This is a genomic window from Pseudomonas sp. 7P_10.2_Bac1 (assembly GCF_025465935.1).
Taxonomy (GTDB): Bacteria; Pseudomonadota; Gammaproteobacteria; order Pseudomonadales; family Pseudomonadaceae; genus Aquipseudomonas.
Window position 1 is genome coordinate 1 of record NZ_JANLNV010000090.1, and the last position, 57,671, is coordinate 57,671.

Genomic DNA, 57,671 nt, shown 5'->3' on the forward strand with positions numbered 1-57,671 from the left:
TATTTTTTTTAAAAAAAAAAACCCCCCCCCCCCCCCCTCGCTCCTACAGTGCTTTTGGCGGTCTGAAAACCCTTAGTTCCTTTAACGCTAACGCTATAACTCACTCAATTGGCTGTACCAATACATAACAAACAGCTGTTTGAAAGATGTTCCATACCTAACAGCAAAGCCACGGCCCGCCTGATTGTCAGACAATTCAAGCGCTTCCACTTGGGTCTAATTTCCTCCTGGCAGAGCCTTTCAACGGCTGTTGCGCATCGCACGCCACCCCAACGTGATTATTTATATAAAAATTATAAAAAAGTTCATGCCCCATACATTAATAAAAGGTATTGGCACAGCGGTTGCTTTATCAAAGTTAACAAACCTTAACAGTGACAGAGCCTAGTTAATAAGATCCCGTTGTAACCATGCAGTACCTGAGCCGCGTGCGGACGCTGTTTATCCGCACTGGGGGAGCGGCTTGCTTGAAAAAAGTGATTTGCCAGGGTCGACACAACCCAAACCGGAGTCATGAGGGGCCCATAAGGCCATTCCAATAAACATCTAAAAAAGTCGGAAGGAACCATGCAGAATAAGCATTCTGTCTTTAACTTGAAGCCGCTTGTTGCCAGCCTGCAACGGCATCGTTTTGTGCCGTTGTATGTCGTCGCTCTGGGGATGAGCGCTGGCCAGCTTCAGGCGGCTGAAACCAATGCAGCGGATGATTCAACTGCAACAACAGTCAGCGCCGGCAGCAATGCAGCGGCACCGACCACTCAACTGCAACGCGTTGAAGTCACCGGTACGGCGATTCGCCGGGTCGATGCCGAAACCGCCGTGCCCGTGACCATCCTCAACATCGAGCAGTTGCGCAATGAAGGTGTGACCACCACCGCGCAAATCCTGCAACGTGTCACCGGCAACCAATCGACCATCGTTGCCGCCAGCTCCGTCGGCTCCTCATCGGGCGGCTCAAGCTTTGCCGATATGCGCGGCATTGGTTCCAACAAGACCCTGGTGCTGCTCAACGGCCGCCGCCTGGGTAACAACGCCATCGACGGCTCGGCAGTCGACATCAATACCATCCCCTTCGCGGCCATTGACCGCGTAGAGATCCTGCGCGACGGCGCATCCGCGTTGTATGGCACTGACGCCATTGGCGGGGTAATCAACTTCATAACCAGAAAGTCCCTGACCGACGGCACCCTGACCCTGGGCGGTGAAGTTCCAGGCCACAGTGGCGGCGGCAACAGCCATGATCTAAACGCCAGTTGGGGCTACGGCGATCTGGAGCAAGACCGCTTCAACGTATTCGGCGTGATCGGCTACAACAAGCAAGACAGCTTGAAAGCCAAAGATCGTTCGTTCTCGAACAATTACGTCCCTGGCCGCGGCCTGGACCAGACTTCGGGCGTGTCCTACCCGGCCAACTACAGCCAGAACGGCGTGACCACCAACCCACTGTCCGCCAGCAACTGCGATGGTCCCAACCTGGTTGCACGCCAGGGCGTGTGCCGCTTCAACACCCGCCCCTACCAGGACCTGTTGCCAGAAACCGAAAAGACCTCATTCTTCGGCCGCGCCACCGGCAAAATCACCGATGACGACAACGTCAACCTGGAGTACTTCTGGGCACGCAACAACAACTCGGTTGATATTGCCCCCGCGAACTTGCTCGGGGTGACGATGGACCCGACTTCGCCGTACTTCCCGGGCAATGGGATTACCCCAGGCTCCACCAGCGCATCTTTCGACCCGACCCAACCGATTGGCCTTAACTGGCGCGAAACCGCCGCCGGCGGGCGCTCAACCAAAGACCAGAACACCAGCCAGCGGGTCGTGCTGAGCTTTGATGGTGTGGCCAAAGGCTGGGACTACAACCTCGGCGCTTCGTACAACCAGAACCAGGTCACCGAAAGCCTCACCGGCGGCTTTATCAGCGACTCGGCCATGCTCGACGGGATTGCCAACGGCATCATCAACCCGTTCGGCCCGCAAAGCGCAGCCGGTCAGCGCCTGATCGACGCCAACCAGTACCGTGGCCAGTACATTTCTTCGGTAGGCCGCGTGTCGGGTATCGATGGCCGTGCCAGCCGCGAAGTGGGCGACTGGTTCGGTGCAGGCCCGGCCGGGCTGGCCATCGGTGGCGAGTACCGCCATGAGGCTTACCAGCAAAGCTACGCAGCATTCGCAGACGACCTGGCCAGCCTTGGCGTGGACCCTAACGCCCGCGTCTCGGCCGATCGCAACGTGAAGGCGGTGTACACCGAGCTGAACGTGCCAGTGCTGGATACCCTGGAACTGTCGGCCGCCGTGCGTCACGACAAATACAGCGACTTCGGCAGCACCACCAACCCGAAATACTCGTTCCGCTACCAGCCGGTCAAAGAGTTGGTGGTACGCGGTGCATACAGCGAAGGCTTCCGTGCCCCATCGCTGTATGAGTTGTACAACCCGGAGTACCTGACCTACACCCAGGGCTTCTACAACGACCCTAAACTGTGCACCAACGGCGTCGTGCAACCGGGCGGCGATGCTGGCCGCGATTGCGGTCAGCAGTTCCGCCGTCGCACCGGCGGCAATACCAACCTGTCGCCAGAAACGGCGCGCAACCTGACCCTGGGCTTCGTTTATCAGCCTGTTCGCGACCTGTCGGTGGGCCTGGACTTCTGGTGGATCCACATCGCCAACCAGATCGCCGAGTTCCCGGAATCGACAGTGTTTGACGACCCGAACGCCTATGCCGATCGCTACATCCGCAACAACGACGGTTCGATCAACTACGTGCAAACCGGCAACGCCAACCTGGGTGCGGTTAAAACCAGCGGTGTCGACGTCAGCGCCGATTACAAATTCCCGAACACCCCTTACGGTCAATTTGGCCTGGGGCTGCAAGGGACCTACGTGTCGCGCTATGACTACCAGACCACCATTGGCGGCAGCTACACCGACAACGTGAGTGCGTTTGAAGGCGTTGGCGTGATTGCCCGCTGGAAACACGTGTTGAGCGGCACCTGGAACCTGGGACCTTACCGCGCCTCGCTGGTTAACCGCTTCACCAGCAGCTACAAGGACTTCGACCCGGACACTCATCACAACGTCGCGTCGTACACCCTGTGGGATCTTTCTGCGGGCTACACCTTCGACAAAACCATCGATCTGGACGTGGGCGTGAAAAACCTGTTTGACCGCGACCCGCCGTTCACCAACCAGGCTGTCAACTTCCAGAGCGGTTACGATCCACGCTATACCGACCCGCTGGGCCGTACCTTCTTCGCCCGTGCGACTTACCACTTCTAAGTGATAGCCCCCTGTTGGAGCGGGCTTGCCTCGCGATCGTTTGATCGATAAAAACGATCGCGAGGCTCGTTCCAACAGGCTCCCCACGCGGCACAAGGAAATCCCCTCATGTCTTCATTTTTAATGCCCCTGCTCCGCTCGCTGCTGGTGCCTGCGCTGTCGTGCGTGTGCCTGAGTGTCAGCGCCGCACCCAGCCAGGCGTTGACGGTCTACGGCGAGGCGCCCAAATACCCCGCCGGTTTCCAGCACTTCGACTTTGTGAACCCCAACGCGCCCAAAGGCGGTTCACTAACTCGATCAGCGATGGAAATTGGCCAATTCAATTACATCGTTCCTTATATCGACCAGGGCACAGGCGTTGTGCAGGTCGATGACTGGCTGTACTCGCCGCTGGCATTCCGCTCACTGGACGAGCCCTACACGGTCTACGGCCTGATCGCGCAGCAAATGGAACGCGACCCGGACGGCCTGTGGGTACGCTTTTACCTGAACCCCAAAGCCCGATTTGCCGACGGCACACCGATCACTGCCCAGGACGTCGCCTTCACCTATAACACCCTGATGACACAAGGCAGCCTGGGCTACCGAATGCTCTATGGCGAGGTCAAGGATGTGGTTGTCGAAGGCTTGCGGCAAATCCGCTTCGACTTCAAGAGCAATCAGAACCGCACCCTGGCGCTGGACCTGGCCAGCCTGCATATCCTGCCCGAACACTGGTGGAAAACCCGCGATTTCACCAATGGCGGCGGCTTTGAGCCGCCCCTGGGCAGCGGCCCGTACACCGTGTCCAACGTCGACCCTGGCCGCAGCATCAGTTTTCAACGCAACCCCGACTGGTGGGCCAAAGACTTGCCCGTCAGCAAAGGCATGTACAACTTCGACCGCCTGACGGTGAACTTCTACAGCGACACCGACATTGCTCGGCAACTGCTCAAGGCCGGTGCGTTTGACTACAACCGTGAGTTCTCGGCCACCGGTTTCAGCATCGGCTATCAAGGCCCGGCCCTGGCCGATGGGCGCCTGCAACGCGGGGTCTTTGCCAAAGACAAACCGGGAGCGCCCCAGGGCTTTGCCTTCAACCTGCAAAACCCGTATTTCCAGGACCGCCGCGTGCGCCAGGCCCTGAGCCTGCTGTGGGACTTTGAGTGGACCAACAAGCAGATGATGCGCAATTTCTATGTGCGTCTGCAGAGCTACTTCCCGAAAAGCGACATGGCCGCCACAGCCCTGCCCGATGCTCGCGAACTGGAGATTCTTGAACCCTTGCGCGGCCAGATCCCGGATGAGGTGTTCACCCAGGTCTACCAGGCCCCCAAAACCGATGGCAGCGGCTACATCCGCGACAAGCAGTTGCAAGCCCTGGCACTGCTCAAGGAAGCCGGCTGGACACCCAAGGACAACCAACTGGTAAACGCCCAGGGCGAGCCGTTCAGGTTCACCTTCCTGGATGGCCAGGGCGGTTTTGACCGCATGATCATGCCGTACAAGCGCACCCTGGCGCAGATCGGCATCACCATGGATATTCGCAAAGTCGACTCTGCGCAATACATCAACCGCCTCAACGCCCGCGACTACGACATGATCGTGGTGGCCTTCCCACGCAGCGGTCAGCCCGTGGTTTCACCGGGCCGCGAAATGTATGACATGTTCGGTTCCGGCAGCGCCACCCAGGTCGGTTCATCCAACTCGTTCGTGTTGCGCAACCCGGCCGTCGACACCCTGCTCGACGGTCTGGTGCAAGCCAACAGCCGCGAAGAAATGGTGCACTACGCCCGCGCTCTGGATCGCGTCCTGCAATGGGGCTACTACATGATCCCCAACTACTACTCCATCGGCACCCCGACCGTGTACCAGAACCGCTTCGGCCGCCCCGCCATCGAGCCAAAGTTCGATGAGGGCCTGGACACCTGGTGGGAAGTCAGCAAAACCGCGCAAACCAATGCGCAGATGAAGGAGCATTAAGGTGCTGCATTACATCAGTCGTCGTTTATTGCTCATCATCCCCACCTTGCTGTGCATCCTGGTGGTCAACTTTCTGATCGTCCAGGCCGCACCCGGCGGCCCGGTTGAACAAGCCATTGCCCGTTTGCAAGGCTTCAGCGGCCCCGGCGTTGGAGGCGGCGGCGGTGAAATGGCCGCCGGGGGTTCCGGCGCCAGCCGCAGCAGCCGTGGCCTTGACCCGGCCCTGATCGAAGAAATCACCAAGCATTACGGCTTCGACAAACCCATGCACGAACGCTTGTGGCTGATGCTCAAGAACTACGCGCAACTGGATTTCGGCAACAGTTTTTTTCGCGGCGCCAAGGTCACCGACCTGATCCTGCAGAAGCTTCCGGTGTCGATCTCGCTGGGCTTATGGGCCACTTTGATTACCTACCTGATCTCGATCCCGCTGGGCATCCGCAAGGCCATTCATAACGGCAGCAAATTTGATATCTGGACCAGCACCGCGATCATCATCGGCTATGCGATGCCGGCATTTCTGTTCGCCATTTTGCTGATCGTGGTGTTCGCCGGTGGTAGCTATGTGAGCTGGTTTCCGATCCAGGGCATGGTCTCGGATGATTTCGACAGCCTGAGTTTTTTCGGCAAGATCGCCGACTATCTCTGGCACATGGTGCTACCCGTCAGTGCTCTGGTGATCGGCGGCTTTGCGACGTTGACCATCCTCACCAAAAACAGCTTCCTCAACGAGATCAGCCGTCAGTACGTGGTCACTGCCCGCGCCAAGGGGTTGACTGAAAAACGTGTGCTCTATGGGCATGTGCTGCGCAACGCCATGTTGCTGGTGGTAGCGGGCGTGCCCCAGGCACTGATTGAAGTGTTCTTCGCCGGCTCCCTCCTGATCGAGACCATCTTCAACCTCGATGGCATCGGCCGCATGAGCTACGAGGCGGCGATATCCCGCGACTACCCGGTGGTCTTCGGCACGCTGTTCCTGTTCACCCTGTTCGGGCTGTTGATCAAGTTGATCGGCGATATTTGCTACACCCTGCTCGACCCCCGTATCGACTTCTCGGCGAGGACTGCCTGATGTTTACCCTCTCTCCCCTGAGCCGTCGCCGCTTCGCCCACTTTCGCGCCAACCGACGGGGCTGGTGGTCGTTGTGGCTGTTTGTCGGCCTGTTTGTGGTGTGCCTGGGCGGCGAGTTGATCGCCAATGACAAACCCTTGGCCATTCACTTCAAAGACCAGTGGTACTTCCCCATCTTTTCCAACCACCTTGAAACCGACTTTGGCGGTGAACTGCCCTTCGAGCCGGATTACCGCAGTGATTATGTGCGCAAACTGATCACCGACCAGGGCGGCTGGATGCTGTTCGCGCCGATACCCTTCAGCTCCGACACGGTCAATTACGACCTCACGGTGCCGTCGCCTAGCCCGCCGAGCACCACCAACTGGTTGGGCACTGATGAACAGGCTCGCGATGTGCTGGCGCGGGTGATTTTCGGCGCGCGGATTTCAATTCTGTTTGCCTTGATCCTGACTGCAGTGAGCGCTGTGATCGGCATCACGGCCGGCGCCTTTCAGGGCTTTTACGGGGGGCTGGTGGACCTGATCGGCCAGCGCCTGCAAGAGGTCTGGGCCGGATTGCCGGTGCTGTATTTGCTGATCATCCTCTCGGGCTTTATCGCCCCGAGCTTTTGGTGGCTGCTGGGCATCATGGCGCTGTTTAGTTGGCTGGCACTGGTGGACGTGGTGCGCGCCGAGTTCTTGCGCGGGCGTAACCTGGAATATGTAAAAGCCGCACGGGCACTGGGCTTGACCAACGGTGCACTGATGCGCCGGCACATTCTGCCCAACGCCATGACCTCGACCCTGACCTACCTGCCGTTCATTTTGACCGGCGCGATTGCCACCCTCACCGCCCTGGATTTTCTCGGTTTCGGCATGCCGCCGGGCACCGCCTCATTGGGTGAATTGATTGGCCAGGCCAAGCGCAACCTGCAAGCCCCCTGGTTGGGCCTGACCGCGTTCTGTGTGCTGGCGCTGATTTTGTCGTTGTTGGTGTTTATCGGCGAAGCCTGCCGTGACGCCTTTGATCCACGGAGTTGATATGAACGACGCACTGATTGAAATACGTGACCTGCGTGTCGGGTTTGCCGGGCGCGAGGTCGTTCACGGGATCAACCTCGACATCCGCCGTGGCGAATGCCTGGCCTTGGTCGGTGAGTCTGGCTCGGGCAAGTCGGTAACCGCCCACTCGATCTTGCGCCTGCTGCCGGGTAAAAGCGTCGAAACCCAAGGCAGCATTCGCTACGACGGCACCGATCTGGTCAGCGCCAGTGATAGCCAGCTGCGCAGCCTACGCGGCAACCGCATCGCGATGATTTTCCAGGAGCCGATGACCTCGCTCAACCCGCTGCACACCGTTGAAAAGCAAATCAGCGAAGTGTTGATCACTCACAAAGGCCTGAAAAAACGTGCGGCACGCACCAGAACCCTGGAGTTGCTGGAACTGGTCGGCATTCGCGACCCTGCAAGTCGCCTCAACGCCTACCCGCATCAACTGTCGGGCGGCCAACGCCAGCGGGTGATGATCGCCATGGCCCTGGCCAACGAGCCTGAGTTGCTGATTGCCGACGAACCCACCACCGCGCTGGACGTCACCGTGCAGCAAAAGATTCTTGAGCTGCTGATCGACCTGCAACAGCGCCTGGGCATGTCGTTGTTGCTGATCAGCCATGACCTCAACCTGGTGCGCAAAATCGCCCAGCGCGTGTGCGTGATGCGCGGCGGCGAGATCGTCGAGCAAGCTACCTGTGAGCAATTGTTCAGCGCTCCGAAGCACGCCTACAGCCGCATGCTGATCGATGCCGAACCCACTGGCAGCCCGGTGCCTGCCAACGTCCAGGAGAACCTGTTGCAAGTGGACGATCTCAAGGTCTGGTTTCCCTTGCCCAAATCACTGTTCAGCCGCGAACGGCAGTACGTCAAAGCGGTGGACGGCGTCAGTTTTGCTCTGAAAAAAGGTCGCACCCTGGGGATTGTCGGAGAGTCCGGCTCGGGCAAATCCACGCTGGGGCAGGCGGTGCTGCGGCTGGTGGAGTCAGAAGGATCAATCCGGCTGGACGGCCAGTCGTTGGGTGGGCTCAACCAGGACCAATTGAGACCGTTGCGTCGCCATATGCAGGTGGTCTTCCAGGACCCGTTCGGCAGCCTGAGCCCGCGCATGTCGGTGCAGCAGATCATCAGCGAAGGCCTGCTGGCCCATGACATTGGCACCGTACAGGAACGGGAAGCCGCAGTGATTCGGGTGCTGCAAGAAGTGGGGCTCGACCCGGAAAGTCGCCACCGCTACCCCCACGAGTTTTCGGGGGGGCAGCGCCAGCGGATCTCCATCGCCCGCGCGCTGATCATGGAGCCGGAACTGATCCTGCTCGACGAGCCGACCTCGGCGCTGGACCGCACCGTACAAAAACAGGTGGTGGAATTGCTGCGCGACCTGCAAGCCCGACATGGCCTGACCTACCTGTTTATCAGCCATGACTTGGCGGTGGTGCACGCCTTGGCCCACGACATGATCGTGATCAAGGACGGCAAAGTGGTGGAACAAGGTGATGCGCAAACCCTGTTCGCCAACCCGCAGCACCCTTACACCCGCGAGCTCTTACAGGCCAGCAGCGTGACGGTCTGACCCGACCTGTAGGAGCGAGCGTGCCTCGCGATCTGTTGATCGCTGAAAAGATCGGGAGACAAGCTCACTCTTACATGGAAGTTTTATTTTTTTACAAAGTTTTACCAAAACTGGCACAGAATTTTCTTGTCATTGCGCGTTGGCAATTCGCCGGTTGAAAACACAGCTTCCGGGGTGCGTAACCCGCACCAATTGCGAACGCGGACGTAAAAAACTGTCCACATTCAGTGCAACGGCAGACCAAAAGTCATGTCATTGACCAGCTGTACAAAAGGAATAACAACGATGTCTGATGTGCGCCCGCTGCAAATGAACCCCCGCCCTTACGCCTGCGCGCTCGCCGCGTGTACCCCGCCAAGTACCGACACCTAGCCTGAAGACGCTATCACGCAGCTGTTCACCATGAGCGCCTGATAGACGCCACGCACTCGCTTGATCCCCCCATTGGCCGACTCTGCCCGAGCAGCCAACGCGGACCGCTTTGCTTTGAATAAAGGTCAGACATGTCTGAATTTGACGCTATTACCGTTCCTCCCAAACGGCCTTGGGGCTTTGTATGGCATTACGTACGCCTGTACCCGAGCTGGTATTGGGCCATTGCTGCATTGCAAATCGGCGCCGCCATGACCGCCACCCTCATGCCCTATGCCATCGGCCGTATTACCGGGGCCGTGAGTGACGGTCTGTGGGACCACGCCGACCTGTGGCAGGCCAGCCTGCCCGCCCTGGGCTTGCTGTTCGGCCTGGCCGTAGCACAAATGCTCTGCGCCCGTGGTGCGACGCTGTGCCTGATCATGGTCCGGCCACAACAGAAAATACGCATCGTGCGTGATCTGTTCGCCTATTTGCAGCGCCATTCGGCCCGCTATTTCGGTGAGCATTTTGCCGGCAGCCTGGCCCATCGCATTGGTGAGGGCAGTATTGGCCTGCTGGAAATCACCTGGAACCTGGTGGTCGACATGCTGCCGATTCTGGTGGTGCTGGTCACCAGTCTGGTGCTGCTGACGCTGGCCTCGCCCTGGTTGGGTCTGTGCTTGCTGATCTGGGTGGTGGCTTACACCTTGTTGGCGTTTGTGCTGTCGCGCAAAGCACAGGGGCTGGCCGCGGATCACGCCAAGGCACGCAGCATGACCACCGGCAAAATCGTCGATGCGGTCAGCAACCTGGCCAGCATTCGCCTGTTCGCCCGCCAGGACTTTGAACTCGATTACCTCAACCTCTACCAGACTCAAGAGAAACAAGCCGCCCAGCGCTCGTTTTTCTACCAGGAGAAAATCCGCCTGCTGCAGGACAGCCTGTCGATTGTGCTGCGGGTCGGTCTGGTCGCTATCGCTTTGTACCTGTGGCATCTGGGCCAAATCGATGTCGGACAGCTGGTGATGGTCGCCACACTGGGCCTGATGATCGTGGCCCAGTGCAGCTATTTGAGCATGCAGTTCATGCACTTTTTCGAATCGGTCGGCAACATCCAGAACAGCATCGACACCCTGCTCAAGCCACATGAAATGCCAGACCGGGACGACGCCCAGCCCGCGCGCATTACTAAAGGCGCAATCCAGTTTCGTGACGTGAATTTCGGCTACAGCGCCGACAAGCCGATCTTTAAACACTTCAACCTGAACATTCCGGCCGGTGAGCGCGTCGGGATTGTCGGTCTGTCGGGCTCCGGCAAGTCGACCTTGCTCAACCTGCTGCTGCGCGCCTACGACCCACAGCAAGGCCAGGTCGAAGTCGATGGCGTTGACATCCAAACCATGACCCAGCAATCGCTGCACAGCCATATCGGCCTGATCCCGCAGGAACCCGGGCTGTTTCACCGCTCGCTACGGGAAAACATCGGTTATGGCGACGTAGCCGCCGATGAGACCCAGATTGTTCTGGCAGCCAAACGTGCACACGCCCATGACTTCATCCTGCACATGCCCGAAGGCTACGACGCCCTGATCGGTGAGCGCGGCGTCAAATTGTCGGGCGGTCAGCGTCAACGCATCGCAATTGCCCGCGCCCTGCTCAAGAACGCCCCGATTCTGGTGCTCGATGAGGCCACCGCCAGCCTCGACTCAGAAACCGAGAGCCTGATCCAAAGCAGTCTGGACGACATCATGGCGGACAAGACGGTATTGGTGGTTGCTCACCGGTTGTCCACCATCGCCCATCTTGACCGCATCGTAGTACTGGATAACGGATTAATAGTTGAAGACGGCAGCCATTCGGCATTACTTGAACGTAAAGGTCTTTACTTCCGTTTGTGGCAGCACCAATCCGACGGTTTGTTGAGTGAAAAAGATGCATCGCAAGATGAATTATTGGCCACGTCATAACAAAGGCGCGCCAATCCCTAATAAGTACGACTCTTTATAAAGGCGTACTTATTACAACACCTCCCAAACTCCCCGTGTTTATTAACCCAAGGCTCTGACTACTATTAACCAGAGCTTTGTTCTAAAAGGACACTCATCATGAGTAACGCACAATCGTCGCTCAGACGATTTATGCAAACGTGTTCAGATACCTCAGCCTTTATTTCATTGCGCCTGGTTGAACAGCAATCGCAATCTTTGGCCGTGACTCGCAATATTATTGAACCGCCTTCGCTGCGGCATACTTGCGGCGTCATGGTCTGCGTTCAAATAGAGGGGCAGCAGGCTTTTGCTGCCACCAGCGACATCAGTGAATCGGGTTTGCAACAAGCCCTTGAGCGCGCCCGGCACATCGCCAAATCCCTGCCCGGTCGCGGCCTGCTGCACTACCCTACCCCGCAAACACACGGTGTGCAGAGCCATTACCGCTCACCCGAACTGGACCTGCCGCTGCCAGACACCGCCGAGTGGCTGGCCCTGTTAATGGAAACATCGCAACACGTGCCCACAGACTCGCGACTGGTGCATTGGTCGGCCCGTTTGCGTGTGGTGCAGGAACAACAGTTGTACCTGGACAACCTCGGCAACGAGATTCTGCGCAGCCAGCAACAGTTGTATCCCGAGATCAGCGTCAATGCCTTCGACGGCCAACAAAGCCAGCGCCGCACCTATGACGTGGCCCAGCAAGGCAGCGCCAATATCGTGAGCCAGGCCAACCTGGCCGAGCAGGCCCGGCGGGTCGCCGATGAGGCACTGCAATTACTGCTCGCCCCCAACACCCCGCAAGGCAAGCGCGACGTGCTGTTGATGCCGGATCAGATGATCCTGCAAATCCATGAGTCCATCGGCCATCCACTGGAACTGGACCGTATTCTCGGCGACGAGCGCAACTACGCCGGAACCAGCTTTGTGACACCGGACATGTTTGGCCATTACCGCTATGGCTCCGACTTGCTCAATGTCAGCTTCGACCCGGGCGTGACTGGCGAACTGGTCAGCTACAGCCACGACGACGAAGGTCTCAAGGCCGAGAAACACTTGCTGATCAGCCAGGGGATTTTGCAGCGCCCGATGGGCGGCGCGTTGTCCCAGGCCCGCAGCGACTTGCCGGGCGTTGCCAATAGCCGTGCTTGCAGCTGGAACCGGGCACCGATTGACCGCATGGCCAACCTCAATATCGAGCCGGGCGATCAGTCGCTGGAGCAACTGATCGGCGGGATCGAGCACGGCATTGTGATGGCGACCAACCGTTCCTGGTCCATCGACGATGCGCGCAACAAGTTCCAGTTCGGCTGCGAATGGGGCCAGTTGATCGAAAACGGCGAACTGGGGGCAGTGGTCAAAAACCCGAATTATCGCGGGATTTCGTCGCAGTTCTGGCGCAACTTGAGCGCGGTGGGCGATGCCTCGACCAACCGCATCATGGGCACGCCTAATTGCGGCAAGGGCGAACCCAACCAGGTCGTCACCGTTGGCCACGCTTCGCCGGCCTGTGTTTTCAGTCAGATTGATGTGTTCGGAGGCCAGGCCTGATGAGCAATTGCCGATTCGCCAGCCAGTTCAAGGCGCTGGAACAATGGCTGAAAAGCCAACTGCACACCGACGAACAGTTCACGCTGTGGTTTGAAGCCGAAGACAGCCAGTTCGTACGTTTCAACCATGGCAAAGTGCGCCAGGCCTATCCGGTGCTGCAAATTGAGTTGAATGTGCGCCTGATCCGCAATGAACGACACAGCAGCGCGCAACTGAACCTGAGCGGTGAGTTTGAACAGGATGTACTGACGCTCGGCCAGACCTTGAGCCAGCTTCGTTCAATACTCGATGTACTGCCCGTCGACCCGTATTTATTACTTAACACGCAAACCTGGACCAGCGAACGCCAAGTGCCCGGCCAATTGCCCGAGTTGCAAACCGTCATCGATACGATCTGTGACTTGAGCCAGGGCCTGGACATGGTCGGTATTTATGCCGCAGGCACGCTGTATCGCGGGTTTGCCAATAGCTGGGGCGCGTTTGGCTGGCATCAATGCGCCAACGCGTTGTTCGACTGGAGCCTGTTTGATGCCAGTGGCGAAGCCGTAAAAAGTACTTACGGTTCAGCCACTTGGGACGCTGAAGCCTTAAGCGCCGTCTTTGCTCAGGCCCGCGAACAACTCAAGCATTTGAGTACGCCACGAATCAGCCTCAAACCGGGGCAATACCGGGCCTACCTGGCCCCTGCAGCTCTGGAAGAAGTACTGGGTTTGCTCTCTTATGACGCGTTTTCGGCCAGGTCTTTTGCTAACCGTCAGAGCGCGTTACAGCAGTTACAGCTGGGTACACAGCAGTTATCTCCTCTGGTCAACCTGCGCGAGCAGCCGTCAACCGGCTTCCAGCCGGGTTTCGGCCATGACGGTACGGCACGCCAGGACGTCGACCTGATCCAGGCTGGAAAACTGGTCGGGCAACTGGTCAATTCACGCTCGGCCGCCGAATACGGCTTGCAGGCCAATGGTGCAGACCGCCAGGAAAAACCTCATTCACTGGTCATGGCAGCAGGTGAACTGGCCACCTCCGACGTGCTGCGTGAACTGGGAACGGGCTTGTACATCAGTAACTTGTGGTACTTGAACTATTCCGACGTAGGTTCCGCCCGCCTCACGGGCATGACCCGTTTTGCAACCTTTTGGGTCGAGGACGGGAAGATCGTCGCTCCAATTGAAACCATGCGCTTCGATGACAGCCTCTACAACCTGCTGGGCAGCAACTTGCTGGCCCTGACCCGTGAGCAAGCACTGTGCATCGACTCAGGCACTTATGAACGTCGCAGTCTGGACAGCCATGTGTTGCCAGGTGCTCTTATAGAGCATTTAACCCTGACCTTATAACTTCGCACTAATAACAGGCACACCCATTTACTTTGGTGCACTTTTTTTGACAAGCCACAACTAACGTCTGATTGTCCTACAAAGAAAGTGATTATCAACGCGTACAACTTAGACTTAAAAGGGTTGATAAGCCGCGTTAATTAAGTTCCACACTTATTAACGCGGCTCGCCGGATGAATTTGTCTGGATAAGTCTAAATATCCTGCGGGTAAAACGACTGAATGCTTGCTGTTGGCATAGCCGTTGCAATACTCAATTTAACGAATTTTTACAAAATTCCAGATCCTTTGACTTAACCAACAGGCACTCAACATGACCCTTTATTCCCGCAGTGGTTAATGCCTTTGACAGGTGAGCTTTCACTTGTCGGTACGCCATTGAAACAACCGTTGAACGCATAGTTCTCGTCCCTGCACGCAAGGGCGAACGGAGTCTTATTGCCCTTCATTTTGTCGAGGGACACTTAATGAGTAACGAGGTAAAACACACAGAACGGCCAGCCCCGGTCTTGGAAGCTGAGCGCGTTCAACAGTGGACTCACATTCCACATGTGCCCAACACCTCACAACCGGGCGGGCTGAGCAAGCCGCATATCCTGTTACTGGTGGGCGTGGTTGTGCTGTTGCACGGCAGCGCCTGGTGGTTTTTCCAGCGGGCCAAGGCCGAGCCGGTGATCACGCCACCGCAGATCCCGGAAATGACCGTCGAGCTGAGCAGCCCGGCGCCACCGGCACCGCCGGTCGAAGAGCCGCCGCCACCGCCTCCGCCACCAGAGCCCGAGGCGCCGCCAGAGGATGAAGATGCGGTCAAGCCGCCTCCCAAACCCGTGGAGAAGCCCAAGCCCATCGAAAAACCCAAGCCCGTGGTCAAGCCCAAGCCGGTGCAGAAGCCGCAACCGGTCAAGCCTGCGCCACCAGCACCTGCCGCGCCGCCCGCACCGCCGGCCCCGGCTGCTCCCGCCGCCCCGGCTGCAGCACCCGGCCCGGCCAAGGAAACAGCCGCGATTTCGGGGCTGGCCAGCCTGGGCAACCCGCCGCCGGAATACCCGGCCATCGCGTTGCGGCGTAACTGGGAAGGCTCGGTAGGCCTGCGTATCAAGGTGCTGCCCAACGGCCGTGCCGGATCGGTTGAGGTGATCAAGTCCAGTGGCAAACAAGCCCTGGATGACGCCGCGGTGGCCGCTGTACGTAACTGGAAGTTTGTCCCGGCCAAACGCGGGGACACGCCGATAGAAGGGTTCGCCACCCAGACCATTTCTTTCAAATTGCCGGAATAACCCCGCCGGGTTCCGACACTTATTAATTAGCGCGTTATTTAACCGCAGTGCGAGGTATAGCCATGAACGAGTCTCTGTCTTCCATGATCGTCCCGGGGGTACTTTGGGCCTTGGTGCTTTTTTCGGTGGTGAGTTGGGCGTTGTTGCTCATCAAGTCATCGCAATACCTGCGTCAGAAATCCCAGAACAACCAGTTCACAAAAGCTTTCTGGGCAGCCCCTGATCTGTTGACCGCCGCCGAACACGCCAGCCAATACCCCGGCGCCCTGGCCCGCATCGCCAACAGTGGTTTTGAAGCCATGATCGTCGATGACACGCCGCGTACCACTCAGCAACTGGCCAACACCATCAACCGCGCCGATCGTCTGGAGCGCAACCTGCGCCAGCAAATCCAGAAAGAACGTCGCGCCCTGGAAAGCGGCCAGGCGATCCTCGCCAGTATCGGCAGCACCGCGCCCTTCATCGGCCTGTTCGGGACCGTCTGGGGGATCATGGAAGCGCTGCAAAGCATCGGCGCCAGCGGCTCCGCCAGCCTGGAAACGGTGGCAGGTCCTATCGGCCACGCCTTGATCGCGACCGGCGTAGGTATTGCGGTCGCGGTCCCAGCGGTACTGATTTACAACTTCTTCCTGCGTCGCCTCAAGCTGGCCTCGGCCACCATGGATGACTTTGCCCATGACTTCGACGCCCTCGCCCATCGCAGCGCTTTCTCTATCGACCGCCAGGCCATATCCAACAAGCGCACCGCGGTGCGGGAGGCAAGCTGATGTCTTTCTCAACTCAAGACAGCGATGAAGTACTCAGTGAAATGAACGTCACCCCGTTGGTGGACGTGATGCTGGTACTGCTGGTGGTGTTCATCGTGACTACGCCGATGATGACCAACGCGATCAAGATCAACTTGCCCAAGACCGATGCCGTGGCCACCGAGCAGAAGAAAGACCCGGTGGTGGTAAGCGTTGATCAGGACGGCAAGTTCTTCCTGGCCAAGAACGAAGTGGCCCCTGAACTGCTGGAAACCAGCCTGCAGGACATCAAGGCCAAGGACCCTGAAGTACGGGTCCAGTTGCAGGCCGACGAAGGCGTCAATTACGGGCAAGTGGCCAAGGCCATGGCCTCGATTGAGCGCTCGGGCATCACCAAGATCTCGGTGATGACTGCTCGGTGATCTCAGAATTGGGCGCGCCCTTAACCCTCACCCCAACCCTCTCCCAAAGGGAGAGGGAGCTGATGGGTGGTGGTCTTGAAGCCGTATGCGATCAGTGCCCTCTCCCTCCGGGAGAGGGCCAGGGTGAGGGGCTTTTGATGCTGATTGACGCAGTAACCACGCAGTAACCCCTGCTGTAACCACGCCGCGCGCGAACGCTGTCAGTCCGCGCAGGGGAGCGGCTTGCTTGAAAAAAGTGTTTTGCCACGGGTCGACACAACCCAACTGGAGTCATGAGGGCTCACAAGGCCATTCCAATAATCGTCTGAAAAAGTCGGAATTAACCATGCAGATGAAGAGTTCAGGTTTCACCCTCAAACCGCTCGTTGCCAGCTTGCAGCGACATCGTTTTGTGCCGCTGTATCTGGTCGCTCTGGGGATGAGCGCAGGCCAGTTGCAGGCGGCAGAAGCGACTGTGAGCGACGACTCGAGCAGTGCTGTCAGCAGTGCCGCGGTGAGCGCCGATGCGACGGCCGCCCCCGCCCCTACCACGCAACTGGACCGCGTGGAAGTGACCGGTTCGGCGATTCGCCGGGTCGACGCAGAAACTGCCGTGCCCATCACCATTCTGCGCGCCGATCAACTGCGCAACGAAGGCGTGACCACCACAGAGGAAATTCTGCAGCGCGTCTCTGGCAACCAGTCGATTCGCAACCCTGCCAGCTCCGTTGGCGCCGCCACAGGGGGGTCGAGCTTTGCCGACATGCGCGGTATTGGCCCTAACAAAACCCTGGTGCTGCTCAACGGCCGCCGCCTGGGTAACAACGCCATCGATGGTTCGGCCGTCGACCTGAACACCATCCCGTTCGCCGCCATCGACCGCGTTGAAGTCCTGCGCGACGGCGCGTCCGCCCTCTACGGCACCGACGCTATCGGCGGGGTGATCAACTTCATCACCAAGAAGTCCCTGACCGACGGCACCCTGTCGCTGGGCGGCGAAGGCGCTGACGCCAGCGGCGGTGGCACCTCCAAGGACATGAGCGCCAGCTGGGGTTATGGCGATCTGGACAAGGATCGTTTCAACGTGATGGGCGTGTTCGGCTACAACAAGCAGGACGAATTGCGCGCCAAAGACCGCACCTTCGCCACCACCTATGCACCGGGTCGGGGTCTGGACCAGACCTCGGGCACATCGTACCCGGCCAACTACAGCCAGAATGGCGTCAGCTCCAACCCGTTGTCATCCAGCAACTGCAACGGCCCTAGCCTGGTCGCACGTCAAGGCGTATGCCGCTTCGATACCCGCAACTACTTAGACTTGCTGCCAGCGACCGAGAAGACATCATTCTTCGGCAAGGCCACTGGCAAGCTGACCGACGATGACAACGTCAACCTCGAGTACTTCTTTGCCCGCAACAACAACGCGACCCAAGTGGGCCCGGCGCCGCTGACAGGCCTGACCTTGGACCCGTCGTCACCGTTCTTCCCGGGCAAGGGTATTACGCCTGCGTCGAGCAACCCGAACTTCGATCCAACCCAACCGATCGACTTCAACTGGCGTGAAACCGCTGCCGGTGCTCGTCAGGCCAAAGACCAAAACACCAGTCAGCGTCTGGTACTGAGTTTTGACGGTACCGTTCAGGGCTGGGATTACAACGCTGGCGCCTCGTACAACGAGAACAAGGTCATCTCCAGCGTCACCGGCGGTTATGTGAGCGACGCAGCCATGATCAATGGCATTGCCGACGGCATCATCAACCCGTTTGGCCCACAAACTGCAGCGGGCCAGGCGTTGATTGACGCCAACCGCTACCACGGCCAGTACTCGTCGTCGGTGGGCCGGGTGACCGGGCTTGACGGACGCATGAGCCGCGAAGTTGGCGACTGGTTCGGTGCTGGCCCGGCAGGCCTGGCGATCGGTGGCGAGTACCGTCAGGAGGACTTCCATCAGAGCTATGAGCAATACGCCGCGGACATTTCCAGCCTGGGCGTCGACCCGAACGGCAGCGTCAAGGGCGACCGTAACGTCAAAGCGGTATACACCGAACTGAACGTGCCGGTACTGGACAGCCTGGAACTATCGGCCGCTGTGCGCCACGACAAATACAGCGACTTCGGCAGCACCACCAACCCGAAATATTCGTTCCGCTACCAGCCAATCAAGGAACTGGTCGTGCGTGGTGCGTACAGCGAAGGTTTCCGTGCGCCATCTCTGTATGAGCTGTACAACCCGGAATACACCACCTACACCCAGGGTTACTACAACGACCCCAAACTGTGTACCGGTGGCGTAGTGCAACCAGGCGGCAACGCTGCTCGCGACTGCGGCCAGCAGTTCCACAACCGCACCGGCGGCAACACCAATCTGTCACCCGAAAAAGCGCGCAACGTCACACTGGGCTTCGTGTACCAGCCAGTGCGCAACCTGTCGATGGGCCTGGACTTCTGGTGGATTCACATCGCCAACCAGATCGCCGAGTTCCCGGAATCAACAGTGTTTGACGATCCAAACACCTATGCCGATCGCTTCATCCGCAACGCCGATGGCTCACTGAACTACGTGCAGACCGGCCTCGCCAACCTGGGCGCAGTTAAAACCAGCGGTGTCGATGTGAGCCTCGACTACAAGTTCCCGAATACCCCATATGGCCAGTTTGGCCTGGGCCTGCAAGGCACTTACGTGTCGCGTTATGACTACCAGACCACCATTGGCGGCAACTACACCGACAACGTGGGCGCGTTTGAAGGCACTGGCGTGATTGCACGCTGGAAACACGTGCTGAGCGGTACCTGGAACCTGGGCGCCTACCGCGCCTCGCTCGTCAACCGGTTCACCAGCGGTTACAACGACTATGATCCGGACACTCACTCACGTGTAGCGTCTTACGCGTTGTGGGACATCTCGGGTGGCTACACTTTCAACAAAACCGTGGACCTGGATGTGGGGATCAAAAACATGTTTGACCGCAACCCGCCGTTCTCCAACCAGGCTTACAACTTCCAGAGCGGTTACGACCCTCGTTACGGTGACCCAATGGGCCGTACCTTCTTCGCCCGTGCGACTTACCACTTCTAAGTGATAGCACCCTGTTGGAGCGAGCTTGGCTCGCGATCTTTTGATCCTTGAAAGATCGCGAGGCTCGTTCCAGCAGGCTCCACACGCGGTACAAGGAAATCCCATCATGTCGTCACTCTTCCTGCCCCTGCTTCGCTCCCTGCTGGTGCCCGTGCTGTCGTGCGTGTGCCTGAGTGTGAGTGCCGCGCCCACCCAAGCGCTGACCGTATATGGCGAAGCAGCCAAATACCCGGACAATTTCCAGCACTTCGACTTTGTGAACCCCAACGCACCCAAAGGCGGCTCGCTAACTCGATCAGCGATGGAAATTGGCCAATTCAATTACATCGTTCCTTATATCGACCAGGGCACAGGCGTTGTACAGGTCGATGACTGGCTGTACTCGCCGCTGGCATTCCGCTCTCTGGACGAGCCCTACACGGTCTACGGTCTGATCGCGCAAAAGATGGAGCGCGACCCGGATGGCCTGTGGGTGCGCTTTTACCTGAACCCCAAAGCGCGCTTTGCCGATGACACACCGATCACTGCGCAAGACGTCGCGTTTACTTACAACACCCTCATGACCAAAGGCAGCCTGGGCTATCGCATGCTCTATGGCGAGGTTAAAGACGTGGTCGTCGAAGGCCCGTTGCAGATCCGTTTCGACTTCAAGAACAACCAGAACCGCACCCTGGCCCTGGACCTGGCCAGCATGCGGATCATCCCGGAGCACTGGTGGAAAACCCGTGACTTTGCCACTGGCGGTGGCTTTGAGCCGCCCCTGGGCAGCGGCCCGTATTCGGTGTCGCACGTGGACCCCGGCCGCAGCATCACCTTTGAGCGCAACAAGAACTGGTGGGGCAAAGACTTGCCGGTCAGCAAAGGCATGTACAACTTCGACCGCCTGACCGTGAACTTTTACAGTGACACCGACATCGCTCGCCAACTGCTCAAGGCCGGCGCGTTTGACTACAACCGTGAGTTCTCGGCCACCGGTTTCACTATTGGATACGACGGCCCGGCCCTGACTGATGGGCGCCTGCAACGCGGGGTCTTTGCCAAGGAGAAACCGGGCGCTGCACAAGGGTTTGTCTTCAACTTGCTGAACCCGTTTTTTCAAGACCGCCGGGTCCGACAGGCTTTAAGCCTGTTGTGGGACTTTGAGTGGACCAACAAACAGATGATGCGCAATTTCTACGTGCGTCAGCAGAGCTACTTTCCGAAAAGCGACATGGCCGCTACGGCCCTGCCCGATGCCCGCGAACTGGAGATTCTTGAGCCCTTGCGCGGCCAGATCCCGGATGAGGTGTTCACTCAGGTCTACCAGGCGCCGAAAACTGACGGCAGCGGCTACATCCGCGACAAACAGCTGGAGGCCCTGGCGCTGCTCAAAGAAGCCGGCTGGACGCCCAAGGACAACAAACTAGTGAATGCCAAGGGTGAGCAATTGAGCTTCACCTTTCTCGACGGCCAAGGCGGCTTTGATCGCATGATCCTGCCGTTCAAGCGCACGTTGGCGCAGATCGGCATCAACATGGACATCCGCAAAATCGACTCTGCGCAGTACATTAACCGGCTCAACGCCCGTGACTACGACATGATCGTGACCGGGTTTCCGCGCAGCGGCGATCCTATCGTCTCGCCGGGCCGCGAAATGTATGACATGTACGGCTCCAGCAGCGCCACCCGGCCTGGCACCTCCAATTCCATTGTGCTGCGCGACCCGGCTGTCGACAAACTGCTGGACGGGCTGGTGCAGGCCAATAGCCGCGATGAAATGGTGCATTACGCCCGCGCCCTCGATCGCGTCCTGCAATGGGGCTACTACATGATCCCCAACTACTACTCCATCGGCACCCCGACCGTGTACCAGAACCGCTTCGGCCGTCCGGCGCTGGAGCCCAAGTACGACGAAGGCTTGAACACCTGGTGGGAAGTCAGCAAAACCGCGCTGACCAACGCGCAGTACGAGAAGGCCAACCCGCCTGTTTCCAACACTCCGGCAGAGAATCACTGAGATGTGGCATTACATCAGTCGTCGCTTATTGCTCATCATCCCCACCCTGCTGTGCATTTTAGTGGTCAACTTTTTGATCGTGCAGGCCGCACCCGGCGGCCCGGTGGATCAGGCCATTGCCCGCCTGCAGGGGTTTAGTGGCGCTTCAGTCGGCGGCGGTGGCGGCGAAATGTCCGCCCACAGCTCAGGCTCCAGCCGCAGCAGCCGTGGCCTTGATCCGGCCTTGATCGAAGAAATCACCAAGCATTACGGCTTCGACAAGCCCATGCACGAACGCTTGTGGCTGATGCTCAAGAACTACGCGCAACTGGATTTCGGCAGCAGCTTTTTTCGTGGTTCCACAGTCACCGACCTGATTGTGCAAAAACTGCCCGTGACGATTTCTCTGGGGTTCTGGGCCACGTTCATCACTTATCTGGTGTCGATCCCGCTGGGCATTCGCAAAGCCATCCACAACGGCAGTGCGTTTGATATGTGGACCAGCACCGCAATCATCGTTGGCTACGCGATGCCCGCCTTCCTATTCGCCATTTTGCTGATCGTGGTGTTCGCGGGCGGCAGTTATTTGAGCTGGTTCCCGATTCAGGGGCTGGTGTCGGACAACTTCGACAGCCTGAGTTTTTTCGGCAAGATCGCCGACTACCTCTGGCACATGGTGCTGCCCGTCAGCGCATTGGTGATCGGTGGCTTCGCTACTCTCACCATCCTCACCAAAAACAGCTTTTTGAATGAAATCAGCCGTCAGTACGTGGTCACTGCCCGCGCCAAGGGGTTGACTGAAAAACGTGTGCTTTACGGCCACGTGCTGCGCAACGCCATGTTGCTGGTAGTTGCCGGGATTCCACAGGCGCTGATCGAAGTGTTCTTCGCAGGCTCCCTGCTGATCGAGACCATCTTCAACCTCGACGGCATCGGCCGCATGAGCTACGAGGCGGCGGTGTCTCGGGACTATCCCGTCGTGTTCGGCACGCTGTTCCTGTTCACCCTGTTCGGGCTGCTGATCAAATTGGTCGGTGACATTTGCTACACCCTGCTCGACCCCCGTATCGACTTTTCGGCGAGGACTGCCTGATGTTTACCCTCTCCCCTTTGGGCCGTCGTCGCCTCGCCCACTTTCGCGCCAACCGCCGAGGCTGGTGGTCGCTGTGGTTGTTTGTCGGCCTCTTCGTGCTGTGCCTGGGCGGCGAGTTGATCGCCAATGACAAACCGCTGATCGTGCATTACAAGGACCATTGGTACTTCCCGATCGTGGGCCACCACACCGAAGTCGACTTCGGCGGCGAGTTGCCCTTCGAGCCGGACTACAGCAGTGATTACGTGCGCAAGCTGATCAGCGATCAAGGCGGCTGGATGCTGTTTGCGCCTATCCCGTTCAGCTACGACACCGTCAACTACGACTTGAAAGAACCTGCGCCCAGCCCGCCAAGCACCACCAACTGGCTGGGCACCGACGAGCAGGCCCGGGACGTGTTGGCGCGGGTGATTTTCGGCGCGCGAATTTCAATTCTGTTTGCCTTGATCCTGACTGCAGTGAGCGCTGTGATCGGCATCACGGCCGGTGCTCTGCAAGGCTTTTACGGCGGCATGGTGGACTTGATCGGCCAGCGCCTGCAAGAAGTCTGGGCCGGGCTGCCGGTGCTGTATTTGCTGATCATTCTGTCGGGGTTCGTATCGCCGAGTTTCTGGTGGCTGCTGGGCATCATGGCGCTATTCAGCTGGCTGGCACTGGTGGACGTTGTGCGCGCCGAGTTCTTGCGCGGGCGTAACCTGGAATATGTAAAAGCCGCACGGGCACTGGGCTTGACCAACGGTGCACTGATGCGTCGGCACATTCTGCCCAACGCCATGACCTCGACCCTGACCTACCTGCCGTTCATTTTGACCGGTGCGATTGCCACCCTCACCGCCCTGGATTTTCTCGGTTTCGGCATGCCACCCGGCACCGCCTCATTGGGTGAACTGATTGGCCAGGCCAAGCGCAACCTGCAAGCCCCCTGGTTGGGCCTGACCGCGTTCTGTGTGCTGGCACTGATTTTGTCGTTGTTGGTGTTTATCGGCGAAGCCTGCCGTGACGCCTTTGATCCACGGAGTTGATATGAACGACGCACTGATTGAAATACGTGACCTGCGTGTCGGGTTTGCCGGGCGCGAGGTCGTTCACGGGATCAACCTCGACATCCGCCGTGGCGAATGCCTGGCCTTGGTCGGTGAGTCTGGCTCGGGCAAGTCGGTGACCGCCCACTCGATCCTGCGCCTGCTGCCGGGTAAAAGCGTCGAAACCCAAGGCAGCATCCGCTACAACGGCACCGATCTGGTCAGCGCCAGTGATAGCCAGTTGCGCAGCCTGCGCGGCAACCGCATCGCGATGATTTTCCAGGAGCCGATGACCTCGCTCAACCCGCTGCACACCGTTGAAAAGCAAATCAGCGAAGTGTTGATCACTCACAAAGGTCTGAAAAAACGTGCCGCCCGCGAACGCACTCTGGAACTGCTGACCCTGGTGGGTATTCGCGATCCGCACAAACGCCTCAACGCCTACCCGCATCAACTGTCGGGCGGCCAACGCCAGCGGGTGATGATCGCCATGGCCCTGGCCAACGAGCCAGAGTTGCTGATTGCCGACGAACCCACCACCGCGCTGGACGTCACCGTGCAGCAAAAGATTCTTGAGCTGCTGATCGACCTGCAACAGCGCCTGGGCATGTCGTTGTTGCTGATCAGCCATGACCTCAATCTGGTGCGCAAAATCGCCCAGCGCGTGTGCGTGATGCGCGGCGGCGAGATCGTCGAGCAAGCCACGTGCGAGCAATTGTTCAGTGCTCCGAAGCACGCCTACAGCCGCATGCTGATCGATGCCGAGCCCACGGGCAGCCCGGTACCGTGCGATTACCGGCACAACCTGCTGGAAGTCGACAACCTGAAAGTCTGGTTTCCGCTACCCAAGCCATTGTTCAGTCGCGAACGGCAGTACGTCAAAGCGGTGGACGGGGTCAGTTTCGAGCTGAAAAAAGGCAAGACCCTGGGCATCGTCGGCGAGTCGGGGTCAGGCAAATCGACGCTAGGCCAGGCGATATTGCGACTGGTGGAATCCGAGGGCGACATTCGTTTCGGTAACAAGCAGCTGAACCTGCTCAACCAGGACCTGCTGCGACCGCTGCGTCGGCAAATGCAGGTGGTCTTCCAGGACCCGTTTGGTAGCCTGAGCCCACGGATGTCGGTGCAACAGATCATCAGCGAAGGCTTGCTGGCGCATGGCATTGGCACCGAGCAAGAGCGCGAAGCCGCAGTGATTCGGGTGCTGCAAGAAGTCGGCCTCGACCCGGAGAGTCGCCATCGTTACCCGCACGAATTTTCCGGCGGCCAACGCCAGCGGATCTCCATTGCCCGAGCGTTGATCATGGAGCCGGCGCTGATCCTGCTCGACGAACCGACCTCGGCGCTGGACCGCACCGTACAAAAGCAGGTGGTGGAGTTGCTGCGCGACCTGCAAGCCCGACATGGCCTGACCTACCTGTTCATCAGCCATGACTTGGCGGTGGTGCACGCCTTGGCCCACGACATGATCGTGATCAAGGACGGCAAAGTGGTGGAACAAGGTGATGCGCAAACCCTGTTCGCCAACCCACAACACCCGTACACCCGCGAGCTGTTGCAGGCCAGCAGCGTGACGGTCTGACCCGACCTGTAGGAGCGAGCGTGCCTCGCGATCTTTTGATCTTGCGCGAGCAAGTTCGCCCCTACAGATCACATATAGCCAAAATGAATATTTAAATCGTTTTATATTCTTTTTTAAAACATGCATTTCCTGCAAAACTCTCGTCATAAGTCTTCTAACTCATGATGAGCACGAAATGAAAAAACTCACTGCCCTCACCGCGCTGACCCTGGCTGTTTTATCGGGCCTGGCCCATGCTGATCGTCTGGATGACATCAAAAAGTCCGGAGTTCTGCGCGTGGCTTCGTTTGACAGCAACCCGCCATTCGGTTTTGTAGACGCTAAAAGCAAGCAAATCGAAGGTCTGGACGTGGACTATGCCAAGGCCATTGCCGACAAATTGGGCGTGAAACTGCAACTGCAACCAACCAACCCGGCCAACCGTGTGCCGCTGCTGGTGTCAAACAAGGTCGACCTGGTGCTGGCCAACTTCACCATTACGCCGGAACGCGCCGAGCAAGTGAACTTCAGCATTCCGTACTTCGCCTCGGGCCAGCAATTTATCGTCAAGAAAGGCACCCTCAAGTCCGAAGATGACCTCAACAAGTGGCGCGTCGGCGTCGACAAAGGCACGGTCAACGAAGGCGTGCTGCGCGAGAAATTCCCGGGCGCCAAAGTGATTGCCTACGATGACACCCCTTTCGCCTTCACGGCCCTGCGCAATGGCAACGTGCAAGCGATTACCCAGGACGGTCCAAAGCTGATCGGCTTGCTGGCCAATGTGCCGGACAAAGACAAGTACGAAGTACCGCCCTTCACCATTTCCAATGACCTGATCGGCGTGGGCATTCCCAAAGGTGAAACGCGCCTGACCGACGTGGTCAACGAAACCCTCACCGAACTGGAAGCCGACGGCAAGGCACAGAAGATTTATGACGCCTGGTTCGGCCCGGACACCAAGACCCCGCTGACTCGCTTGTACAAAATCGGCGACAAGAGCTAAGGCGCTGTAGCAAGACCTACAACCCGTCACGGACAACCGGACGGGTTTCTTTGTTTCAGGATGGACGCTGTTTTATGTTTGGTGAACTGCTTGCCCCGCAATACCTGCATTGGCTGTTCGATGGTTTCGTTCTCACCCTGATCCTTTCGCTGTTGACCTGCCTGGTGGCGACCGGGTTGGGGTTTTTGTTGTGCCTGGCAAGGATCTCGCCTTTGCGCATTTGGTCGTGGCCTGCACGGGCATACCTGGCGCTGTTTCGTAATACGCCGCTGCTGGTGCAGTTGTTTTTCTGGTACTTCGGGGTCACGGCGATGCTGCCCGAAGGCTGGGTAATGTGGCTCAACCAGCCGCGCAGCCTGGACCTTGGGTTGTTCGAGATTGAATGGCCGTCATTTGAGTTTCTGGCCGGATTCTGGGGCTTGATGCTCTACACCGCCGCGTTCATCTGCGAAGAGTTTCGCGCAGGCGTCAGTTCGGTTCGCCTGGAGCAACGGGCTGCGGGCTTGGCGCTGGGCTTCAAACCGGCGCAAGTGTGGCGCTACATCGTCTTCCCTCAGGCACTGCGCACCGCGCTGGGGCCATTGTTGGGGCAATACATGAACGCCCTGAAAAACTCGTCGCTGACCATGGCCATCGGGTTGGCCGAGTTGTCTTACGCATCGCGTCAGGTCGAGACCGAGACCTTCAAGACCTTTCAGGCCTTTGGTTTCGCCACCCTGCTGTATGTGCTGAGCATTGCGTTGCTCGAAGTGATCGGGCAGTTGATTGCACGCAGCAAGTGGTACCGGCAGGGGGTGCTCTGAGCCATGGACTTTTCGGTCATTAGCGACAACCTGTCGTACTTTTTGCTTGGTGCTTACCCCGACGGCCCTCTGGGCGGCGCGGCCTTGACGCTGGTACTGAGCCTGTTGTCCGGGGTGATCTCGGCCATTCTGGGTCTGGTGCTGGGCATCGCCCTGGTGATGATCCGCTCCAAAGTGCGCTGGGTGTTGCTCGGCGTGCTGGGATTTCTGCGGGCAATTCCTGTGCTGATGCTGATTTTCTGGAGCTACTTTCTGCTGCCGATCGTGTTCAACGTCGATGTACCGGCATTGGCCACGGTGGTGTGCGCCCTGTCGTTGATTGGTGGCGCGTACCTCGCGCATTCGGTATATGCCGGGATCAGCAGTTTGCCGGCCGGGCAATGGGCGGCCGGCAAGGCCTTGGGGCTGAGCACCTGGCAAGTGTTGCGCCTGATCATTTTGCCGCAAGCCCTGCCGATGATGCTGCCCTCGTTCCTCAATCAATGGATTTCATTGATCAAGGACACCTCACTGGCGTATGTCATCGGGGTGGGTGAGTTGTCGTTTGTGGCCACCCAGGTCAGCAATCGGGTCATGGTGCATCCAACCGAGATCTTCCTGTTTGTGGCGCTGGTGTACTTCGTCTTTTGCAGCAGCCTGGACCTGATCGCCAACCGGTTGGTCAAGCCCAAGGCCCTGCATCGATAACTACGGTGACAACGTTGCCATAACTATGTACCGCATGCAGGGGGCCAATAGGCGATTCAATAGGTCATCGAAAGGTTTGGCCGGCCGAATTTCTCACAGCATGAAGCTGGATAGGCCGGCTGTATTAAATGGAGTTTTACCTTGAACATGATCGAAAAAAATGACGTACCGGCCGTGAAAGGCAAAGCGCCGGCTGGTGCTTTCAACGCTCAAGTGCGCGACTTTCTGAATGAACGGCTCAAGCATCACGGCGCCCACTGCGAGCAACTCTACATCACCACGGTTCACAGTGTGATCGAGCCCAAGGTGACGCACAGTCAAGATTTGCTTGCACTGGGCAATGACACCCTGGAATGGGAGACCGTGCAAACCCATACCCATGGTTTGGTCGGAATTTTCAGCAAGCACGGAACATTCGAAGACGAGCACCGCTTCAGCAAACTGAGCTTCTATGATGTTGAAAAGCTCATGCAGGACTTGCTGGATGAAGCCCGGCATAAGTGGTTTGACTGACCTAGACGTATAGCGGCGCACCCATCCCTCTGGGCGCGTGCTCGCCCCACGGTCTTTTGATTGTTAAAAGAGCGCGGGGCGCGCCATGTTCAGGACAGGGTATTGATCACCGCCCACGCCGGGGCAAACCCCAACGGCAGCCACACCGCCATGCGCGCGCGGTATGGCAGGAGCATCAGCAAGGCGAAGCCACTGAGCGAGATCAGGCCGAACCAGCCAATCGGGCCCATTGCCCAACCCCAGGCCAGGCCGCAAAAGTAGAAACTCAACACCAGGCTCAACCACCCGGCGCCGCGCAAGGCACGGCGCAGCCCAGCTGAAGGTGGCTTGTTCCAGACTTGTTTATAGTGACGCTCAAGCCCCTGGCACAGAGCAAGCATGCCGATATAGGCAAATGCCCAGGCCGCAAAATAATCCGCCAGCATGTCAGTTCACCTCCGCCAGCACGGGCGCTTTTTTGCGCGGTACCCGTTCAACTTGGGGTTGCGATACTTTCCAGCACGCCCACAACAGCATCGCGCCCAACGCCATGGACGTGAGCTCGACGCCCATGCGGCTGGACAACGCCCACGGCGAATCAACGGCAAACAGGCTGAGCAGCGGCAAACTCAGGCACAGCACACCCGCCAACGCCAATTGCTCACGCCAGGCGTGCATGCGAGGGCGAAGCAAGGCATGCAAGAGGCTCAAGGCCCATACCCCGAAAAACACAGTCAACTCGGTATCCGGACGCTCGGTCATGCCTGCCGGTAACAAATGATTGCCCCACATGAAAGCGATGCACGCCAGGCTCAAGCCCGCCATCACGGTCACGTTGACGGCTTCGATCACGTGATAAAGCCCCTGTGCAACCCGGCTTTCGCTGGCGTATTTACGACGCCGCTTGACCGTGAACAGCACCAGCCCGGTGGCGATCATGGCGCTGCTGATCAGCCCGCAGACGAAGTACACCCAGCGCATCGGATAGCCCCCAAACTGGGCAAAGTGCATCCCGGAGATCACCCGATGCGTGAGCACCGAGGCGCGCATTTCGGTCGGCCCGGACAATTGCTCGCCGGTCACCCCGTCAAAGCGCATGCCGCCGCCCTTGATCAAGGCAATCCGGTTGCCCAGGATCGGGCGAATCTGGATCACCGCGTCGCTCTTGCCGGGGTTGGTGATGCTCACGCCGCTCAACGGCCCCATGACATCGCGAGCCTTGGCCAGTAACGGCCCGAGGGCCACCAGCGGGGCCGGTTCAACCGCCGCTGGGCGCTGGGCTTCAACCACTGCCGGCGCTGGGTCCTGAGCCTTGAAAAAGGCATCGCGATCGCCATCGAACAGCGCATCCATGGCCGCTGGCATATAGATCACGAGAAAAATAGCCAACCCGCTGTAGGTAATCATCAAGTGAAACGGCAGCAACAACACGGCGCTGGCGTTATGAGCATCGAGCCACGAGCGCTGGCCTTTGGCGGGCCGGAAGGTGAAGAACTCCTTGAAGAATTTCTTGTGAATCACAATCCCGCTGATCAGTGCTGCGAGCATGCCCATGGCCAACGCACCAACCACGTAGATACCCAGCATGCCGGGCATGAACAGGGTGAAGTGGAACAGGAAAAAGAATCGCCCACCCGCCGACTCGCGCACTGGCAAGACGTCTCCGGTGTTCGGATCCAGGGTCACTGACACGCCGTCACGCCGCCCGCCGGTCGAAGCGCGCAGTTCGGGCGAACGCTCATTGGGCAGGCTGATGCCCCACTGTTTGGCATCGGCCTTGTGTTCGTGCAAATACGCCAGCGCACGCTCCGCCGCCTGCTCGTCGGTCAAGTGATGGGCGGGCAATTCGGGGTGCATCCAGTTGTCGATCTCTTGATCGAACACGGCCAGGCTGCCGGTCAGAAAGATCGCAAACAATAGCCAGCCAACGATCAGCCCGCCCCAGGTGTGTAGCCAGGCCAACGATTGGGTGAGGGTCTGCTTCATGCGAGTCGCTCCAGCAATTGCGGCCAAAAGCCGATCGCGGCCAGTGGTAGCGCCAGTACCGCGCCCATCCACGCTGACCACTGATGGCGGGCAATGAAAGCCCACAAAATGGCGCAGGTGTAGACCGCAAACGACAACAGGCTGGCGACCAGCATTGAGTCCACATTGTCCAGCGGTAACACCCGCGCCAGCGCCGCCGTGAAGGCGTAGGTAAAGACATAGCCGCCCACCATCGCAGCCAGTGCACGAGACAGAATCGGCATCCAGGCCGACGATGCAAGTTTCATCTGTTCAATCCTTCATCAGCCCCAGCCACGGTTTTGCCAGAGCCCTAATGCGACAACGGCGCGACACCCTGAGGTGTCGCGCCTGTTATGACCCCAAAGGAGCTATCAGAACGAAGTGGTCACCGACGCAAAGTAAGCACGGCCCGCTTCGTTGTAAGTCTGGGCGCCCGCTTCGTCAGCGTTGCCCTTGCGGTACAGCTGCTTGTCGAACAGGTTGTTGATGCCCACCCGCACACTGAAATGCTTGTTGAATTCATACCCGCTGCTCAGCCCCACCAGACCGTACGGATCAACCGACTGTTGTACCGATTTGTCGAGAGACTGGTTGGCGCGCATGTTGTACTTCGGCGCTTTCTGCTCGCCGTAATACGTGCCGTTGAGCTGGAACGACAGCTTCTCGGTGACATACCAATCCAAAGTGGAGTTAAGCGTGTACTTGGGAATGATACTCAATGGCTCGCCAGTTTTCTTGTCTTTGCTGTCGATCATGTAGGTCAGGTTGGTGTTCCAGTCCAGATCCTCGCGCAAATTGACGAACAGGTTGCCCTCAATACCCTGCACGAGTGCCTTGCCACTGTTTTCCCATTGCAAGACACGACGCCCGTTGGGCAGGCGGAAAGCTGTCTCGTTGCTGGCGTTGATCTTGTTCTGGTAGTCGTTGCGGAAGTACGTCGCACTGGTGCGCCAGTTACCTTTGTCGAACGCCAGGCCAATCTCTTTGTTGATGCTGATTTCAGGGCGCAGATCCGGGTTACCCACCAGGTAGCACCCGCCGATGTTGGCTTCTACCGAACTGCAACCATTACCACGGCTATACAACAGGTAGTTGGGGTTGGACTGGTACAGGTTCGGGGTTTTGTAGGCCCGGGCGATACCGCCCTTGAGGCTCAGCTCATCCGTGATCTGGTGCGAAGCGTTGAGGCTCGGGCTCCAGTTGCCGCCGAACTTGTTGTGGTGGTCGTAGCGCAAACCGGGCGTGATGATGGTTTTTGCCCCGGCCTCGACGTTGTCTTCGACGTAAAAGGCGTAGCTGTTGGCGGTGGTTTTGGTCTGGCTACGGTTTGTTCCCGGAATACCCGCACTGCCATCGGCGCCCGGGTCCCAGCTTTGTGGGCGCAACGAGCCCGGATCATTCAGCGATTCGTACAGGTATTCGCCACCCAGGGTCAGTACCTGGTGGGTGTAAAAGTCCAGCGGCAAGTTCACTTCGGCCTTGGCGCGGGTGTTGCGCAAGCGCGACTGGAAACTACCGGCGCTTTCTGACGGAGCACCTTCACCATAGCCTGCCAGGCCTTCGTTCAAGCGCGAGTTACGCGTCAGGTCATGGCTCAACATGGCCATGGTGGTACCCCAGTCAAACGAGCCATTGTGGGTCGCCGAGAAGGTGCTGCGCTGCAGAATACTGGTTTCCTTGCCGTACAGACTGTTAACAAAATCGCCGCCGCTGTTGAGCATGGTGTCACCGGCGTAGATATTGCCCTGACGGCTGTAACTGGCCTCCAGGTCGAGCGATTGTTCCGGGGTGAACTGCCAGCTCAGCAGGCCGTTGACGTCCTTGTTGCGCACCCCCTCACGCCCCGCCACGACGCTGTCGGTAGAGGCCTGTTGAGCGGTGTTGATCCGCGCATCGTCGGCGTCGGTTTTGCTCAGGCCGCCATACACACGAAACACCAGATCGTCGGTGATCGGGCCACTGAGGTTGAAGTTGGTGCGCTTGCTGATGCCTTCTGCGCTGTCATCTGGTGACAGGTAGTAAGCGGTCAAGGAGCCGGAGAGCTTATCGGTCGGGCGTTTGGTGATGATGTTGACCACCCCGCCCATGGCGCCGGAGCCGTATCGGGCAGCGGCCGGGCCACGCAGAATTTCAATGCGCTCGACTTCTTCGGCCGGCACCCAGTTGGTTTCACCACGGGTATCACGGTCGCCGCTCCAGCCATAGCGCTGGGCGTTACGCGAAGAAGACGGTTTGCCGTCGATCAGGATCAAGGTGTTTTCCGGGCCCATGCCACGCAAGTCAATCTGGCGGTTGTTGCCGCGAGCGCCACTGGAACTGTTACCGGTGAGGTTCACGCCCGGCTCACGACGAATAATGTCGGAAAGATCGTTGGCCGGCGGACGCTTTTTGATGTCTTCAGCGGTGATGATCGACACCCCAGGTGCCTGCTTCAGTTCTTCGGCAGCGGTACCCAACACGCGGGTTTCTTCCAGTTGCAGCGCCTGCTTGCTGCCATCTACCGGCAGATCGCTGGCCTCCACGGGTACTTCATCGCGTTCACGCTCCAGCGCGTCGGCAAGCAAAGTCGGTGAAGCAAGTGCGGCCACGATAGCCAAAGAGAAATGACTGCGTTTGAATCGAGACGACATGTCCAGTTAATCCTTAACGATGGAGTGTGCTTTGCAGGCCTGAATCCGGGTGGCTGCAGCACGATTCCTTGAAAGGATCTCGCCTCGCCTCGCTACCCCCGGCACTGCCAAGGGCGACAATAGTAACCATTCTCAAATGAGAGTAAAGCGCGAATGGTAATAATCCTCACTCGAGAATTCCTCCGATCCCTTTGTTTTAAGGGCTTGTCCTACAAAAAAATAATTTAAAACCGATTGCCAAATACGTCACATCCTGAGAAAAACCCGGCCATTCTCAATTTTCGGGTGCACCAGCATGAACAACGAACTCCAGATCACCGACCTTGTCGTGGGCGAAGGCAAAGCCGCCGTCAAAGGCGCACTGATCACCACGCAGTACACCGGTTGGCTCACCGATGGCACGGTATTCGACTCCTCATTCGAGCGCGGCAAGCCGTTCCAGTGCGTGATTGGCACAGGCCGAGTCATCAAGGGATGGGATCAGGGCCTGATCGGCATGAAGGTCGGCGGCAAGCGCAAACTGCAGGTTCCTGCACACTTGGCCTATGGTGAAAGAAGCATGGGGGCGCACATCAAGCCGAACTCCGACCTCACATTTGAGATCGAACTGCTCGAAGTGCTCACGCGAGACGATTAACACATCGTTCTATTTTTGGGGAGTTAAGCGTTGGTGAATCGATTTTTCATGCAAATATTGACGCTTTCTCTGCCCATTGTGATCGTCGGGTGCAGCAGCCAAAGCACTCAAACGCACCCCAGCCGCACACCCGAGCAGACGCGTGCGCGGTTGCTTCAACTGTTGCCCGCCAACGTTCAGGATCGCCAGGGCTGGGCCAACGACATTAATACCGCCTTCGCGGCGCAAAAGCTTGAGCCCAACGACGAAAACCTGTGTTCGGTGCTGGCAGTCACCGAACAGGAGTCGACGTTTCAAGCCGACCCTGCGGTGCCCAACCTGGCCAAGATTGCCCGCAGCGAAATCAATCGCCGAGCGGGGAAACTGCACATTCCGGAATTCGTGGTGCGCAGTGCGCTTAATATCACCTCGCCCACAGGCAAAACCTATAACCAGCGCCTCGATGCGGCACGCACCGAAGGCCAACTGAGCGCCATCTTCGATGACTTCATTGGCATGGTGCCGCTGGGCAAAAACCTGTTCGGCAGCCTCAACCCGGTGCACACCGGTGGGCCGATGCAAGTCAGCATCGCCTTCGCCGAGAAGCACGCACAAGACTATCCGTACCCGATACCCGACTCGATCCGCCACGAAGTCTTCACCCGTCGTGGCGGCATGTACTTCGGTACCGCCCACTTGCTGGGCTACCCGGTCGATTACCCACAATCGCTGTATCGCTTTGCCGACTTCAACGCGGGTTGGTACGCCAGTCGCAACGCCGCATTTCAAAATGCCGTGAGCCAGGTTTCAGGCATCAAGCTGGCGCTGGATGGTGACGTGACCATCCCCGGTTCCTACGACGTCGGTTCGACCGAACGCGCCGTTCGGGTATTGGCCAAACCTTTAGGCTTGAACAACAACCAGATCCGTCAACAGTTGCTCAAAGCTGACATCCTTGAGTTTGACCAGACCGAGGTCTACCGCAAGGTCTTCGCACTGGCCGATCGCCAGCAGGGCAAGGCGCTACCACGCGCCGTGCTGCCGGGCATCACCCTGCAAAGCCCCAAGATCACCCGCAACCTGACCACCGCCTGGTTCGCCCAGCGCGTAGATGACCGCCGCCAGCGCTGCATGAACAAGGCGAAGTCGTTGCCCGAGAGATGACGAAAATCCTTGATCAGTTCGCATACGAATAGATTGGTTGTAATTGTCCAGATGCGGTGTAGGCTTACAAGTATCAACACTTTGGAGGCCGTCATGCATTTAGTCGCCCATAACGCACAACCTGATATCACCAGCGGTGATGCAGGCCGCGTGGCCCTGACCTTCTTTTTCAATTTGATGGAGCATTGGGGCTGCAGCAAAGATCAGCAATGCACCCTGCTCGGCTCTATCGGCAACACCACCTACTTCAAATACAAAAAGCTGCCGAATGTACGCCTGCCCCACGACACCCTTGAGCGCATTTCCTATCTCATGGGCGTGCACAAAGCACTGCGGATCCTGTTCAGTAATCAGCCTGAGCGCGCTTATGAATGGGTGCACAAAGCTAATACCGCGCCACCGTTCAATGGCCAAAGTGCCCTCAATTATATGCTTGGCGGCCAAGTGGTCGATCTCGCTGACGTGCGGCGCTATCTGGACGGGGTGCGTGGCTGATGCCAGATACCTCCCTGCCGGCCGTCCTGCCCGAATGGGGCAACGCTTTTCGCATCATCAACAGTTCATTCCCGCCGCTGTCGGTCTTTGAAGACACTCTCGATCCAGACGATCTGGACATCGCTTTCGCCCTCGAAAGTTTGACCAATGACCGGCTGCGCGACCAGGCTGGAATGCTCAATCGCGTACTTGTGCAAGACCGCCTGTGCGGCGAAGGGTCGACCCCGATCATGGCGGCGTTCACCCATGTAGGGCGCGCCAGCCGTTTTACCGACGGCAGTTATGGCGTGTACTACTGTGCAAACAGCATCGAAGCCGCCATCGCAGAAACCTGCTTTCACCAGGAACAATTCTGGCGCGCCACCCAAGAGGCGAGCATCGAAATCACGATGCGCACCTACGTCAACAAGGTGCTCCAGCCAATGATTGATGTGCGTGACGAACCCTCCGTGCACCAACCCGAGCCTGCCAGCTACGCGGTCGCGCAGGCCTTTGCCAGACCCTACCGCGAAGCCTTGGCCTGGGGCCTGCTGTACAACAGCGTGCGCCTCAAAGGCCACCAGTGCGTGGCTGCCTTTCGCCCGCCTGCCCTCTCGATTCCGGTGCAGGGCCCACATTTTCGGTATGTGTGGGATGACAAAAAGCAGGCGATCGCCTGGGTGTTGCAACTGAGCGAAATCAACTTCTGAGCGCATCACTGCAAAACTTGGTAACAGGGGTTTATTTACCCCTCACATCTCGCCTATCTTCAGTGCATGGCCGAAGTGGATGAGCAGGACCGGCGCGGGCGCCTCAGGGGTTATCCCCCTAACAGCCCCCTTTCTGCCTCACCCCGATAAAAAGAAAACGGAGCCACCATGACTGAACGCTGCAATTCCTATTACACCGCGACCCTCAACCACGAAACCGATTACCCGACGCTGCAAGGCCAGCACCGGGTCGATGTGGTGATTATCGGCGGTGGTTTTACCGGCGTCTCAACCGCCGTCGAGCTGGCAGAAAAAGGCCTGAAAGTGGCCATTGTCGAGAGCAACAAGATCGGTTGGGGCGCTACCGGGCGCAACGGCGGGCAAGTGACCGGCAGCCTCTCGGGCGATGAAGCGATGCGCAAGCAAATGCGCCGCCGCTTGGGCAGCCAGGTCGATGACTTTATCTGGCAATTGCGCTGGCGCGGACACGAGATCATCCAGCAGCGGGTCGAGAAGTACGGCATTGCCTGCGACCTCAAACATGGCCATTTGCATGCGGCTTACAAGCCCAGCCACATGGAGGGCTTGCGCACCGATTACGACGAAGCCGTGCGCCGTGGCATGGGCGATGACGTGTCGCTGCTCGACCGCAGCCAAGTGCGCGACATCCTGCAAAGCGACCTGTATTACGGTGCTATCAAGAACCTGCGCAACATGCACCTGCACCCGCTCAATCTGTGTATCGGCGAGGCCCGCGCTGCCGAAAGCCTGGGCGCGCTGATTTTCGAACACAGTGAAGTGCTGGAAATCATCCACGGCGACACCCCAGGCGTGCGCACGGCACACGGGCGCATTGATGCCAACCAGGTGCTGCTGGCCGGCGACGTGTATCACAAGCTGGAGCCGGGCAAGCTCAAGGGCAAAATCTTCCCAGCCATGGGCGGCATCGTCACCACCGAACCGCTGGGTGACCTGGCGCGGCAATTGAACCCCGAAGACCTGGCCGTGTATGACTGCCGCTTCGTACTCGACTATTACCGCATGACCGCCGATGGTCGTCTGCTGTTTGGCGGCGGAGCCAACTACAGCGGCAAAGATTCGCGCGACATTGCCGGCGAATTGCGCCCGTGCATCGAGCAGACCTTCCCTGCGCTCAAAGGCGTGAAGATCGACTACCAGTGGAGTTGCGCGATGGGCATCGTGATCAACCGCATTCCGCAACTGGGCAAGCTCTCGGACAATGTCTGGTACTGCCAGGGCTACTCGGGGCATGGCATCGCCACCACCCACATCATGGGCGAAATCATGAGCCGCGCGATCACCGGCCAGCTCGAACAATTCGACACCTTCGCTGGTTGCCAACACATCCGCGTGCCCATGGGAGACGTATTCGGCAACCCGATGCTGGCGGCGGGCATGTGGTACTACCAGATGCTTGAGCGATTGCGCTGAACAACCTCGCCACGCGATCTTTTGATCTGGGTTGTGTGCCAAGAGCCCCCTCACCCTAGCCCTCTCCCGAGGGAGAGGGAACTGATTGGGGGATGCTGAAAATATCCGTCTGCTACCCGACGCAATGACTCTAGCGGCCTGTAGGAGCGAGCTTGCCTCGCGATCTTTTGATCTTGATCCATGAAGCCCCGCTCTCCCTCTCCCGAGGGAGAGGGAACCGATTGGGGGATGCTGAAAATATCCGTCTGCTACCCGACGCGATGACTCCCAGGTCCTGTAGGAGCGAGCTTGCCTCGCGATCTTTTGATCTTGATCCATGAAGCCCCGCTCTCCCTCTCCCGAGGGAGAGGGAACTGATTGGGGGATGCTGAAAATATCCGTTTGCTACGCGACGCAATGACTCTAGCGGCCTGTAGGAGCGAGCTTGCCTCGCGATCTTTTGATCTTGATCCATGAAGCCCCGCTATCCCTCTCCCGAGGGAGAGGGAACCGATTGGGGAATGCTGAAAATATCCGTCTGCTACCCGACGCAATGACTCTAGCGGCCTGTAGGAGCGAGCTTGCCTCGCGATCTTTTGATCTTGATCTGCAACCACACAGCGTCCAAAACAGGGCGGGCCCTCCTACTGGCCTGCTTTAACCGTGGTTTACACGGTGTACTGCTTGAACAGTTCCTCTTTGATGATCAACAGCGCGTCTTCGTAGTAACGCTCGCCCCGAGCTTCGCTCAGCAAGACCGAGCGCACGCTGGGTTCACCTTCGCCGGGGATGTGTTCGCAGGTGAGGTAGAACTCGGCAGTCTCCGGCTTGAATTCCAGGTAGTAAAACAGCTCGCGGCCTTCGCGGTGCCAGTAGCCTATTTCTCTGCGCATGGGGTTCCTTGGTCAATCATCTGGGCAATCCGCTCCAGCGCCACTTTGAGGCGCTGGGTACTCGAAGCTGCGGTCAGGCTGATGCGGACCGCATTGAGCGGGCTGGATTTAACCGCAAATACCTCCGCCGGGACTACATCCACGCCCGCTTTTCGGCAGGATTCAGCAAACGGCACTGGGCCCGCAGGCAGTGTCAGCCAGATATGCGGCGACGGGATAGCGGTCTGGTACATCACCGCGCCCAGCAGTTTTTTCGCCAGGCGCCAGCGCCGGGTCACTTCTTCGGTTTGCCAGGCCACGCGCTGCAACACCGTCCCGTCGCTAAGCCATTGATTGGCAATCGCCACACACAAAGGCGACAGCCCCCAGTGCGCCGATTGCGCATGAGGGTCGATGCGCGCCAGCAATGACGGTGTCGCCACTATCCAGCCAAGACGTACACCGGCAGCCACGGTCTTGGACAAGCTGCTGACGAGGATGCCCAAGTCCGCCAGGTAATGGCACAACGGCGGGCTGTCGGTGAGCGCGCCATACACATCGTCTTCGATAACCCAGACACCCTGTCTCCGGGCGATGGCGGCTATCGCCAGTTTGCGTTGCTCGCTCATCACCGCCGACGTCGGGTTGTGCAGGGTCGGGGTCAATACCGCAATGCGTGCGCCAGTCGCACGAATGATACGGTCGAAGTCGTCAGGCACGATGCCCTGCCCGTCCATGGCAATGCCATGCATCGGCAAGCGCAGTTGCGCGCAAGCTGCCTTGATCCCTGGCGCGGTGAACGCTTCAACCAACACCGGCTCGCCCGCCTGGCACAACGACAGCAATACCGTGAACAACCCTTGCTGGGCGCCGGTACACAGCATGATGTTATCCAGCGGCACCGGCAGGCCGCGCGCCTTGAGCCAGTTGGCCCCGAGCACCCGGGCCTGGAGCAAGTCGGCGGCACTCAGGTAATGCTGCAAGCGAATCGACTGATGGGTTTCCAGCAGCCACTGCACGGCCTGCGAATCACTTTGGCTGGCATGGTCTATCGCCGGGATATTGGTACGCAGGTCAATGTGCCCAGCGTGCTCATCAACCTGTTGCAAGCGAAACAACGTCGCTTCCTGGCTGCCCGACAGCACGTAGGTGCCGCGCCCTACTTCGCCCGATACCAAGTGCCGCCGCGCCGCTTCGCGATAGGCCTGCATGGTGGTGCTGGGGTTCCAGCCCAATGCCCAGGCCAGCCGCCGCTGTGGCGGCAAACGCTCGCCGGGTTTGAGTTCACCACAGCTTATGGCGTGGGCAATGGCATCCACCAGCGCCAGATAGCGCGGTAGCGGCGTGTCGTTGATGACGGGAATCCACATTTATTGTTGGCCATGCAATATAAGTCTCGGCCCATACAATGCGACGCCCCTAGAATCGAGTCAAATCCCCTGATGACGGTGTGTCATGTTTGACCTCAATGCACTTCGACTTGCCGCAACCACTGTGTACCAGTACATGCCCCCGACCCCGCAACTGGCCTGGCCACTGCTGGCCGAGCACACGGGCTGTACGGTATGGGTCAAGCATGAAAACCATACCCCCACTGGCGCGTTTAAAGTACGCGGCGGCATGCTTTACGTGCAGGGACTGCTTGCTCGGGAGCCGGGCATCAAAGGCCTGGTTACGGCCACCCGGGGCAATCACGGCCAAAGCCTGGCATTGGCCGCGCGCAGCAATGCACTGGCGCTGAGCATCGTGGTACCCGAAGGCAATTCGCGGGAAAAAAACGCCGCCATGCGCGCACTCGGTGCCCGCGTGATCGAGCACGGCAAGGACTTCGATGAAGCCCGCAGCCATGCCGCCGAATTGGCGACCGATCATGATTTGCATCTGGTGCCAGCCTTCCACCCGGACCTGATTCGCGGGGTCGCCACCTATGCCCTTGAGTTGTTCGAAGCGGTCAAGGACCTGCACACGGTGTATGTGCCCATCGGCATGGGCTCAGGCATCTGCGGGCTGATCCAGGCCCGTGACCTGCTGGGCCTGGACACCGAGATTGTCGGTGTGGTGTCCGAGCATGCTGACGCCTATGCCTTGAGCGTTGAGCAAGGCCGTGTGGTCTGCACCGACAGCGCCCAGACCTTCGCCGATGGCCTGGCCTGTCGTCAGCCTCAGCCCGATGCCCTGTCCATCATTGCCCAGGGCGCCGCGCGGGTGATTCGTGTCTCAGACCACGACATCGCGCACGCCATCCGCCTGTACCACGAAACCACCCACAACACTGCCGAAGGCGCGGGTGCCGCTGCCCTGGCCGGGCTGATCAAAGAGCAGGCACAACAGCAAGGGCGCCGGGTGGCGGTGGTTTTGAGCGGAGCCAATATCGACCGCCAGTTATACGCGACACTCCTCGATGAAGACCTCGCCAGTCTCTGAATGCCTCTGATCCCCGGATCTGCCTTCTTACCGCCTCAGCGGCTACGGGCGTAGCCGCTTCCATAAATAAAAATTCATCTGCTGCGACAAATTGTCTTTATTTGTTTCAAAAACAGGCTCAAAATAAAAACTGTACCGTACAGTACCATTCTAAAACCTACGCTCGCAGTGCATGTAAAGGCCTTGACTGCCGGCTTCAGGGATACCGTAATGAAAAACGCTAAACAGGAGGCACCCGCCTCTAAAGGGAGACACCTGATTCTGGGGGTCTTCGGGATTTTGCTCGGCCTGAGCGGCTTGTTCCTGGCAATCATGGGCGCCCAATTGGCAACGCTGGGCGGCTCTTGGTACTACCTGCTGGCAGGTGTCGGCATGCTGATTTCCGGCGTGCTGTATGTCCGTAGAAAACCCGCTGCAACAGCGGTTATCGGCATTGTCTTTGTGGCCACGGTCATTTGGGCATTGTGGGAAGTTGGTTTTACTTTCTGGCCAATGGTTCCACGTCTGGCACCGTTCCTGGTCATCGGCCTGCTGGCCTCGCTGCTGCACCCTTGGTTGACCCAAGGCCGCTACCGGGCAGCCAGCTACGGCGGCGCGGCCGTGTTTGCCGGCGTGCTGGCCGTGGGTTTCAACGCCCTGTTCACCCCGCATGGTGTCATTGAAGGCGAGCCGTCTCTGGCCGCCCAGCCTGAAGTCAAAGGCACCGATAAAGCCACCGACTGGAGCCATTACGGCAGCAACCCGGCCGGCACGCGCTTCTCGCCGCAAACACAGATCAACAAAGACAACGTCGACCAACTGCAAGTGGCCTGGACCTACCGCACCGGCGAGATCGCCCAAGGTGCGTCGGAATACCAGAACACCCCGATCCAGGTAGGCGACACCCTGTACACCTGCACCCCGACCAGCAAAGTGATTGCGCTGGACGCCGACACCGGTGAGCAACGCTGGACCTTCGATCCAAAAGCGCAAAACACCAAGACCTGGAACCGCTGCCGTGGCGTGAGTTACTACGAGCCGGCCAAGGTTGAGCATCCGTATGCATTTGCAGACCTCAAGCCCGCCAAACCGGCACAGGGCAACAGCTGCGCCAAGCGTATTGTGCAAGTGACCATGGATGCCCGCCTGGTGTCCATCGATGCCGAAACCGGCAAACCATGTGAAGACTTCGGCGACCACGGCTCGGTCGACCTGACCACGGGTCTGGGCCGCGTCATGGAGAACGTGCCGTACTACGCCTACACCTCGGCCCCGACCATTTCTCGCAACCTGATCATTCTCGGCGGCTGGGTGTTTGACGGGCGTTCGCTGGACGAACCCTCAGGCGTGATCCGCGCGTTCAGCGCCGACACCGGTGAGCTGGTGTGGGCCTGGGACCTGGGCAACCCGGACATCACCAAACTGCCACCCGAAGGCGAAACCTACACCCGCAGCACACCCAACATGTGGTCTACCCCGGCGTTCGACGATGAGTTGGGCCTGGTCTACCTGCCACTGGGCAACCAGCAACCAGACTTCTGGGGCGGCACACGTCCCGAGCTGACCGAGAAGTACTCTTCGGCCGTAGTGGCTCTGGACATGGCCACCGGCCGCGAACGCTGGACCTTCCAGACCGTACATCACGACCTGTGGGACTACGACATTGCCGCGCAACCGTCGCTGTATGACGTGCCGGACGGCAAAGGTGGCACCATCCCGGCGTTGGTCCAGCTGACCAAGCGCGGACAGATCTTCATGCTCGACCGTCGCACCGGCCAGCCGATTGCCGATGTGGTCGAAAAGCCCGTGCCGCAAGATGTGGCAGCCGGTGACTGGGTCGCCAAAACCCAGCCGTACTCGGTGGGCATGCCTACCTTCGGCGCCGATCCACTGACCGAAAAAGACATGTGGGGTGCCACGTTCTTCGATCAGCTGATGTGCCGCATCGACTTCAAAAAGCTCAACTACAACGGTGAGTTCACGGCCCCCAGCACCCAGGACACGCTGATTTACCCAGGCTACTACGGTGGCTTCAATTGGGGCGGCGGCGCCATCGACGAGAACACCGGTTACCTGTTCGTCAACGACATCCGCATTCCGCAGGTGGTCAAGTTGGTGCCGCGTGAAAACGTCGACCTGTCGCACCTCAAATCCGGCCATGGCGTGGGCAGCACCTACCCGATGGAAGGCACCCCCTTTGTGATCGACCATAAAGGCTTCAACTCGCCGCTGGGTATCCCTTGCCAGAGCCCACCTTGGGGCGTGTTCGCCGCAGTCGACCTGAACACCCGCAAGAAAGTCTGGGAACGCCCTGCCGGCACCGTTGAAGACGCCGTGATCAATGGCGTTCGCGCCAACCTGCCGATTCCGCTGGGCATGCCAACCCTGGGCGGCGGTGCCACTACCGGCTCCGGCCTGGTGTTCTACGCGGGCACGCAAGACTACTACCTGCGGGCCATGGACATGGCCACCGGCAAGGAAGTCTGGAAAGGCCGCCTACCGGTTGGGGGGCAAGCCACACCGATGACCTACCGCTCGCCTAAAACCGGTCGCCAGTATGTGGTGATCGTTGCCGGTGGCGCACGCCAGTCTCCAGATCGCGGGGATTACGTGATAGCGTACGCGCTCCCTGAAAAAGAGTAGTTCTTATGTCGCAGTTGCACCGCACCAGCCCTTCAACCCCGACCCGGAGCGAGGAAAAGCGGCGCAACTTGCTGACAACCGCCAGTGAACTCTTTTTGCAACAGGGCTACGATGGCCTCAGCATGGACGCCATCGTAGCCGCTGCTGGCGGCTCCAAAGCCACGATCTACCGTTACTTCGGCAGCAAGGCCGACCTGCTGGTGGCGGTGGTTGAATACCTGTGCGAAGACTTCATCATCAACCTCAAGCAACTCAACACCTCGGGCATCGAACTGACCCGCGGCCTGGAGTTGATCCTTGAAGAACTCGTCGCCGTGGTCACCAGCCCGCGCCATGTAGCTTTCTACCGCCTGGTGGTCAATGGCTCGGCGCACGTCCCACAGGTGGGGCAAACCTGGTACGAACATGGCCCCAAGGTCTGGCACCAACTGATCTTCAACCTGCTTGAAGAACAGCGCCATCGCGGACTGATCGCGGCCAACAGCTCGTTCTCCGAACTGCCGCCGATTCTGTTCGATGCACTGTTTTCACACCTCACCACACGCACCGTGATGCTGGGGCAAACCTGCACGGCCACAGCCTTCGCCCCCATGATCAACGAACTGATCGCCCTGGTGGTCAGACGCCTCAAGGCCCCCTGAGAACGCCGCGCAACGCGACAAATCCGGGCCAATATGGCTATGCTCATGCCCATGAGCCCTTCCATCGCGGTCCGCCAACCCTGCCCTCCCGGCGCATGCAATTGTGAGCGCGAGCAACTGTTGGCGCTGCCCGCCCCTGACCTGCGCATCCTGAGCCTCACGCGTCAGGCCGAAAAAGTCATGCTCCAACACCTGGAAAACATCCAGAGCCTCAGCGATCTTGAGCGCATGCAGCGACGCATGTACGAGCAACTGGGGATTCAGGTGCAGGTTGAGCCCGGCTTCAATGAGGTGCGGACCATGCGCGGTATCGACATCCGCATTGCCGAACAGCCCGGCTTGTGCCGCAAGACTCGGCAGGCGATTCCGGCGGCCATACGCCGGGCTTTAGAGAAGCGTCCAGAAATTGCTTACAAGCTGCTCGACAGTCACGACCTGCTGCGTGACACCTAAACACCTCGGAAAAAGTGAACCACCCGACATATTTAGCCATAAACGAGCTAAGCCTCTGTTTTTGCTTGCCTAACCACCCTCAATCACTTATAAGCGCGTTTTTTAATAACGATAGAGCCAGAACATGAGTACCGGATTCACCGAGGACGAAATGCGTAAAGCGCTCGGCCTTGATCTGCCCGCAGCGCCAACCCCAACGGCTCCACCCGTCACACCCCCAGCACCCGCCGCCCCCAAAACACCTGCTACCCTCACTCCCAAGCCTGCGCCACGCGCGCCGGTCAAGCGCCGAGGGCCGATGCTGCGGGTCACCTTGCACGTCAGCAAAGTGTATGACGGCGAAGAAACCCTGTTTGTACACGACTCCCGATTGCTGAGCCGGTTCGATGCCGAGCAGGAAGCGAAAAAAGCTTTGGCCAAAGCCGGCTTTAAATACTATGTAGTCGATTCGATTGTTCAGATCGACTAACCCTGACAGGTCTGACGTAGCGCTGACTCAGGACTCATTGCCAAGGAACCCGCCATGCAAAGCCAGCCACTGAATGACGCAGAATTCGAGGCAATCGAAGACGTTCTGCTTAAATACGGCGACGATCACACCATCCTCAACACCTGTGAACTGGACGGTTTCTTCACCGCCCTGGTGTCCAGCCCAACACAAGTGGACATTGCTGAATGGTTTCCTGCGATCTTGGGCAACCAGAACCCCAACTGGGAAAGCCTAGAAGAAGCCGAGCGTTTCATTGAGCTGACCACCCGGCACTACAACTTCCTGGCCCAGCAACTGGCTGAAGACAGCAGCGCTTTCGTGCCACGCTTTGAAGAGACCGAGCACCAAGGCCAAAACGTGACCCTGGCTGAAGAATGGTGCTTCGGCTATATCCGCGGCGTGACCCTCGCGCAGTGGCCCGACATGCCAGACATTCAAACCCGCTTGCTGAGCACCCTCGTCGACCTGGCTGAACAGGACAACTTCGAGCTGCCGGAAGACCTCGACGTAGCGGCTCACCAGCAACAGGCGGCCGAAGTGGCCCCGGCTGCACGGGCATTGCACGACTACTGGCTGAGCCAGCGCTAAGCCACTCCCTGTGTAGGAGCGAGCTGGCCTCGCGATCTTTTAAAAGATCAGACGATCCCGGCCAAGCCCGCTCCTACGGCTGTTTTTACCTCGCAGACCGGACTTATGACCACCCTCACCCACTTCAACACGCCGATCAGCGAGCCGATCAACGCACAGATCACGCAGCTTGTCGTTGACCACCTCAGCGACATCAGCGCCATGGAAATCGCGCCGAGCAACTTGCTGTACAACATCTATCAATACGCCATCGGCTTTGAAGTGCACCTGTACCTGCAAGCCCTCGACGGCTCAAAAGGCATCGCGGTTGAGCTGATCGTCGCGACAGATGAGCAAGACCCGGAGCTCGTCACCGGGTTTGTCCTGTACCTGCCATTCAAGGACGACCCACAAGCGTGCGGCATCGCGTACATGGCCGAGCGGTCCAGCCATCGCCATGCGGGCGTGTTGCAAACGATGCTGAGCGAAGTCATCCGCCGCTATCCGCACACCGAACTGGCCTGCAGCGTGAGCAAAGCCCCGGCCTTGCAAGCCATGGGCTTTCACGTCATCGGCACCCGCGGCCCACAAGTGCTGCTCAATACCCGCGATTACAGTTCAGACGGGCTGATGGGCGTGCTCGACGTTTCAGCGATCTACCAGTCCACCGAAGTGCGGCAGATCCATACCTACCTGCTCAATCGCAACGGTAAAAAAGCCATGATTGAGGCCGAAAAAAAGCGCGATCGCCAGATCGACCAGCTCACCGCCAAAGCCAAGGCTTTCGTGGCCAGCCTGAAATAACGCATGATGGGCGCATTCCGATCCGAGGGAACGCTATGCGCCGTCATTTCACTTTCAATCGCCTTGCCGCGCTCAGCCTTGGCCTGATGTTCAGCGCATCCGTTTTGGCCAGCGAAGAATCGCAACTGGTCGATTCAATCAACGCGTATCGCAGCCAGGCCCAACCGTGCAATGCCCAAGCCTCGCAAGAACTGCCGCCACTGACCTCCGACACCCGTCTGGTGCTGCCAGCCAATGGTTTTGGCGACCTGCAAAGTGCGCTCGCCCAGGCCGCCTACCCGATGGTCAACGTACAGGCGATCAACCTGTCCGGCCCCCGCGACTCACAGGCAGCCATGAAAGCCGTGCGAGAAAGTTTCTGCAAAGTGGTGCTCGACCCGCAGTTTGTCGACATCGGCGTCAGCCATTCAGGCCAGGACTGGCGCATCGTTCTGGCGCGGCCATTGCTGACCTCACGCCTGGGCGACGCCCAGACAGAAGGCCAAAACATCCTGGCACTGATCAACAGTGCCCGTAACCAGCCACGCCAGTGCGGCACCCAAGCGTTCGCGGCCGCTGGCCCGTTGACCTGGAACGCCACCCTGGGCACCGCCGCCAACACCCATAGCCGTGACATGGCCAACAACAACTACTTCGACCACAAGGACCAAACCGGCGGCACACCGGGCGATCGCGCCGAACTGGCCGGGTACATTGCCCAACAGATCGGCGAAAACATCGCAGCGGGTCTGGATACCCCACGCAAAGTGGTGGATGGGTGGCTGGCCAGCCCCGGGCACTGTGCCAATATCATGAACCCGCAATTTCGCGAGCTGGGCGCTGCCTATGCAGTCGACCCTAAAAGTGATGCAGGCATCTACTGGACTGCGATGTTCGGCACCCAGTAACGCGCAGATCGAAAAGAACGTGGCGACGATAAAACGCCGCAGCAAATAAGCAAAAGCCCCGCTCAACAGGTTGAGCGGGGCTTTTTTTTACAGCGCCATATCAGCCGCCGGGTTATCTGGAGCAGGTTTGGCCGGCTCCTTAGGTGCTTCTTGATGACCGGTTGCAGCCGGGATGGCTGGCGGCGGGGTCAGTTGCAGGACGTCGGCGGTGTAAGCCCATTCCTGTGCAACACGCTCAGGCGAACCATTGAGCTTGGTGCCGTAGCTTGGAACGATTTCACGCAGCTTGGCCTGCCATTCTGGCGTCGCCACCTTGTCTTTGAACACGGTTTCGAGCACGTTCAGCATGATCGGTGCGGCAGTCGATGCGCCTGGCGATGCCCCCAGCAGACCGGCAATGCTGCCGTCCTTGGAGGCAACGATCTCGGTGCCCAGTTTCAGCACGCCGCCCTTCTCTTCGTCACGCTTGATAATCTGCACACGCTGGCCAGCTTGCCACAGGCGCCAGTCTTCTTGCTTGGCGTCCGGGTAGTACTCTTGCAGCGCCTTGAAGCGGTCGTCATCGGACAGCATCAACTGGCCAGCCAGGTATTCAACCAACGGGTATTGTTCGATACCGACTTTGGTCATTGGCCATATGTTGTGCAGCGTAGTGCTGGTCAACAGATCCAGGTACGAGCCTTCTTTCAGGAACTTGGTCGAGAACGTCGCGAACGGGCCAAACAGGATTACGCGCTTGCCATCCAGCACGCGGGTGTCCAGGTGCGGAACCGACATGGGCGGTGCGCCAACCGAAGCCTTGCCATAAGCTTTGGCCAAGTGCTGTTCAGCGATGGTCGGGTTGTCGGTCACCAGGAACGAGCCGCCTACCGGGAAGCCAGCATATTCCTGGGCCTCAGGGATACCGGACTTCTGCAGCAGGTGCAGGGCACCCCCACCAGCGCCAATGAACACGAACTTGGCGTTGGTTTCACTTTCGGTGCCGTCCTTGAGGTTTTTGTACACCACACGCCACGTGCCATCTTCGTTGCGCTTGATGTCTTTGACTTCACTGGACAGGTTCAGGGTGAAGTTAGGCTTGGATTGCAGGTAAGACACGAACTGGCGCGTGATCTCGCCAAAGTTCACGTCAGTCCCGATCGGCGTCCAGGTGGCCGCGACTTTCTGGTTCGGGTCACGCCCTTCCATCATCAGCGGAACCCACTTTTTGATCTGCTCCGGGTCTTCAGAGTACTGCATGCCCGCGAACAAAGGGCTGGCCTGCAGCGCTTCGTAGCGTTTCTTCAGGAACTTGATGTTGTCATCGCCCCACACAAAGCTCATGTGCGGAGTGGAGTTGATGAACGAACGCGGGTTTTTCAGAACACCGTTCTTGACCTGCCAGGCCCAGAACTGACGCGATACCTGGAAGGCTTCATTGATTTCAATGGCCTTGGGGATTTCAACGTTGCCGTCTTTGTCTTCCGGGGTGTAGTTCAACTCAGCCAGGGCAGAGTGACCGGTACCGGCGTTGTTCCAACCGTTGGAACTCTCTTGAGCGACGCCGTCCAGACGTTCGATCATCTGCATGGACACGCCCGGTTCCAACTCGTCGAGCCAGACACCCAAGGTCGCGCTCATGATGCCGCCGCCAATCAGTAAGACATCAACGTTCTTTGGCTCCGCGGCGTGCACGGACGTTATTCCCATGGTCAACGCCAGGCCCATGAGCCCTTTGTTCATCTTCTTTATCATGTTGTCGTACCTAAGATAAAACGCCATCTACCCGGCACGGCGCTCTGAACAGGACTGGGCTGATTGCAAGTCAGGCAGTTTGCAACCAAGCCCTTCATCAGGCCTTGATCGGGCAGATATATAAGGCCTATGCACACTATAGACCTCACTTTTATGTACCTTGGGCGCTGATCTTTTATTGCTTTTGGCTTCAGCTACTTGGGTGACATATGTGATAGGTGGCGGGCGTGGCCGATAACAGGTTCAACCTGCCCAGCTCCTTCACCCCCGACACTTCTTGCTTGCGACTCCATTGACGCTAGCTGCCCTTTGCACCTCCTTCCAGGAAAAGTGCCCGGGTCCTCAAAACCCGAGGGCGCCAGCGTTGCAACCGCGACATTCTACCTCAGGTGGCATTTTGTACAAAAAACGCCCTCCCCGGCGCCCAGACAACCAGGGGCTGTACGAACTGTTTTCGAACGAAGGCCGGCAAGGCGAAAACCGGCCAGGAAGCGGGGTTTACGGGGTGTAAATGAGCGTCCCGAGCCTGTATTCAACGCCACACAACCGCGCGCAGATACATTCCTGCAGAGCCAAGGCCGATCAAGACCCGACACTTCACGTACAATCGCGCTTTTGCCAACGCTGCCCACAGGATTCACCCATGTCATTGAACAAACGCAACCAGGCACAGATCGAGAACCGTCTGGTCAAGCACCTGACCCATGCCTGTGAACGTGCCAAGGGGCAAATTCCGGGCTTTGTCTGGTTGACCCACGCTGTGGACTTCGAGGCCTTCCCTGCCAGCCTCAAAGTGGTCTGGGTGTTCGACACCCAGGTCAGCAAAGACTTTGCTCTGGCCGATGGCGAAGCGCGCTTCATGGTCGAACTCACCACCTACGCGCTGGCCGACGCCAATATCAACGTGCGCCAGGTCGCCAACCATGTGTTCTTTGACTCCGAAGACGAGTGCCAGCGCGCCTGTGGCGGCAACTGGGTCAAGCGCCTGGCGCAGAAAACCCCGGGCCGGGCGTGATCCATGGCAAAAGAGATTGAAAACCCATGCATCGCGGTGTGCCAGTTAAGTGGCGATCTGTGCGTGAGTTGCGGTCGCACCAAGGAAGACATCCGCAAATGGCGGCGCATGAAACGCCCGGAAAAAATGGCCGCCGTACAACGCGCCACCGCGCGCCTGAAAAGCCTGCAAAAGAAGAACACCTGACATACACCGCCGCATGAGCTACGTGCGCAATGAGCTACCCTGCGCGGTGCTACTGATGGCAACCCACTCAAAAACGGAGAAATTGAACGGTGAGAATTGCACTTTTAATGCTGTTGAGCGCACTGTCGATGCAAAGCTTTGCGGCCACGGTGGGTGAACACCTCGCGCCCTGGACCCTGCAAGACCAGCACGACCAGCCTTACACCCTGGACGCCAACACCCATGTGTTGCTGGTTGCGCGCAACATGGACGGCTCCAAACTGGTCAAGGCAGCATTGCAAGACCAGCCAAAAGGTTATCTTGAAGCACGCCATGTGGCGTTTTTGGCCGACGTGCATGGCATGCCGTCATTGATTGGCAAATTGATCGCCATCCCGAAAATGCGCGACTACAGCTACCGCGTCGTCCTCGACCGCGACGGTAAAATCGCCGCCCAGTACCCAGCCCCAGACGACCAGGTGCTGTGGTTGCAACTGGACAACGGCACCCTCGTGTCACAACAGACCTTTACCACTGCCGCCGAACTGCGTGCCGCCCTGGAAAAACTCCCGGCCCAGTAAAAGCATGCAGTACGTGTAGTCGCTGACGAGGCTGTGATGCGGGGTGCTGGGCCGCCTTAAGGCGGTCGCTTCGCACCCCATCGCAGCTTCAGGCTTGCTCAGCGACTACAAGGAAGCGAAAAACACGCCATTCATTCATAAACCTCATGCAAAGGCTGCACGTTATACGTTTGTCTTGACGCTCCAAGACCCTGAAAATCCTGCCAAATCAATTTCACCGCGCGGGCGACTCTGCCAGCAACATGCGCCGAGTGAATGTAGAAATGAATTAGCCTGCAGGAAATACCACCGATGATCGCCCGTCTCGCCCCCCTCCATCGTCTTGATGACGCTTATCAACGTTTTCTAAGCGCACTGACAACGGAAGGCTTCAAGGGCGAAATCGCCAGTGATTTCGGCCTCAGGACCGTGATGGCAACCGACAACTCTATCTACCAGCGTTTGCCCCAGGCAGCGGTATTCCCCAAAGACTACGCCGACGTCGAATGCCTGACCCGCCTCGCGGCGCGGCCTGAATACCGCTCCATCGTGCTGACCGCACGGGGCGGCGGCACCGGCACCAACGGTCAGTCACTGACAGACGGGTTGGTGGTCGACCTCTCCAGGCACCTCAACAACATCCTGGAAATCAACGTTCAAGAGCGCTGGGTACGAGTGCAAAGCGGCGTGGTCAAAGACCAGCTCAACGCCGCACTCAAAGCCCACGGCCTGTTTTTCGCCCCCGAACTGTCGACCTCGAACCGCGCCACCATCGGCGGCATGATCAACACCGACGCCAGCGGCCAGGGCAGTTGCACCTACGGCAAAACCCGTGACCACGTGCTCGAACTGTCGACCGTGCTATTGGGTGGCCAACGCCTGGACAGCCAGGCGCTGGCCAACGAAAAGGCCGGGCAGCAGGCAGCGCGCCAGGACGTCATCGGCGAGGTCTATCGCTGCGCCCAGGACATAGCCGACAACCAGCAACAGTTGATCAAAGCCATCTTCCCGCCGCTCAACCGCTGCCTAACCGGCTACGACCTCGCGCACCTGCGCGAAGAGGATGGGCGCTTTAACCTCAACAGCTTGCTGTGCGGCTCCGAAGGCTCGCTGGGCTTTATCATCGAAGCCAAGCTCAACGTCCTGCCCATCCCGCGGCATTCGATTCTGGTCAATGTGCGTTATGCCAGCTTCATGGACGCCCTGCGCGATGCCAAGGCATTGATGGCCCTCAAGCCACTGTCGATCGAAACCGTCGACTCGAAAGTGCTGATGCTGGCCATGAAAGACATCGTCTGGCATGGCGTCGCCGAATACTTCCCGCAAGACCCGGACACCCCAACGCTGGGCATCAATCTGATCGAATTCAGCGACGATGACGCCGAGCGCCTGGAACAGCGCGTGCATGAGTTTATCGAACACTTGCACACCGACCACAGCGTGCGCCGCCTGGGCCATACGCTGGCGGTCGGCAGCGAAGCGGTGAAGCGCGTCTACACCATGCGCAAGCGTTCGGTGGGCCTGCTGGGCAACGTCCAGGGCGAAGCCCGGCCGCAACCGTTTGTAGAAGACACCGCCGTGCCGCCGGAGAACCTGGCCGATTACATCGCCGAGTTCCGCGCCTTGCTTGACAGCCACCAACTGGAATACGGCATGTTCGGCCACGTGGACGCCGGGGTCTTGCACGTACGCCCGATCCTGGACATGAAAGACCCGCGCCAGGCCGCGCTGATCCGACCGATTTCCGATGGCGTGGCCGCACTCACCCACAAATACGGCGGCTTGCTGTGGGGCGAGCACGGCAAAGGCCTGCGCTCCGAATACGGGCCTAAATACTTTGGTGAGCTTTACCCCGCACTGCAGGCGATCAAGGCTGCGTTCGACCCGTTCAACCAGCTCAACCCCGGCAAAATCGCCACCCCGGCCCAGCTAAGCACTGCCCGCCTCACCCGCGTGGACGAAGTGCCGCTGCGCGGTGACCTGGACCGCCAGATCGACGAGCGTGTCTGGCAAAGCTACCAGAGCGCCGTGCACTGCAACGGCAACGGCGCCTGCTACAACTTTGATCCTGATGACGCCATGTGCCCTTCCTGGAAGGCCACCCGCGACCGCATTCACTCGCCCAAGGGCCGCGCTTCACTGATGCGCGAATGGCTGCGCCAGCAAGGCGCACAGGGCGTGGATGTGTTGGGCAACTACTCCACCAGCGTGCTGCGCAAAACCCGCAACTCACTGGCCCGATGGTTCGGCGAAAAGGATTTTTCCCACGAAGTGTATGACGCCATGGCCGGCTGCCTGGCGTGCAAATCCTGCGCGGGGCAATGCCCGGTCAAGGTCAACGTGCCGGACTTCCGGGCGCGTTTCCTTGAGCTGTACCACAGCCGCTACCTGCGCCCGCTCAAGGACTATGCCGTCGGCTCGCTGGAGTTCAGCATCCCGCACATTGCGCGCTTCCCAAGGCTGTATAACGCGATGATGAGCGCTGCGCCGGTCAAATACCTGCTCGAGCGCGTGGTGGGCATGGTCGACAGCCCGCTGTTGAGCCTGGTGGATTTTCACAAGGTCTGCACCCAATGGAACGTACAGATCGCCACGCCCAAGGCCCTCTCGCGACTGACGGACGAGCAGCGCAAACGCAGCGTAATTTTGGTGCAAGACGCCTTTACCCGCTATTTCGAAACGCCACTGGCCGCGCAATGGATCGAACTGATTGCACGGCTTGGGTATCAGGTGTACCTCGCGCCCTTCTCGCCCAACGGCAAACCGCTGCAAGTGCAGGGCTTTCTTGGCGCCTTCAAGAAGACCGCCGCCAACACCGCCAAGGGCTTGATGGCGTTGCAGCAAAGTGGCTTGCCACTGGTGGGCCTCGACCCGGCCATGACCCTGGTCTATCGGCAGGAATACGCCAAGACCCTAGATCAGGGAACGGCGCCACACGTGGCCTTGCCGCAGGAATGGCTGGCAACGGCCTTGCCTGCCTCTGTGCAGGACGGCCCCAAACCCGTCTTCCAGTTCTTGCCACACTGCACCGAGCGCACCAACGAGCCAGCGAGCGTTGATCTGTGGAAGAAAGTCTTCGAGGGCTTCGGCCTCTCGCTGCACGTTCTACCCAGCGGCTGCTGCGGCATGTCCGGTACTTACGGGCACGAAACACGCAACGCCAAGACCTCGGCAATTATCTACTCGCAGTCCTGGCAGCCGCTGGTGGAGCGTCACTTGCCGGCGGGCAACCTGATCGCCGATGGGTATTCCTGCCGCAGCCAGGTCAAACGCCATGCGGGTAAAGCGTTGCTGCACCCTTTGCAGGCATTGCTGAGCCACCTTCGCCAATGAGGCAAGTTGTTTGGGCCGGTGAATGATGGCAGGCTGCTCGCATTCGTTGCGATGAGAATAAAAATGGATAATTTTTCCCAGATGCAAGCCTTTCTGTGGGCGCACGAACACGGCAATTTCTCGGTGGCAGCCAGGGCGAACGGACTCACCCCCTCCACCATCAGTAAGCTGATCAGCCGCCTGGAAAACCGCCTGCACGTGCGCCTGTTCCAGCGCGGCTCGCGCAGCCTCACACTCACCGAAGAAGGCGCGGCGTATCTGGTCAGCGCGCGTAAAGTCATGGACGCCATGGCCGAGGCCGACTCACTGGCCGAGGCCTTCCCGACCCGCGTCAGCGGTGCGCTGCGCATTCACACCATGACCACCTTCGCCAAGCATCAGATCGTGCCCTGGCTGGCGGAGTTTCTGGCGACCTATCCAGGCCTCACGGTCGACCTCCAGGTCGGCGCCCAGTATGTCGATCACTTCGACCAAGGGCTCGACATCGCCATCCACAGCGGCGTGCTGCCTGACTCATCGCGCATCGCGCGCAAAATCGGTGAAAGTGCGTGGATCATCTGCGCATCGCCCGACTACCTCGCGCGCAAAGGCACCCCCGAGCATCCTGAAGACCTGCTCAACCACGACTGCTTCAACTTCGGTTTCAACAGCGTGTGGAATAACTGGGAATTCATGATCGATGGCGAGAAAGTCATGATTGCAACCAAGCCCAAGGCCGTGTTCGCGCAAGGTGACCTGCAGCGCGACATCGCTTTGGGCGGCGGCGGGATCGTCAAGCTTGCGCAGTTTCATATCGGCGCAGACATCAAGGAAGGAAAGCTGGTGCCGCTGTTGCAAGACTTCGACATCCCAGCCAAGGAGCCGATCTACCTGATCTACACCAACCGCAAGCACTTGAGCCCGCGGATACAAGTGTTCAGGGATTTTCTGGAGCAGAAATTAAAGGCCTCGCCTTGGGACTAAAACTCTCACTGTCCCTGTAGGAGCGAGCTTGTCTCGCGATCTTTTGATCTTTTTAAAAGATCGCGAGGCAAGCTCGCTCCTACAGTTTTTGCTCGGCGGGGCTGTGCATCAAAAGGTCGGCGGTGATACCGCGCTGACCACAATGCACACCTCATCGAACGGATTGAGCCCGCGGATACAAGTGTTCAGGGATTTTCCGGAGCAGAAATTAAAGGCCTAGCCGTGGGACTAAACCTCTCACTGCCCCTGTAGGAGCGAGCTTGCCTCGCGATCTTTTGATCTTTTTAAAAGATCGCGAGACAAGCTCGCTCCTACAGGTTTTGCTCGGCGGGGCTGTGCATCAAAAGGTCGGCGGTGATACCGCGCTGACCACAATGCACACCTCATCGAACGGATTGCGCATGCGGATACAAGTGTTCAGGGATTTTCTGGAGCAGAAATTAAAGGCCTCGCCGTGGGACTAAACATCTCACTGTCCCTGTAGGAGCGAGCTTGTCTCGCGATCTTTTGATCTTTTTAAAAGATCGCGAGACAAGCTCGCTCCTACAGTTTTTGCTCGGCGGGGCTGTGCATCAAAAGATCGGCGGTGATACCGCGCTGACCACAATGCACACCTCATCGAACGGATTGCGCATGCGGATACAAGTGTTCAGGGATTTTCCGGAGCAGAAATTAAAGGCCTCGCCTTGGGACTAAACCTCTCACTGTCCCTGTAGGAGCCGAGCTTGCCTCGCGATCTTTTGATCTTTTTAAAAGATCGCGAGACAAGCCCGCTCCTACAGTTTTTGCTCGGCGGGGCTGTGCATCAAAAGGTCGGCGGTGATACCGCGCTGACCACAATGCACACCTCATCGAACGGATTGCGCATACGGTGCGGCAGGCGGCTGTCAAAGTAGTAGGCATCCCCCGGCGACAGGACCCGGATTTCATCGCCGACGGTCATTTCCAGGCGGCCTTCAATGATGATGCCCCCCTCTTCGGCGTCGTGGGAATACAGCTCCTGGCCCTCCTCACCGGTGTCCGCACCCGGCTCGTAACGCTCATGAAGGATCATCATTGAACTATTTTCGAGATTCGCCCCCACTTGTCTGTATGATAGCTTCTTGCCATCAGCCAGTTCGACCAAATCACTGGCTTTGTAAAACACGGCACGGTCGACCACGGCCGAGTCTGAAAAAAATACGCTGAGGGTGACATTCAAAGGCCGAAGCAAACGCTTCAAGATACTCACAGACGGGCTGGACTTATCTCGCTCGATAATGGAAAGCGTGGCATGCGGCACACCCGCCAGCTCTGCCAAGCCTCTGATAGAAAGGCCCCGGCTTTGCCGCAGAGCCTTGAGCCTTGCGCCAACGGAGGCTGTCTCCACAACCTCTGGCGGGCTTTCAGGTGGGGCTTCCTGAACATGCGGGCTCCGGCCTGTCGCCAATGTGTGTGTCACGGTTGATTCCTTAGCTAGACGGCACCCGAGTGCGCCAAAGTTTAATTTGAACCTTGAATGACCGATTTCTTTCAGGCGGTACAGACAAGTCAATGCACCAGGTTGGATGATCCCGTCGCTTGCGGCACACTTCAGGCCCAGCACAACGACAGGGTTTAAAAAAGGCTCATCCCTGCAAAAAACTTCTAACACTCTAGCTAAAAAAAAGACTGCCAGCTGAACTTGTCAGTTTTTTTTAAATTTTAGACGTGAAAAAACAATCGCTTACCGACTGGCGGACGATTCCTGGGTTTTACATTCAGCAAAAATAAAGCTTGCTTGTGCCCACCCTCAATGGTAAAAATTTTTACCGATAAAATACAACATCTGCGTAGAGGCTAATAATGCATAAATCACGCCACGCTGTTGCAGCATATGGACTTGCCCTCATTGGACTTGCAGCCTCCCAGGTTGCCACGGCCCGTGATCTAACGATTGTCTCCTGGGGAGGCAACTTTCAGGACGCACAGCGCGAGCTGTTTTTTGCACCTTTCGGCAAGCAAATCGGCAAAAAAGTGCTCGATCAAAGCTGGGATGGCGGGGTCGGCGTACTCGACGCCAAAGTAAAAGCCGGCAACCCGAACTGGGACGTTGTTGAAGTAGAAGCTGAAGACCTCGCCCTGGGCTGCCAAAACGGCCTGTTTGAAAAAATAGACTGGGCCAAAGTCGGCAACAAGGCTGACTTTATTCCGGAAGCAATCAGCGAATGCGGTGTCGGTAACATCGTCTGGAACACCGGCCTGTCGTGGGACGGCGACAAGCTCAAGACCGAGCCGACCTCGTGGGCCGACTTCTTTGACCTGGAAAAAATCCCCGGCAAACGCGGCCTGCGCAAAGGCCCTAAATACGCACTCGAGTTCGCGCTGATTGCCGACGGCGTCAAGCCTTCCGAGGTGTACAACGTCTTGCGCACACCTGAAGGCGTTGACCGCGCGTTCAACAAGCTGGGCACTATCAAGTCGAGCATCGTGTGGTGGGAAGCCGCGGCACAACCGCTGCAAATGCTGTCGGCAGGCGACATCGTGCTGAGCTCTTCGTACAACGGCCGCATTACCGGTTTCAACACCAATGAAGGCAAGAACTTCAAGTTCCTGTGGAACGGCAGCGTGTCGGCCATCGATTCCTGGGCGGTACTCAAGGGCAGCGCCAACAAGGCTGAAGCCATGGACTTCATCGCCTTCTCCAGCAAGCCCGAAGAACAGGCCAAGCTGCCCAAGTACATCGCCTACGGCCTGACCAACAAAAACGCCAACAACTTTGTGCCCCAAGAGCTGAAACACACCCTGCCCACCACCCCGGAAAACCTCGCGCAGTCGCTGCCAATCGATGTCGAGTTCTGGGCTGACA

Annotated in this window: 50 protein-coding genes (1 of these 50 running past the window's edge); 42 read left to right on the forward strand and 8 right to left on the reverse strand. The window is 58.6% G+C overall.

From position 1 onward, the window contains the following. Positions 1-567 precede the first annotated feature (567 nt). The 20 genes from NTD86_RS21350 (at position 568) to NTD86_RS21445 (ending at position 28,303) form a co-directional block, all read left to right on the forward strand. A complete protein-coding gene (locus NTD86_RS21350; protein ID WP_262205267.1) occupies positions 568-3,282 on the forward strand; it encodes a TonB-dependent receptor in 2,715 nt (904 codons plus the stop codon). Positions 3,283-3,390: 108 nt separating this feature from the next. After that, positions 3,391-5,244 carry an extracellular solute-binding protein gene (locus NTD86_RS21355; RefSeq protein WP_410017002.1) on the forward strand — a complete coding sequence of 618 codons (1,854 nt, stop codon included), beginning with the start codon at positions 3,391-3,393 and terminating at the stop codon, positions 5,242-5,244. A gap of 1 nt (position 5,245) precedes the next feature. Then, the gene (locus NTD86_RS21360) at positions 5,246-6,316 is read left to right on the forward strand and encodes a microcin C ABC transporter permease YejB (protein ID WP_262205268.1); all 1,071 of its coding nucleotides are present in this window, start codon (positions 5,246-5,248) and stop codon (positions 6,314-6,316) included. Further along, a complete protein-coding gene (locus NTD86_RS21365; RefSeq protein ID WP_262205270.1) occupies positions 6,316-7,338 on the forward strand; it encodes an ABC transporter permease in 1,023 nt (340 codons plus the stop codon). Before NTD86_RS21360 ends, NTD86_RS21365 begins: the two co-directional genes overlap by 1 nt. A gap of 1 nt (position 7,339) precedes the next feature. Beyond that, the gene (locus NTD86_RS21370) at positions 7,340-8,920 is read left to right on the forward strand and encodes an ABC transporter ATP-binding protein (RefSeq protein ID WP_262205271.1); all 1,581 of its coding nucleotides are present in this window, start codon (positions 7,340-7,342) and stop codon (positions 8,918-8,920) included. Positions 8,921-9,423: 503 nt separating this feature from the next. Continuing rightward, positions 9,424-11,241: an ABC transporter ATP-binding protein gene (locus NTD86_RS21375; protein ID WP_262205272.1), complete on the forward strand. Its 1,818-nt coding sequence runs from the start codon at positions 9,424-9,426 to the stop codon at positions 11,239-11,241. Positions 11,242-11,379: 138 nt separating this feature from the next. Continuing rightward, on the forward strand, positions 11,380-12,813 hold the full coding sequence (locus NTD86_RS21380) for a TldD/PmbA family protein (RefSeq protein ID WP_410017003.1): 1,434 nt from the start codon (positions 11,380-11,382) through the stop codon (positions 12,811-12,813). Continuing rightward, entirely contained in the window at positions 12,813-14,147 is a 1,335-nt protein-coding gene (locus NTD86_RS21385) for a TldD/PmbA family protein (RefSeq protein ID WP_262205274.1), read from the forward strand. Before NTD86_RS21380 ends, NTD86_RS21385 begins: the two co-directional genes overlap by 1 nt. 466 nt (positions 14,148-14,613) lie before the next feature. Beyond that, positions 14,614-15,423 carry an energy transducer TonB gene (locus NTD86_RS21390; RefSeq protein WP_262205275.1) on the forward strand — a complete coding sequence of 270 codons (810 nt, stop codon included), beginning with the start codon at positions 14,614-14,616 and terminating at the stop codon, positions 15,421-15,423. A 62-nt stretch (positions 15,424-15,485) separates the two neighbouring features. Continuing rightward, on the forward strand, positions 15,486-16,190 hold the full coding sequence (locus NTD86_RS21395; protein WP_262205276.1) for a MotA/TolQ/ExbB proton channel family protein: 705 nt from the start codon (positions 15,486-15,488) through the stop codon (positions 16,188-16,190). Continuing rightward, complete coding sequence (locus NTD86_RS21400) at positions 16,190-16,591, forward strand: ExbD/TolR family protein (protein WP_262205277.1); 402 nt, start codon at positions 16,190-16,192, stop codon at positions 16,589-16,591. The genes NTD86_RS21395 and NTD86_RS21400 overlap by 1 nt, the downstream gene beginning before the upstream one ends. Before the next feature lie 325 nt (positions 16,592-16,916). Beyond that, positions 16,917-19,646 (forward strand): TonB-dependent receptor, encoded by a 2,730-nt coding sequence (locus tag NTD86_RS21405; RefSeq protein WP_262205278.1) that lies wholly within the window; start codon positions 16,917-16,919, stop codon positions 19,644-19,646. A 106-nt stretch (positions 19,647-19,752) separates the two neighbouring features. Then, on the forward strand, positions 19,753-21,642 hold the full coding sequence (locus NTD86_RS21410; RefSeq protein ID WP_262205279.1) for an extracellular solute-binding protein: 1,890 nt from the start codon (positions 19,753-19,755) through the stop codon (positions 21,640-21,642). Position 21,643: 1 nt separating this feature from the next. Beyond that, entirely contained in the window at positions 21,644-22,714 is a 1,071-nt protein-coding gene (locus NTD86_RS21415; protein ID WP_262205281.1) for a microcin C ABC transporter permease YejB, read from the forward strand. Then, positions 22,714-23,736 carry an ABC transporter permease gene (locus NTD86_RS21420; RefSeq protein ID WP_262205282.1) on the forward strand — a complete coding sequence of 341 codons (1,023 nt, stop codon included), beginning with the start codon at positions 22,714-22,716 and terminating at the stop codon, positions 23,734-23,736. Before NTD86_RS21415 ends, NTD86_RS21420 begins: the two co-directional genes overlap by 1 nt. Position 23,737: 1 nt before the next feature. Next, the gene (locus tag NTD86_RS21425) at positions 23,738-25,318 is read left to right on the forward strand and encodes an ABC transporter ATP-binding protein (protein ID WP_262205283.1); all 1,581 of its coding nucleotides are present in this window, start codon (positions 23,738-23,740) and stop codon (positions 25,316-25,318) included. A 175-nt stretch (positions 25,319-25,493) separates the two neighbouring features. After that, positions 25,494-26,300: an ABC transporter substrate-binding protein gene (locus tag NTD86_RS21430; protein ID WP_262205285.1), complete on the forward strand. Its 807-nt coding sequence runs from the start codon at positions 25,494-25,496 to the stop codon at positions 26,298-26,300. A 74-nt stretch (positions 26,301-26,374) separates the two neighbouring features. After that, a complete protein-coding gene (locus tag NTD86_RS21435; RefSeq protein ID WP_262205286.1) occupies positions 26,375-27,103 on the forward strand; it encodes an amino acid ABC transporter permease in 729 nt (242 codons plus the stop codon). 3 nt (positions 27,104-27,106) lie between these two features. Then, complete coding sequence (locus tag NTD86_RS21440; RefSeq protein WP_262205287.1) at positions 27,107-27,790, forward strand: amino acid ABC transporter permease; 684 nt, start codon at positions 27,107-27,109, stop codon at positions 27,788-27,790. Between the two features lie 141 nt (positions 27,791-27,931). Next, the gene (locus tag NTD86_RS21445) at positions 27,932-28,303 is read left to right on the forward strand and encodes a hypothetical protein (protein ID WP_262205289.1); all 372 of its coding nucleotides are present in this window, start codon (positions 27,932-27,934) and stop codon (positions 28,301-28,303) included. Positions 28,304-28,392: 89 nt separating this feature from the next. On the opposite strand, the gene NTD86_RS21450 is transcribed toward NTD86_RS21445, so the two are convergent. From NTD86_RS21450 to NTD86_RS21465, 4 genes are all read right to left on the reverse strand, one after another. Beyond that, positions 28,393-28,728: a DUF3325 domain-containing protein gene (locus NTD86_RS21450; protein WP_262205290.1), complete on the reverse strand. Its 336-nt coding sequence runs from the start codon at positions 28,726-28,728 to the stop codon at positions 28,393-28,395. Position 28,729: 1 nt separating this feature from the next. After that, on the reverse strand, positions 28,730-30,268 hold the full coding sequence (locus NTD86_RS21455) for a PepSY-associated TM helix domain-containing protein (RefSeq protein WP_262205292.1): 1,539 nt from the start codon (positions 30,266-30,268) through the stop codon (positions 28,730-28,732). Continuing rightward, on the reverse strand, positions 30,265-30,555 hold the full coding sequence (locus tag NTD86_RS21460; RefSeq protein ID WP_262205294.1) for an iron transporter: 291 nt from the start codon (positions 30,553-30,555) through the stop codon (positions 30,265-30,267). The genes NTD86_RS21455 and NTD86_RS21460 overlap by 4 nt, the downstream gene beginning before the upstream one ends. Before the next feature lie 105 nt (positions 30,556-30,660). Continuing rightward, the gene (locus NTD86_RS21465; protein WP_262205295.1) at positions 30,661-32,919 is read right to left on the reverse strand and encodes a TonB-dependent siderophore receptor; all 2,259 of its coding nucleotides are present in this window, start codon (positions 32,917-32,919) and stop codon (positions 30,661-30,663) included. Positions 32,920-33,214: 295 nt separating this feature from the next. Between NTD86_RS21465 and NTD86_RS21470 the strand changes: the two genes are divergently transcribed. The 5 genes from NTD86_RS21470 to NTD86_RS21490 all read left to right on the forward strand — a co-directional run bounded on the left by NTD86_RS21470 (position 33,215) and on the right by NTD86_RS21490 (position 37,335). Beyond that, the gene (locus NTD86_RS21470; RefSeq protein WP_262205297.1) at positions 33,215-33,556 is read left to right on the forward strand and encodes an FKBP-type peptidyl-prolyl cis-trans isomerase; all 342 of its coding nucleotides are present in this window, start codon (positions 33,215-33,217) and stop codon (positions 33,554-33,556) included. 48 nt (positions 33,557-33,604) lie between these two features. After that, a complete protein-coding gene (locus tag NTD86_RS21475; RefSeq protein ID WP_262205298.1) occupies positions 33,605-34,699 on the forward strand; it encodes a DUF1615 domain-containing protein in 1,095 nt (364 codons plus the stop codon). A gap of 93 nt (positions 34,700-34,792) precedes the next feature. After that, the gene (locus tag NTD86_RS21480; protein WP_262205299.1) at positions 34,793-35,194 is read left to right on the forward strand and encodes an MbcA/ParS/Xre antitoxin family protein; all 402 of its coding nucleotides are present in this window, start codon (positions 34,793-34,795) and stop codon (positions 35,192-35,194) included. After that, complete coding sequence (locus NTD86_RS21485; protein ID WP_262205300.1) at positions 35,194-35,883, forward strand: RES family NAD+ phosphorylase; 690 nt, start codon at positions 35,194-35,196, stop codon at positions 35,881-35,883. The genes NTD86_RS21480 and NTD86_RS21485 overlap by 1 nt, the downstream gene beginning before the upstream one ends. Before the next feature lie 168 nt (positions 35,884-36,051). Further along, entirely contained in the window at positions 36,052-37,335 is a 1,284-nt protein-coding gene (locus tag NTD86_RS21490; protein ID WP_262205301.1) for an NAD(P)/FAD-dependent oxidoreductase, read from the forward strand. 647 nt (positions 37,336-37,982) lie between these two features. Here NTD86_RS21490 and NTD86_RS21495 read toward each other — a convergent pair. Together NTD86_RS21495 and NTD86_RS21500 are read right to left on the reverse strand one after the other, a co-directional pair. Next, complete coding sequence (locus NTD86_RS21495) at positions 37,983-38,207, reverse strand: hypothetical protein (protein WP_262205302.1); 225 nt, start codon at positions 38,205-38,207, stop codon at positions 37,983-37,985. Beyond that, positions 38,192-39,556 (reverse strand): PLP-dependent aminotransferase family protein, encoded by a 1,365-nt coding sequence (locus NTD86_RS21500; RefSeq protein ID WP_262205304.1) that lies wholly within the window; start codon positions 39,554-39,556, stop codon positions 38,192-38,194. The genes NTD86_RS21495 and NTD86_RS21500 overlap by 16 nt, the downstream gene beginning before the upstream one ends. Before the next feature lie 85 nt (positions 39,557-39,641). Here NTD86_RS21500 and NTD86_RS21505 point away from each other — a divergent pair, with 85 nt between their 5' ends. From NTD86_RS21505 to NTD86_RS21540, 8 genes are all read left to right on the forward strand, one after another. Beyond that, positions 39,642-40,610: a threonine dehydratase gene (locus NTD86_RS21505; RefSeq protein WP_262205305.1), complete on the forward strand. Its 969-nt coding sequence runs from the start codon at positions 39,642-39,644 to the stop codon at positions 40,608-40,610. 210 nt (positions 40,611-40,820) lie between these two features. Continuing rightward, positions 40,821-43,232, forward strand: coding sequence for a membrane-bound PQQ-dependent dehydrogenase, glucose/quinate/shikimate family (locus tag NTD86_RS21510; RefSeq protein WP_262205307.1), 2,412 nt, complete (start codon positions 40,821-40,823; stop codon positions 43,230-43,232). 5 nt (positions 43,233-43,237) lie between these two features. After that, positions 43,238-43,873, forward strand: coding sequence for a TetR/AcrR family transcriptional regulator (locus NTD86_RS21515; protein ID WP_262205309.1), 636 nt, complete (start codon positions 43,238-43,240; stop codon positions 43,871-43,873). Positions 43,874-43,924: 51 nt separating this feature from the next. Next, a complete protein-coding gene (locus tag NTD86_RS21520; RefSeq protein WP_262205311.1) occupies positions 43,925-44,326 on the forward strand; it encodes a hypothetical protein in 402 nt (133 codons plus the stop codon). A 124-nt stretch (positions 44,327-44,450) separates the two neighbouring features. Next, the gene (locus tag NTD86_RS21525; protein WP_262205312.1) at positions 44,451-44,795 is read left to right on the forward strand and encodes a hypothetical protein; all 345 of its coding nucleotides are present in this window, start codon (positions 44,451-44,453) and stop codon (positions 44,793-44,795) included. A 54-nt stretch (positions 44,796-44,849) separates the two neighbouring features. After that, positions 44,850-45,404, forward strand: a complete 555-nt coding sequence (locus tag NTD86_RS21530) for a UPF0149 family protein (RefSeq protein ID WP_262205314.1) — start codon at positions 44,850-44,852, stop codon at positions 45,402-45,404. A 105-nt stretch (positions 45,405-45,509) separates the two neighbouring features. Next, positions 45,510-46,187, forward strand: a complete 678-nt coding sequence (locus NTD86_RS21535; RefSeq protein WP_262205315.1) for a GNAT family N-acetyltransferase — start codon at positions 45,510-45,512, stop codon at positions 46,185-46,187. A 35-nt stretch (positions 46,188-46,222) separates the two neighbouring features. Further along, positions 46,223-47,074, forward strand: coding sequence for a CAP domain-containing protein (locus NTD86_RS21540; protein ID WP_262205316.1), 852 nt, complete (start codon positions 46,223-46,225; stop codon positions 47,072-47,074). A gap of 87 nt (positions 47,075-47,161) precedes the next feature. Here NTD86_RS21540 and mqo read toward each other — a convergent pair whose 3' ends face one another. Further along, entirely contained in the window at positions 47,162-48,808 is a 1,647-nt protein-coding gene (gene mqo, locus NTD86_RS21545; RefSeq protein WP_262205317.1) for a malate dehydrogenase (quinone), read from the reverse strand. A 643-nt stretch (positions 48,809-49,451) separates the two neighbouring features. Between mqo and NTD86_RS21550 the strand changes: the two genes are divergently transcribed. The 8 genes from NTD86_RS21550 (at position 49,452) to NTD86_RS21585 (ending at position 55,540) form a co-directional block, all read left to right on the forward strand. Further along, complete coding sequence (locus NTD86_RS21550) at positions 49,452-49,823, forward strand: hypothetical protein (protein WP_262205319.1); 372 nt, start codon at positions 49,452-49,454, stop codon at positions 49,821-49,823. A 3-nt stretch (positions 49,824-49,826) separates the two neighbouring features. Beyond that, a complete protein-coding gene (locus NTD86_RS21555) occupies positions 49,827-50,009 on the forward strand; it encodes a DUF1289 domain-containing protein (RefSeq protein WP_262205320.1) in 183 nt (60 codons plus the stop codon). Positions 50,010-50,098: 89 nt separating this feature from the next. Further along, on the forward strand, positions 50,099-50,569 hold the full coding sequence (locus tag NTD86_RS21560; protein WP_262205322.1) for an FAD/FMN-containing dehydrogenase: 471 nt from the start codon (positions 50,099-50,101) through the stop codon (positions 50,567-50,569). Positions 50,570-50,860: 291 nt separating this feature from the next. Next, positions 50,861-53,881, forward strand: coding sequence for an FAD-binding and (Fe-S)-binding domain-containing protein (locus NTD86_RS21565; RefSeq protein WP_262205324.1), 3,021 nt, complete (start codon positions 50,861-50,863; stop codon positions 53,879-53,881). A 63-nt stretch (positions 53,882-53,944) separates the two neighbouring features. Beyond that, the gene (locus NTD86_RS21570) at positions 53,945-54,844 is read left to right on the forward strand and encodes a LysR family transcriptional regulator (RefSeq protein WP_262205325.1); all 900 of its coding nucleotides are present in this window, start codon (positions 53,945-53,947) and stop codon (positions 54,842-54,844) included. Between the two features lie 28 nt (positions 54,845-54,872). Then, the gene (locus NTD86_RS21575; protein WP_262205326.1) at positions 54,873-55,064 is read left to right on the forward strand and encodes a hypothetical protein; all 192 of its coding nucleotides are present in this window, start codon (positions 54,873-54,875) and stop codon (positions 55,062-55,064) included. Positions 55,065-55,104: 40 nt separating this feature from the next. Further along, entirely contained in the window at positions 55,105-55,308 is a 204-nt protein-coding gene (locus tag NTD86_RS21580; RefSeq protein ID WP_262205328.1) for a hypothetical protein, read from the forward strand. 28 nt (positions 55,309-55,336) lie between these two features. Then, positions 55,337-55,540: a hypothetical protein gene (locus tag NTD86_RS21585; protein WP_262205329.1), complete on the forward strand. Its 204-nt coding sequence runs from the start codon at positions 55,337-55,339 to the stop codon at positions 55,538-55,540. A 109-nt stretch (positions 55,541-55,649) separates the two neighbouring features. On the opposite strand, the gene NTD86_RS21590 is transcribed toward NTD86_RS21585, so the two are convergent. Next, the gene (locus NTD86_RS21590; RefSeq protein WP_315974765.1) at positions 55,650-56,477 is read right to left on the reverse strand and encodes a cupin domain-containing protein; all 828 of its coding nucleotides are present in this window, start codon (positions 56,475-56,477) and stop codon (positions 55,650-55,652) included. 191 nt (positions 56,478-56,668) lie between these two features. Here NTD86_RS21590 and NTD86_RS21595 point away from each other — a divergent pair, with 191 nt between their 5' ends. After that, positions 56,669-57,671, forward strand: partial view of an ABC transporter substrate-binding protein gene (locus NTD86_RS21595; RefSeq protein WP_262205331.1) — the 5' portion only. Its footprint extends 50 nt past the window's final position; 1,003 of the gene's 1,053 nt are visible here — the first part of the coding sequence; it begins with the start codon at positions 56,669-56,671; its stop codon lies off the right edge, out of view.

What these genes read in the sequence shown, in the direction of transcription:
- NTD86_RS21450 (WP_262205290.1), bottom strand. Translation starts at nt 28,728, where the DNA reads ATGCTGGCGGATTATTTTGCGGCCTGGGCATTTGCCTATATCGGCATG.
- NTD86_RS21500 (WP_262205304.1), bottom strand. Translation starts at nt 39,556, where the DNA reads ATGTGGATTCCCGTCATCAACGACACGCCGCTACCGCGCTATCTGGCG.
- NTD86_RS21425 (WP_262205283.1), top strand. Translation starts at nt 23,738, where the DNA reads ATGAACGACGCACTGATTGAAATACGTGACCTGCGTGTCGGGTTTGCC.
- NTD86_RS21465 (WP_262205295.1), bottom strand. Translation starts at nt 32,919, where the DNA reads ATGTCGTCTCGATTCAAACGCAGTCATTTCTCTTTGGCTATCGTGGCC.
- NTD86_RS21380 (WP_410017003.1), top strand. Translation starts at nt 11,380, where the DNA reads ATGAGTAACGCACAATCGTCGCTCAGACGATTTATGCAAACGTGTTCA.
- NTD86_RS21530 (WP_262205314.1), top strand. Translation starts at nt 44,850, where the DNA reads ATGCAAAGCCAGCCACTGAATGACGCAGAATTCGAGGCAATCGAAGAC.
- NTD86_RS21490 (WP_262205301.1), top strand. Translation starts at nt 36,052, where the DNA reads ATGACTGAACGCTGCAATTCCTATTACACCGCGACCCTCAACCACGAA.
- NTD86_RS21460 (WP_262205294.1), bottom strand. Translation starts at nt 30,555, where the DNA reads ATGAAACTTGCATCGTCGGCCTGGATGCCGATTCTGTCTCGTGCACTG.
- NTD86_RS21570 (WP_262205325.1), top strand. Translation starts at nt 53,945, where the DNA reads ATGGATAATTTTTCCCAGATGCAAGCCTTTCTGTGGGCGCACGAACAC.
- NTD86_RS21520 (WP_262205311.1), top strand. Translation starts at nt 43,925, where the DNA reads ATGAGCCCTTCCATCGCGGTCCGCCAACCCTGCCCTCCCGGCGCATGC.
- NTD86_RS21505 (WP_262205305.1), top strand. Translation starts at nt 39,642, where the DNA reads ATGTTTGACCTCAATGCACTTCGACTTGCCGCAACCACTGTGTACCAG.
- NTD86_RS21395 (WP_262205276.1), top strand. Translation starts at nt 15,486, where the DNA reads ATGAACGAGTCTCTGTCTTCCATGATCGTCCCGGGGGTACTTTGGGCC.
- NTD86_RS21510 (WP_262205307.1), top strand. Translation starts at nt 40,821, where the DNA reads ATGAAAAACGCTAAACAGGAGGCACCCGCCTCTAAAGGGAGACACCTG.
- NTD86_RS21565 (WP_262205324.1), top strand. Translation starts at nt 50,861, where the DNA reads ATGATCGCCCGTCTCGCCCCCCTCCATCGTCTTGATGACGCTTATCAA.
- NTD86_RS21440 (WP_262205287.1), top strand. Translation starts at nt 27,107, where the DNA reads ATGGACTTTTCGGTCATTAGCGACAACCTGTCGTACTTTTTGCTTGGT.
- NTD86_RS21415 (WP_262205281.1), top strand. Translation starts at nt 21,644, where the DNA reads ATGTGGCATTACATCAGTCGTCGCTTATTGCTCATCATCCCCACCCTG.
- NTD86_RS21365 (WP_262205270.1), top strand. Translation starts at nt 6,316, where the DNA reads ATGTTTACCCTCTCTCCCCTGAGCCGTCGCCGCTTCGCCCACTTTCGC.
- NTD86_RS21405 (WP_262205278.1), top strand. Translation starts at nt 16,917, where the DNA reads ATGCAGATGAAGAGTTCAGGTTTCACCCTCAAACCGCTCGTTGCCAGC.
- NTD86_RS21540 (WP_262205316.1), top strand. Translation starts at nt 46,223, where the DNA reads ATGCGCCGTCATTTCACTTTCAATCGCCTTGCCGCGCTCAGCCTTGGC.
- NTD86_RS21370 (WP_262205271.1), top strand. Translation starts at nt 7,340, where the DNA reads ATGAACGACGCACTGATTGAAATACGTGACCTGCGTGTCGGGTTTGCC.
- NTD86_RS21470 (WP_262205297.1), top strand. Translation starts at nt 33,215, where the DNA reads ATGAACAACGAACTCCAGATCACCGACCTTGTCGTGGGCGAAGGCAAA.
- NTD86_RS21515 (WP_262205309.1), top strand. Translation starts at nt 43,238, where the DNA reads ATGTCGCAGTTGCACCGCACCAGCCCTTCAACCCCGACCCGGAGCGAG.
- NTD86_RS21480 (WP_262205299.1), top strand. Translation starts at nt 34,793, where the DNA reads ATGCATTTAGTCGCCCATAACGCACAACCTGATATCACCAGCGGTGAT.
- NTD86_RS21400 (WP_262205277.1), top strand. Translation starts at nt 16,190, where the DNA reads ATGTCTTTCTCAACTCAAGACAGCGATGAAGTACTCAGTGAAATGAAC.
- NTD86_RS21495 (WP_262205302.1), bottom strand. Translation starts at nt 38,207, where the DNA reads ATGCGCAGAGAAATAGGCTACTGGCACCGCGAAGGCCGCGAGCTGTTT.
- NTD86_RS21410 (WP_262205279.1), top strand. Translation starts at nt 19,753, where the DNA reads ATGTCGTCACTCTTCCTGCCCCTGCTTCGCTCCCTGCTGGTGCCCGTG.
- NTD86_RS21355 (WP_410017002.1), top strand. Translation starts at nt 3,391, where the DNA reads ATGTCTTCATTTTTAATGCCCCTGCTCCGCTCGCTGCTGGTGCCTGCG.
- NTD86_RS21475 (WP_262205298.1), top strand. Translation starts at nt 33,605, where the DNA reads ATGCAAATATTGACGCTTTCTCTGCCCATTGTGATCGTCGGGTGCAGC.
- NTD86_RS21435 (WP_262205286.1), top strand. Translation starts at nt 26,375, where the DNA reads ATGTTTGGTGAACTGCTTGCCCCGCAATACCTGCATTGGCTGTTCGAT.
- NTD86_RS21375 (WP_262205272.1), top strand. Translation starts at nt 9,424, where the DNA reads ATGTCTGAATTTGACGCTATTACCGTTCCTCCCAAACGGCCTTGGGGC.
- NTD86_RS21455 (WP_262205292.1), bottom strand. Translation starts at nt 30,268, where the DNA reads ATGAAGCAGACCCTCACCCAATCGTTGGCCTGGCTACACACCTGGGGC.
- NTD86_RS21350 (WP_262205267.1), top strand. Translation starts at nt 568, where the DNA reads ATGCAGAATAAGCATTCTGTCTTTAACTTGAAGCCGCTTGTTGCCAGC.
- NTD86_RS21535 (WP_262205315.1), top strand. Translation starts at nt 45,510, where the DNA reads ATGACCACCCTCACCCACTTCAACACGCCGATCAGCGAGCCGATCAAC.
- NTD86_RS21385 (WP_262205274.1), top strand. Translation starts at nt 12,813, where the DNA reads ATGAGCAATTGCCGATTCGCCAGCCAGTTCAAGGCGCTGGAACAATGG.
- NTD86_RS21390 (WP_262205275.1), top strand. Translation starts at nt 14,614, where the DNA reads ATGAGTAACGAGGTAAAACACACAGAACGGCCAGCCCCGGTCTTGGAA.
- NTD86_RS21485 (WP_262205300.1), top strand. Translation starts at nt 35,194, where the DNA reads ATGCCAGATACCTCCCTGCCGGCCGTCCTGCCCGAATGGGGCAACGCT.
- NTD86_RS21525 (WP_262205312.1), top strand. Translation starts at nt 44,451, where the DNA reads ATGAGTACCGGATTCACCGAGGACGAAATGCGTAAAGCGCTCGGCCTT.
- NTD86_RS21550 (WP_262205319.1), top strand. Translation starts at nt 49,452, where the DNA reads ATGTCATTGAACAAACGCAACCAGGCACAGATCGAGAACCGTCTGGTC.
- NTD86_RS21430 (WP_262205285.1), top strand. Translation starts at nt 25,494, where the DNA reads ATGAAAAAACTCACTGCCCTCACCGCGCTGACCCTGGCTGTTTTATCG.
- NTD86_RS21555 (WP_262205320.1), top strand. Translation starts at nt 49,827, where the DNA reads ATGGCAAAAGAGATTGAAAACCCATGCATCGCGGTGTGCCAGTTAAGT.
- NTD86_RS21420 (WP_262205282.1), top strand. Translation starts at nt 22,714, where the DNA reads ATGTTTACCCTCTCCCCTTTGGGCCGTCGTCGCCTCGCCCACTTTCGC.
- mqo (WP_262205317.1), bottom strand. Translation starts at nt 48,808, where the DNA reads ATGATAAAGAAGATGAACAAAGGGCTCATGGGCCTGGCGTTGACCATG.